Consider the following 55815-nt stretch of genomic DNA (forward strand, 5'->3'; position numbering starts at 1 on the left):
TGCGAAGAGTCGGAGCATCGTCTCGAACGGATCGTTGCTGTGTGTCATAATCACCTTATATAGGCTAGTACTGATATTAACAGTTGCGTAACATGTGCTATCACAGGGAGACAGAAGCGCGTGCCCCGGGCAGACGCTCGACCGGGTCAAAAGTGCCTCATGGGCTACCGTAGCGGAACTGTTTTGGCAGGCGTACAGCTAGAACAGCCAGAGCAAACCGCCGAGTACCCGGTCCGTCGGTGGCCGGGCGACTGGAAACGAGACACACCATGGCAACCGATTCCGGCACCCGGATAGATCCTTCGGCTGACGAGGTATCGAACTACGACTACCAGAACGACACCGTCGCCCGGTCGGGCCTCGTCGACGACCTGCGAGCGCGCATTGACGGCGAGGTGCGGTTCGACGAGTACTCGCGACAGTTGTACGCGACCGACGCCAGCCTCTACGAGGTGCTGCCTATCGGCGTCGTCTATCCGCGGTCGACCGATGACGTAGCCGCGGTCATGTCCTACTGTGCCCAGCGAGAGATTCCGGTCCTGCCCCGCGGCGGCGGGACGAGCCTCGCCGGCCAGACGGTCAACGAGGCCGTCGTACTGGATTTCTCGCGGTACATGAACGACCTCGTCGAGGCCCGGCCCGACGACCGGCGAGCGCGAGCCCAGCCGGGCATCAAGCTCGGCGACCTGAACGGGGAGCTGGCCGACCACGGGCTGAAGTTCGCGCCGGACCCGGCGTGGGGCGACAAGAGCGTTCTCGGCGGCGCTATCGGTAACAACTCCACCGGCGCACACTCCCTGCAGTACGGCAAGACCGACGCCTACATCGAAGAGTGCGAGGTCGTCCTCGCAGACGGCACCGTCACCACGTTCGGCGAGGTCACCCGCGAGGAACTGCGCGACCGAGCGGACCCCGACGGTGACCTCGAAGCCCGGATTTACGCCGAAATCGAGCGGATACTCGCCGAGGAAGGCAAAGAAATTACGAGCCACTACCCGGACCTGAAGCGCAACGTCTCGGGGTACAACCTCGACTGGGTCCTCGGAGATGCACAGGACGGGACTGTCAACGTCGCGTCGCTGCTGGCGGGCAGCGAGGGGACGCTTGCCATCGTCACCGAGGCCGAGGTGTCCCTGGAGCCGATTCCCGAGACCAAGTCGATGGCCCTGCTCGCCTACGAGGGGCTCATCGAGGCCATGGAAGACGTTTCGGACATCCTCGAACACGACCCGGCGGCCGTCGAGGTGCTCGACGACGTGCTCATCGACCTGGCCCGGGACACCGCCGAGTTCGAGGACGTGGTCGGCATGTTGCCCGAGGGGACTCGCACGGTCCTCATCGTGGAGTTCTACGCCGACGACGCGGAGAGCGGCCGGCGGAAGGTCGCCGACCTCCTGGCAGACCGAACGAACGGCGTCGATTCGATCGCTGCCCCAACAGATGGCCGGACCGTCGTCGACGCGCCGGTGCGGGCGTTCGACGCCATGGAGGCCCACGACGAGGCAAAACGCGAGAAGTTCTGGAAGATGCGCAAGTCCGGCCTCCCCATCCTGCTCTCGCGGACGACCGACGAGAAACACGGCTCGTTCATCGAGGACACCGCCATCCCGCCCGAGAACCTCCCGGAGTACGTCGCCGACTTCCAGGAGATTCTCGAAGAACACGACACCTTCGCCTCCTTCTACGCCCACGCCGGCCCCGGTGTGCTCCACATCCGCCCGCTCATCAACACAAAGACAGTCGAGGGCGTCGAGACCATGGAGTCCATCGCCGACGCAGTGACCGACCTCGTGGTGAAATACGGGGGCAGCGTCTCGGGCGAACACGGCGACGGCCGCGCCCGCACGCAGTGGAACGAGAAGCTCTACGGCCCGGACCTCTGGGAGACGTTCCGGGAGCTCAAGTCCGCGTTCGACCCCGACTGGCTGCTCAACCCCGGCCAGGTCGTCGGCGTCGACGCCGCCGCTGTCGAGTCCGGCGAGAAACCCGAGCGGGCACGCACGGTCGACATGACCGAGAACCTCCGATTCGACCCGGCCTATGAGTTCGACGCCGGCTTCGACCCCGCGCTGGAGTGGGACAACGACAACGGGATGCAGGGGATGGTCGAACTCTGTCACGGCTGTGGCGGCTGTCGCGGCCCGCAGGAGACCACCGGCGGCGTGATGTGCCCGACCTATCGCGCATCCGAGGAGGAGATGACGACGACCCGCGGCCGCGCGAACATGCTCCGGCAGGCCATGAGCGGCGACCTGCCGGACGATCCCACCGACGAGGAGTTCATGCACGAGGTGCTGGACCTCTGTATCGGCTGCAAAGGGTGTGCGAAGGACTGCCCGAGCGAGGTCGACATGGCGAAGCTCAAAGCCGAGGTGACCCACGCCTACCACCAGGAACACGGCTCCAGCATCCGAGACAGAATCTTCGCCAACGTTGACGCACTGGCAGGTCTGGGCAGCGCCTTTGCGCCGCTGTCAAACCTCGCGACGAAAGTTCCGGGTGCTCGAACCGTGCTGGAGAAGGCGGTCGGCATCGCACCCGACCGGACGCTGCCGACCTTCCGGCGTACGACGCTACAGGACTGGTTCGACGAGCGCGGTCCGCAAGTCCCGGCGGATGAAGCCGAGCGGCAAGCCCTGCTGTTCCCCGACACGTACACGAACTACAGCCACCCCGAGGTCGGGAAAGCCGCCGTCCGCGTGCTCGAAGCCGCGGGCGTCCACGTCGAGTTGGCCGACCAGACCGACAGCGGGCGACCGGCCCACTCGAAGGGCTTTCTGGACCAGTCCCGGGCGACTGCGCGGGACAACGTCGACGCGCTCGTGCCCGCCATCGAGGAGGGCTGGGACGTGGTGCTGGTCGAACCCTCTGATGCCGTGATGTTCCAGTCGGACTATCTGGACTTGCTCTCTGGCGAGGACGCGGAGACGCTCGCGGCCAACGCCTACGGCGTCTGTGAGTACCTCGACACCTTCCGGCTGGACCAGGGGGCCGACTGGGACGCCCCTGGTGAGACGCTGACCTACCACGGCCACTGCCACCAGAAGGCGACGAAGAAGGACCACCACGCCGTCGGCGTCCTCCGGCGGGCCGGCTATGACGTCGACCCGCTGGACTCGGGCTGCTGTGGCATGGCCGGCTCCTTCGGCTACGAGGCCGAGCACTTCTCGATGAGCAAGGCCATCGGCTCGATTCTGTTCGACCAGATTGGAGAGAGTCGCGGCAACACTGTGGTCGCGCCCGGCGCGTCCTGTCGCACGCAACTGGACGACTGGGACGAAAGCGACGGCGAGCCACCGCACCCGGTGGAGAAGCTCGACGCTGCCTTAGCCTGAGTCAATCTCGTCTGGCTGGCGAACCGCCTGTGCGATACCGACTGTCTGGCCGACCAGCGCAAGCCCGATGCCGGCAAGCAACGCGGTTTCCGCCGGCGGGAACAGCGCACTGGCGTAGACCGCCCCACCGAGAACGCTCAATACTGCTCCGGCCATGTACGCCCGCTGGCCTGCTGGAACGCGCTTGCCAGTGTGGTAGAGACCCACGCCCGGAACGACCATCCATCCCAGTATCGTCGTCGTCAGGAACGGGATCCGAAGCGGAGCGTAGAGCAAGCCGACGATGCCGCCGACGGTCAGGAGGAGGCCGACGAGGAGAATGTCGCGCCAGACCCGGAGGACGCCCGTCTCCATCTCGTCCCACGAAAGGACGGCGAACGCAGCGATGAGGACGGCAGCGACGACGTGAAACACCAGCACCGTCCGGTCAGTGACCACATCGAGATGAGCCAGCCCCACGAGCAGCCACGCGAGCGGGATGAGTACGGTCGGGCCCTGTGCGCGCAAGCGAGGGAACATACGCCTCACTGTGCCTCCCACAATCAAGAAACGTCGGTCGTGCGGACTGGTGTCATGCCCGCGGGAGTTCGACGACGAAGTGCGCGCCGTCTAGGGCGGTGTCGGGGAAGGGCGCGTCGGTTTTGCTGGCGGTGTCGGCGAGGGAGATATCGCCGCCGAAGCTCGTAACGAGTGTCTCGACGAGATGGAGCCCACCGCCGTGCGTGTCGCCCGCCCGCGGGTCGAAAACGCTGTCACGCCGGTCGTCGGGAATCCCCGGTCCGTCGTCGACGACGTGGGTCTCGACATCGTCGTCGGTCTCCCGGATCGCGACAAACACCGATGGCTGATGATATCTGTCTCCCGTCAACTCTGTCGTCTCCGCCCGCTGTGCCTCGCTCGGCAGCGCTGCTCCGTCCGTCGCGGTCCCCTCGGCGGAGAGTTCTGCTGCCGGCGTCCCGTGTTCGATAGCGTTCTCGATGAGGTTCCGGAGAACCGGGCGAGCGGCCTCGTTGGTGTATGCCATTGCGCTGTCCGGGGCTTGAACTTCGATGGTGATGGGATGTGTTTGCTCGATTCGCTGTATCACCGCCTCGGCAATCCCGACGATGTCGGTCGGTTCGAATGCCGGGTCGGAACTGAGGGTCTCAACGACCGCCCCGGCGTTGTCGACCAAGCTATCGAGTTCGGTTACCTGCTCGTGGATCGCGTCCGCTGCCGTTTGAACCGTGTCCGAGTCGGCGTTCCGTCGAATGATCGTCGCGCGGCCATCAATAACGACGAGTCCGTTCGCGATATCGTGTCGAAACAGGTCGTTGACGAACGACAGCGTGTTCGCGGTTCGGGTCGCCCGACTGGCATCCTGACGGGCCCGAACCGCAAGCGTGCCCGCGATGAGTCCCGTGACAGCGCCCGTCTCCATCGCCAACAGGGTGACGAACACCGGTTCGGCGATTGTTCGACCCTCCATCATGCGGATAAAGACGCTCAAACCGATGATAGCCCCGACCGCAGCGCTGCCGACAACGCTCCAGACGAAAACTGTCCATATCTGCTCCCCCGGTGTCGACGACGAGACGAGGCGATAGCTGCCATACACTAGCACCAGCGGCAGTAGCCCGTCGAGGGCCAACGCGAGCGCAGGGCCGCCGACCTGTCCGATACGCTGTGTCTCGATACCGAGGTGCCAGACGATGGCCGCACCTGTGAACGCGAGTCCGAAGCCAGCAAGCAGCCACGGCGCAAGGCGGGCCCGGGCACCACGGTACATAATTATGACTTGTGCTCGAACGGCTAATTCCATTTGGTTAGTGATCCGGTAAGACCGAACGCGACGCCGTGGCGTCTATAGCCAGCCGGGAGAGCCGGCGGCGCATGTGCCATGACAGTATTACACACCCCCTAATCGCCAGACAGCGGTCGGATCTTTCTGTTTCCCACCAGAGCATCGTACCGACACTGTTATCCGTGGTGCTGGCATCTCTTTGGTTGCAATGGCGAAAGGAACGGTTGATTTCTTCAACGACACTGGCGGTTACGGTTTCATCGACACTGAGGACGCGGACGAGGACGTCTTCTTCCACATGGAAGACATCGGCGGCCCGGACCTCGAGGAAGGACAGGAGCTCGAATTTGACATCGAGCAGGCGGACAAGGGTCCGCGCGCCAACAACGTCACGAGGCTCTAACAATGGCGGAAGGCACTGTCGACTTCTTCAACGACACTGGTGGTTACGGCTTCATCGAAACCGACGATGCGGACGAAGACGTCTTCTTCCACATGGAAGACGTCGGCGGCCCTGACCTCGAAGAGGGGCAGGAAGTCGAGTTCGACATCGAGCAGGCGGACAAGGGTCCGCGTGCGACCAACCTCACGCGACTGTAAGACGGCTTCTGTCTACAGTCTAGCACTATAATCACTTGTCAGCGGTCGCGGTGTAGCGTACACGGCAGTGTCGCTGGCATGCACATAACCCACGACGAGCGACGGCGCTCGCCGGAACACGTCACGACGTGATCAGTGGCGACGCCGCCCGATAGACGATCTCCATCGGCAGCCCCGCCGCATCTCGCGGCGGCTCGGGCGGCAGCGTGTACAACTCCCTGTCGCCCGGTTGCGCCGTATAGGAGAGAGTGACGGCGTCCAGCACATCGTGAACGGCTACCGCCGCGCCGCCGGTCGCTTCGGCGGCTTTCTGGACCGTCGGGGCGGCGTCGCGGTCGTAATGTGCGAGAATCCGCATCCGCTCGGCATATCCCCCGGCGGTGCGCTTCGAGTAGCTAAGCGGCTCGCCGCCGAAGGCCCGAAAACAGACCTCTGGGTGGGATTCCCGAATGGCTGCGGCAGCCTCGGGCAGTTCCTGCAAGAGTTCATCGATCCGGGCGAGGCTGTCGCTACGTGCGAACGCCTGCTCAGAGAGTTCCTGTCCGGTCTTGCGCCTGTGGACGCGGTTGGCCGTCGAGTAGCGCTGTTTCCGGGTCGCTTCTCGTACCGGCGGCGTGCGAACTGCCGCGCTCCGCTCGCCGAGCACCGACCGGGCGAGTTCGTCACACCGGCGGTCCGGATCACCGGATTCCACGAGCCCAATCGGCACTCCGACCAGAATCAGCCGAGCGCGCTCCTCGTACGCTGACCAGCATTCGCCGATACTGTCGAACACCGACGCGTGGTCGAACCCGTCGCCGGTGAGCGCCACAGCGACCCAGGACTCGTCGCTCCGGTCGACACCGACGTACAGCGGTTCAGCCATTATCGATACTCGTTCGGATAGGCGCAAAAGTGTATCCCGAGGTGTTCGTTGTCCAACCGGTCCAGCGTCCGAGCTATCGGCCGCGGCGCAGACTGTTCCGGCGGCTGTTCATTACGACTGCCCGAACTTCGTGAGTTCCTTGAGCGGTACTAGCCGGTGTTCCATCGCTGGCTTCGTGTAGCCGGCCGACTCCTCGGAGACACCGCTTGTGAACACCAGCATCTTCTGTTGGAGGACGTGCGGTACGCCGTCGTTGTCCCGGATGATGTCGACCGAGCGCCACGCTTCGTCTTCCATGCGTCAGAGTCACACACTGCTGCTACCTGTCTCTTTCCCCGTCAGGAGTCCGGCCCGACGAATATTGTCCGGAGCCGCGCACCGCAGTCCGGACAGCACAGCGTCTGCCAGCGGTCGTTGTCGAGGTCACCGAAGGTCGCCCGGCGGACCGCCTCGTCGACGGTGACCGACCGGCCGCAGGTGTCACACTCCTCAGCCATGCGTCAAGGTTGGCGGCCACGGACAGAACCCGCTCGCCCACAGGCATTTAGCCGGCGCAAGCGTGGGGCCGGATATGGACGGCGTCGTACTCGCTGCCGGCGAAGGGACGCGGATGCGACCGCTCACTGCAGACAAGCCGAAGGGACTGGTCGAGGTGGCCGGAAAGCCGCTGCTGACACACTGTTTCGACACGCTGCTGTCAGTCGGCGTCGACCGCCTGGTCGTCGTCATCGGCTACCGCGGCGACGACATCGTGGCACACTACGGAGAGCAGTATCGGGACACGCCGATAGCGTACGTCCGGCAGGACGAACAGTTAGGACTGGCGCACGCGCTCGAACAGGCCCGCACAGCCGTCGACGGGACCTTCGTCGTGCTGAACGGCGACAACGTTTGCCGGGCAAATCTCGACGGGGCCATCGAGCACCACCTCGAGACCGACGCCAGCGCGACGCTGCTCGTCGAGGACGTGTCGCGGGCCGAAGCCAAGACGACCGGTGTCGTCACGACGGACAACGGGGGACAGGTGACCGGCCTCGTCGAGAAGCCGTCGGACCCGGCGTCGACGCTGGTCACGCGGGGCTTTTTCGTGTTCGAGCCGGCCGTCGGCCACGCCTGCGCGCTGACGCGACCTTCCGAGCGGGGCGAGTACGAACTCCCCGACGCAATCGACCTGTTACTGAGCGCCGGCCACCGCGTCGAGGCGGTCGAACTGGAGGGCTGGTGTCACAACGTCAACGAACCGAGCGACGTCGACGCGGTCGAGGAACGGCTCGGCTGACGGCATCGACCGCTGACAGGCGATATGGGCACTGTACACGGCGACGGAACATCGAAGGAGCGTCACCCCAATACAGGGGTATGACAGCCGTTCGGTCGCTGGCGCTCGTCGCACTTGCCGCGGTCGTAGCACTGGCGGGCTGCGGTGCGTTTTTCGGCGGCGGCGACTCGACGGAGTCGAAAGCGACGATAACGCCCGCGGAAGTTCCGACAGAGGACACGAAAGCGGTAGAACCGGCAGCGGGCGGGCGGGAGTACTGGGGCAACGTCTCCGTCGACACCAACAGATCGGCGGTGACACAGCCGCGGGTCCTCGAACTGCGACCGAACTGCGAGCGCCCGCCGGGGCTCGTCGTCCACATCCAGGTGCTCGCACTGCAGAACAACGACCCGGCGACGAACGAGGGCATCAACACGACCTGGCAGTTCGCGTCGCCGTCGAACCGGGGCCTGACGGGGCCGTACTCGAACTTCGTCCGAACCATTCGAAGTGGGTTCGAACCGCTGTTGAACGCGACCGGCGTGCGGTACGGGCCGCTCGACCGCGACGGCGACACCGCGTCACAGCCGGTGACGGTCGTCGATGGGAACGGAACGACGACGAGCTACCAGTGGACGGTCGAAAAGCAGAGTGACGCGCCGTATGAGGGGTGCTGGATGACGGCGGGCGTCGCGCCAGCTTAGCCTTCCATCCCGCTGAAGGAGAGGCCGCCCTCGATGTAGCGCTGCGCGAACAGATAGGCCAGCATAATCGGCGAGGCGAAGGTGAGCGCGAACGCGGAGAAGCGCGCCCACGGGATGGAGTACTCGTCGACCATCGCGTACAGGCCGACCGGCAGCGTGTAGTTCTCCGTCCCCAGCAGCGTCTGGGCGACGACGAACTCTGTCCACCCGGTGAGGAAGACGAAGATGAACACCGTTGCCAGCCCGGCGGTCGACATCGGGATGATGACCTCAGTGACGACCCGCCACGGCGGCGCGCCGTCGACGACGGCGGCCTCCTCGTAGGAGACCGGGATGCCGTCCATGTAGGTCTTCAGCAGCCAGGTGTTGAACGGCACGGCGGTCGCCGCGTAGTACACCGCAAGCGCCAGTTTGCTGTCGTTGATGCCGAACTGGACGTACAGTGCGTACATCCCGATGAGCAGGGCAACGCCGAGACCGCCTCCGACCTGTGTCATCAGGACGTAGAGGAACAGGATCTTCCGGCGGAAGAGGAACTCCCGCCGCGAGAGGGCATAGGCCGCCGGAATGATGAGCGACATCGCGATCAGCACGGTGGGAATCGCCACCATGAGGCTGTTCCAGAGGAAGTGCTTGAACTCCGAGGGGCGGTCGACGCCGTAGTCGGAGGCGTCGAGAATCTCGATCCCCGGCGTCTGGAACACGAAAGCGAGGTCGGTGAACGGAATGGCGGCGGATATCGAGTACGACGGCACGATGAGGTCACCGATGACCCAGATGAACGGTTTGACCGTCGGATTAGTGGGAAACAGCGAGAAGCTCTCGGACGTGTACAGCGAGCTTCCGGAGCCGGAGAGGGCCGCCATCAGAATCCAGTAGATCGGGAAGAGCAGTGCCAGCACGACCAGCGTCGCGCCGATGGTCGAGAGAATGACCTTCAGGACTTCGGACGCGGGCAGTTCGCCCCGACGGACGGCCTGCACAGTGTAGGACCACTTGCGGACCGTCCGTGCGGGCATCGTCGCGAACGTCTTGATGTCGTTGCCGAGCTTTCTGGCGATTGCACCGAGGAGCATTAGTCGTTCACCCCGTCGGCGAGTTTGCCTTTCTTGACGTTGAGCCACATGAACGCGCCGATGAAGGCGAGCGCGATGATGCTGATGGCCGCACCGCGACCGTACTGCTGGAACGACAGCGCCTCACGATAGCCGTAGACGACGATGAGTTCGTTCGCCCGTGCCGGGCCGCCCTGATTGAACACGAACGGGATGAGGAACTGCTGGAACGAGGCCGCGGAGGTCAGAATAGACGCGAACAGCACGGGCCGTTTGATCGACGGCAGCGTGATATGAGCGAAGCGTGCGAGGAATCCCGCGCCGTCGACGACGGCCGCCTCGTGGAGTTCCTCGGGTACGTCCTGTAGCGCGCTGACGGTGATGATGACCATGAACGGGTACGCCAGCCACGCCTCCGTGACGTTGTACGCGACGAAGGCGGTCCAGCGGCCCGACAGCCACGCGACCGAACTCGCGCCGAACGCGGTCAGTAGCTGGTTCATCAGCCCGAACTCGGCGGAGCTGAAGATGCCACGCCACACGGTGATAGTGAAGATCGGCGGCAGGCCCATCGGGAAGATGATGAGCGAGCGCAGGACGCGCTTGCCGCGGACGAGTTCACTGGTCACGATAAGCGCGATGGCCAGGCTCGCCCCGATTTTGAGCGTGACGCTCGTGGCGACAAACAGCCAGGTGACACCGAAGGAGTTCCAGAACTGGCCGTCAGTCAGCACGTCGGCGTAGTTCTCCAGTCCGACGAACAGCGCGTCGCCGAACGTGAGCACGGCGATGACGCCCTCACCGGCGAATAGATTCGCCGGCTGGGCGTTGGTAAAGGAGATCCCCAGCAGATAGAGGACCGGGAACAGCATGAACGCCGAGAAGACGAACAGCCCCGGGAGCACTAACAGTAACGACGCGTCGTCCCGCGTCAGAAACGGGACCGACTCGATGCGGTCCGCCGCTCGTGAAACCGTACTCATGGGCGTTTCTCACTCCCAGTTGCTGCGGATTTCTTCGGCGGCAGTCGTCAGTGCGTCTTCGGCGCTCGAATCGCCGTTGAACGCCTCGATAAGAGCGTTCTCAAGCGGCGACCACACCTTGTTCATGCGCGGGTCGGTCGGCATCGGGACCCCCTGGCTGACGGTCTGGGAGTACGTCTGGACGTGGTCGGGGAGTTCGTCGCTGCCGACGAGGCTGTCGAGCACCGGAATCGCGCCCTGCTCCTTAGCGAGTCGCGTGGCGTGGTCTTCGTTGGTGGCGAACCACTCGACGAAGTTCCGGGCGGCCGTGGCGTCGGCCCCGCCCTCGCTCATCGCGTCCGCGAAGTACCACATCGAGATGCCGGTGTACGGCGTCACCTCGCCGCCGTTGATATCGGGGAACGTCGCCACTTCGTAGTTCACGTCGCTCTGGTTCAGCGTCGCCAGATACCACGGTCCGTTGACCGCGAAGGCGGCGTTCCCCTCGGAGAACGTCGCAGCCTGCGGTTCGTAGTTCGGGTCGTCGGGCATGTACGGACGGAGGGTGTCGAGAGCGAACTGGAGCCCCTCGATAGCTTCGTCGGCATCCAGCCCGAGCGCCGGGTCCTGCTCCGGGTCGAAGTAGTAGCCACCGAAGGCCTGTATCCACCCGCTCGTGAAGTACGGGTCAAACGGCGCGGCGAGGCCGTACTGGCTGCTGCTCGGGTCGTGGTACGATTCCATGGCCGACACCATGTCGTCGATAGTCTCGGGCGCTTCGTCGACGATGTCCGTGTTGTAGATGAGCGTCACCGTCTCCGCCGAGTGCGGGAGGCCGACGACGGCGTCGTCGAACTGGACGGCGGAGGCGGCGGCGTCCGTGAACTGGTCTAAGCTCACGGAGAGTTCGTCGGACTGGTCGACGACGAACTCCCGCTGGTAGTAGTCGCCCACCCAGTCGTGTGCCCACTCGAAGACCTCCGGCCCCTGCCCGGCCGGAATCGCGCTCGTGGTCTTCTTTTCCATATTGGAGATGTCCGACCCGTCGACGCCGAACTCCGTCTCGCTCGCGAACGTCTCCATCGCGGCCTCGCGTGCGGGTATCTCCGAGTCCTGAAGCTGGTACCACGCCGTCGCGGTCCCGCCGGACTGTTGACTCCCGCCGCCTGACCCATCGCCCGAACCATCACCGGAAGCCGTTTCGCCATCCGAGCCGCTACTGCCCTGCTCTTGCACACTACAGCCAGCCAAGGCTGTAGCCGCCCCGACACCGCCGATCCGCTTGAGCACTGTCCGTCGTTCCATTGTCATGGATAGATATGGGATGAAATAGTCCTTCATAACTTAAATCATTCGGAAATAGAAGGAGACAATGATGATAGATTCCGAGACCCGGCGAGAATTTGCCTCGCCGTGTATCGGTTTCAACAGATCGGATAGGGGAGAATAAGCGAAGTAATATCTTTTCTAAAATTCAACCGGAAGCGTAACACTCACAGTACCGACCCCGTACCGTAGGCGTATGCACCATCCAGGCCCGCCACGGTTCGCCACCGTCGGCGAATCGGTCGAACTGGCCCCGCGTCAGCCCGACCCCGGCATGGCTGCCGAGTGGCGGTTAGTCGAGCGGCCAGCGGCGAGTACGGCAGCGCTCGGCGACGGCCCGGTCTGTCACCTCGAACCCGACGTGCCGGGCGTCTACCGAGCGGAGGTAACCGCACCGGACGGCACACACGAGCAAGTCGTCCGGGCGTTCCCGAGCATCACCGAGACGGCCCGGTTCAGCGTCACGGCGGAGGACTTCGACTGCGACGGCGGTACCGACGACCTCACCGTCGCCGACCGCGCCATCGTCATCGGGACGTTCAACGATTTCACGATGGGGACACACTGGGCCGAGCGCGACGGCGACGAATGGGTCATCGAAACCGACCTCCCACCGGGGACCCACCACGCGATCTTCAGTTTCGACGGCTCCTTCGAGTCGACCGCGACAGACGAGGTCACCGTCGAGGGACCGGGTCGCCCCCGGGTCGAACTCACCGGTGAGACGGTGAACGGAGACTTCGTCGTCTCGGCGGACGCCCGCGCGGCCCCGTCGGGGAGCGAACCGGAAGTCGAGTTCTATCTCGACGGCCGCGACGCGCTGGAAGAGTCGGCCGTGACCATCGACGGCGACGAACTCCGGGTGCCACACGAAGCCCTGCCGGAGATGGCCCGCGTTCACGCGGTTGCCGTCGCCGAGCGCCACAGCGTCGCGGACACGCTAGTCGTGGAACGCGACAGTGGAACCGGAAACGCGACCGCAGGCGGCACAGTGCCCGTCACACGGCCGGCCGACCCGCCGGCCTGGGCCGGCGACGCCACCATCTACGAGATATTCGTCCGGTCGTTTGCCGGCGAGACCGTCGACACGACCTTCGAAGCCATCGAGCGGCGGGTCCCCTACATCGAGTCGCTGGGCGTCGATGTGGTGTGGCTCACCCCTATTCAGGCGAGTCCGACCCGGCACGGTTACCATATCACGGACTTCTTCGACACCGCCACAGACCTGGGAACGCGCGACGAATTCGAATCGCTGGTCGACCGGCTCCACGACGCCGGGATTCGGGTCGTCTTCGACCTGGTAATAAACCACAGCTCGCGGGACCATCCGGCCTTCCAGCTCCACCGGGCCGGCGTCCCCGAGTACGCCGACTACTACGAGCGGATTCCGGTGTCACAGGACGTCTCCGATATCGACTGGGCGGGCGAGGACGCGCCGGGCTACTACTTCAACTGGACGCGAATCCCGAACCTCAACTACGACTCGCTCGCGGTGCGGCGCTGGATGCTCGACGTGGTAGACGAGTGGCGCGACGTGGTCGACGGGTTCCGCTGTGACGTCGCCTGGGGCGTGCCACACGGGTTCTGGAAGGAAGTCCGGGAGCGGGTGAAAGCTGACGACCCCGAGTTCCTGCTGCTCGACGAGACGGTCCCACGCGACGCCGCCTTCGCCGAAAACGAGTTCGACGTTCACTACGACACGGACCTGTTCGACACGCTCCGCGACATCGGGACCGGCGAGGAACCAGCGTCGGTGCTGTTCGAGGCGCTCGACGCGACGGCCGAGCACGGCTACCCCGACCGTGCCGGCCACATGCGGTATGTCGACAACCACGACGAAGACCGCTATCTCGACGAGTGCGGAGCCGCGTCACTGCAGGCGGCCGTCGGGGCCACGTTCACGCTCCCCGGAACGCCGATGGTTTACGCCGGCCAGGAACGGGGCGTCGAACAACAGCGCGGGACGATGCGCTGGCACGACGGCGATAACGCACTGACCGACTTCCACCGGCGACTGGTGGCGCTGCGAGCGGACCACGGGGCACTGCGCGCGCCCGGGGTACGTCCGGTTCCTCACACCGTCGAATCGGGCGATGCGAACAGCGTCGTCGCGTACGAGCGCACCGACGGCGATGAAACGCTCGTGGTCGTGCTACACTTCGGCGACGGGACGGCGAACGTCTCGCTCGACACCCCGGTCGGGGACACCGACCTTCTCAGCGGCGACCCGGTCGATAGCAGCGGGACGGTCGAGGTCGGAGATATCGTTGTGGTACCGGCGACGAGAGAGCGCTGACAGCGCTCGGTTCCACAACCGAACCGACTCTGCTAGAACTTCTATGAAAAATCCCATCAAACTTATTAGCGATGGGTGTGAGACTCTGTGTAATGGCGAGTCTCGAACTAGACGGTCTCCGGAAGGAGTTCGACGGTGGCTCCATCGTGGCGGTCGACGATGTCGACCTGTCCATCGACGACGGGGAGTTCGTAACGGTGGTCGGCCCGTCGGGGTGTGGGAAATCGACGACGCTACGGATGATTGCCGGGCTTGAGCGGCCGACGAGCGGTCGTATCCGCATCGGCGACGAGGACGTGACGGACGTTCACGCCCGCAAGCGCGACGTGGCGATGGTGTTCCAGAACTACGCGCTGTACCCACACAAGTCCATCCGGCAGAACATGGCCTTCGGCCTCCGGATGAGCACGGACCTCTCGAAGGAAGAACGGCAGGAGCGAGTCACTGAGACGGCGGAGATGATGGGCATCGGGGACCTGCTCGATGACACGCCGGACCAGCTCTCCGGCGGGCAGAAACAGCGGGTCGCGCTCGGGCGCGCCATCGTCCGGGAGCCGGACGTGTTCCTCTTCGACGAGCCACTCAGCAACCTCGATGCGAAGCTCCGGACGACGATGCGGACGGAGATCCAGCGCCTGCAGGAGGAACTCGGCATCACGGCCGTCTACGTCACCCACGACCAGGAAGAAGCAATGACGATGGGCGACCGCATCGTCATCCTCAACGACGGGAAGCTCCAGCAGGCCGGCCGGCCGAAGACGGTGTACGAGAACCCGACCAACCAGTTCGTCGGCGGCTTCGTCGGTTCGCCCTCGATGAATTTCCTCGACGTGACCGCGGAGCCACTCGGCAGCGGCATCCGGCTTACCGGCGCTCACGACGACTTCTCCTACGACCTCACGGGCGGCCGTGCCAGTGCCTTCGGCGACATCGAAGGCGGTTCGTACGTGCTGGGTATCCGACCGGAACACGTCTCCGTCAGCGACGGCGGCGACCAGAACGCTGTTCCGGCGACGGTCGACGTGCTCGAACCCATCGGTAGCGACAACTACCTCTACCTCGATCTGGGCGAATCGAAAACCGGGTTCGAGGGCGACGGTGCGCCGGATTTCATCGCCAGGGTAAGTACTGACGTGGAGCCGGCCATCGGCGACCGCGTGCAGGTGTCGTTCGACGAATCCGCCGTCCACCTGTTCGACCCGGAGACCGGCGAGACGGTTACGGCCGGCGAGGACGCGCCCGTCGCAGCACCGCAATAGGACGATAGTCAGTGATCCGCGTCCGGGCGTAGTCACTGTTTTCGATCAGTTATAGAGTCCCTACGGCCATCTACTACGTTTGCGAGTGCGCGAGCAGCACGGTCCGTACAAAAAACCACTCGCGGGCACTCAGCGGCTCGGCAGTTCACTCGCGGGCGCTCAGCGGCTCGGCAGTGAGCGCCTCGGCGTCAGCGAGGTGGGCGACGGTTGCCAGCCGGAGCGCGTGGGCCAGCCGAGCGGCGTACCACAGTCCGGCGTCCCGTCGTCGAACAGTTGCTCGGGGAGGTAGCCGCTGGACTGGACGAGCGAGCCACCGGGAAGGATCTCGTCCAGCAGGTCCCGGGACCGGGCGTAGGCCGCCGTCGCTCGGCTGTCGTCGGCGTCACGCAGGAGCGCACCCAGCTGGGCGGCACTGTTTGCGCCCCACGCCGTCGAGACGGTCCAGACTTTCTCGCGGTCCTGCGAGCCGCGCCGCCAGTCGTCGCCCTCGAAGCGGATGAGACCACGGATGTCGCCGGTGTCCCGTTCCAGCCCGTCGAGTGTCGTCTCGACGTGGGTGTAGAGCCGGTCACGGGTCGCCGCCGGCAGGTCGATGGCCTCGGCGGCGACGCGACAGGCGGCGGGGAGGGCCAGCGTCGCGGAGTCCAGTCGGTCGTCGATGGTCCCGTCGTGTTCGCGAAGGGCGTAGCGGTCACCGGTCCACAGCGCGTCCAGCGAAGACAACACCGTCTCGGCCTGTGAACGGGCGTGATCCCGGAGCGCGGCGGAGACGGGTGCGCGGGCGACGGCCGCGTAGGCGTGCAAGAAGGTCGCAGCGGTGTGCGTGAACCGACCCTGCATGTTCTCCCAGGCGTTCTGGCAGGCGATGGGGAGGCCGTCGTCGGCCAGCGTGTCGTCGATGCTCTCGACGGCACGTCCGAGCGTGGCTTCGATGCACTCCGGGTCGGCCGGCTCGCCGGTCCGGAGATACGTCGCGAGGAAGCTGGTGACGCTCGCGGTCTGGTCGGCCTGGTAGTCGGCGTCAGAACCGCTTTCGAGCCGGGCGTTCGCCCAGCCCGGCGCGAGCGTCTCGTCGCCGGGCCAGACCCGGTGGGGCCAGCTGCCGTCCGGTCGCTGCGTGCGACAGTAGAACGCGGCGGAACGCTGGTGCCACGGCGATAATCCGAGGTCGAACGTCCCGTCAGCTTCGAGCAGGAACGCCGAAATTTCGGCGTCGTCGCGGAACCACGTATAGCCGTACCCGCCGGAGGTGACGTAGTACGGGTCGAAGTCCGGCGCGGCGATTCTGGCCCCGTTCGCAGCCGAAAGCAGCGAGAGGACCCGGAGGTCGGCGACGACACTCTCCCGGTTCGGCGTCTCTGCGGGCACGCTCCAGCGGCGCTGTGCCTGCCCTGCTTCGAGCAGTGTCTCCGAAGTGTAGTGGTCGCTCACCAGACGGTCGATGGTCGACAGCGCCGTATCGCGGTCGGTGTCGTCCGCGTCCGTCAGCAGCGTCGTCAGCGTGACGCCACCGTCGACGAACGGCGCGGACAGCAGGACGCCGCCAGTTAGCGTCGTGTCCTCGTACCGTCGCTCCCCGGTCGCCCGTGGGAACGAGACTGGGTCGTCGTCGACAAGTTCGGGGAACCGCTCGGGAATCTGGCCCTGAACGGCGTCGAGTTCGGTAGAGACGCCGACGAAGTCGTGTTCGGAGCGATGGTAGGCCTCGACGGTGTTGCCGTGCATCAGCAGGCTCTGTTGGCCGTCCCGTCCGTCGGGTGCGAAATCGACAAACGCCCGAAGCGATACGTCGGCGGGGGCGTCGCCGCGAAGTTCGAACCGGGTGACGTGGGCCTGCTCGATAGTGCAGTCCGTCTGGACGACGGCCCAGTCGCCGCAGTCGTGGATAGTCTCGACGACGCCAGCGTCACCACGATACCGCTGGTCGGCGTCGGCGTCGAACCACGTCGTCGAACCCGTGTCGATACCGAACCGCGAGCGGTCGATCCCCGTGAGCCCACACAGCGGATAGGAGTAGTCCCGCAGTGAGCCATCGCTGTCGACGTGCACCAACCGGCTGTCGAGTCCGGAGAAAGTGCCCGTCGTAGAGCGGAACTCGCCCGGGAACTGGTGGCGGCGGTCCCGGGTCCGCTTGAAGTCGTTAAGTGCCGTCCGGAGCGTCATTGGTGAGAGACACCACTGCGGGGGATATAAAATATGGTGTAATAGTTTTTCATTCTTGTGAGCTCGGTGTGGGCCAGTCGACGATACGGCCCATTGGGGCGGCTTCGGAGGCGTTGGCGGGCCACATAGCACCGAAACACAGTTATCCGCCGCCGTTACCAGATGTGAACAGATGGACGATTCGACTCTCAGGGACAGGCTGGGGCAACTGGGCCTGTCGGAGAAGGAAGTCGACACGTACCTGTCGATTCTCGGCAGCGGCGAGGCCACGGCCAGTGAAATCGCCGACGACACCGGGGTCTCCAAACGGTACGTCTACAGCATCAGCGAATCGCTCGAAGACCGTGGGTTCATCGAGGTCAACGACCACGTCGTGCCCACGACGATACGCGCCCGGCCGCCCGAGGAAGTCATCGACGCCCTGACCGACCGACTCGAAGAGATGAGCGGTGCGCTCGATTCCAGATACTCGGCGAGTGCGCGGGAACCACAGCAGTTCGACGTCATCAAGTCCCGGGTGACAGTCATCAAGCGACTCACGGAGTACATCAGAAACGCGGAACGGGAGATCATGCTGTCGGTTCCCCAGCAGTACCTCCCGGAGATCTCGGAGGAACTGGTCGCGGCTGTCGACCGCGGCGTCCTCGTGATGCTGGTCGTCAGCAGCGCCGACGGCCTGGAACCGGACGACGTGCGCGGGCTGGCCTCCGTGGTCCGGTCCTGGAACCAGCCGATGCCGATAATGCTCACCGTCGACGCCCAGTTCGGCCTCGTCTCCCCGGCGGAGATGGTGACACGGACTAACTCCGACCAGCGGGCCATCGCCTTCGTCCAGCAACAGCTCGTCCCCGTGCTGTCAGGGTCGTTCCTCGGGAACTACTGGCTGATGGCCACCGAGGAGACCGTCACCGACCCGGCCCCGCTCCCAGCCACCTACCACGACTTCCGCCACGCCGTCCTCCAGGCGACGCTCCACCTGCGCGCCGGCCACGACATCCACGTCTCCGCCGAAGTACGGGCAGTACAGGCGGACGACGACACAACGACCATCGAAGGGACCGTCGTCGAGACGAAACAGGGCGTCGCCGAGCCACAGACCAACTCCTACCCCATCGAACACACGCTAGTCGTCGACGTCGGCGACCGGACTGTCTCGCTGGGCGGCTCCGGGTCGTTCATCGAAGATTACGAAACCGACGCGGTCACGCTCTCGCTGGCCGAGTGAGGAGAGCCGGTCCGACAGCGGGGCCGAAACGCCCGCTCAGTTACGCTGGCTCGGGTCCGGCCACCGGTAGATGACGTATGTTTCCGATTCCGGTTCGTCCGCTGGGTTCCAGACGAGTCGAAGCGTCGCGTCGCTCAGGTCCAGATGCTCCCCGCTCGTGATGCCGGCGAACTGTCCCTGATGTATCGTAATTTCTGTCCCCGACGTAATCCGCGTCGAGGCCTGTGCCTGTATCGGATCGGTGTCAAGCGTCACGTCGCTGCCGTCGGAACTCCTGGCATCGGAGACGACGACAGTGAGGTTGTCCCGGTAGACGGTTTCACCGCTGCTGAAGCTGAGGTTCAGATACTCCCCGTTGCCGGTGGTCCGCTCGCTGTAGTCGGCCACGATAGCGACCTGCGGTGCCTGCGTGGGTCGCTGCTCGCTGAAGCCGAGCGCGAACACACCGATGGTGGCAGCGAGAATTGCAGCAATTCCGACGAGGATAACGACACCGATGACTGGGCTCACGGCCCGACGTCGCCCGTCTACCCGACTCATTGAACACAGGTGAGAACTGGGTATATAAAAGGAACAGCGTCGACTCAGCGTTCGATATTCGGTCGCGAAACTGCCCGGTTACGCCGTCGGGAACAGCGTCTCGGGCAGGTCACCGGGGAGTTCGTCGCGGTCGTGGTCGGCCTCGAAGTCGGGGTCGGGTCCCATCGGGACAATTCGCTTCGGGCTCACGTCGGGGTGAGTGGTGTAGTAGTGCTCCGTGATGTGGTCCATGTTCACCGTCTCGGCGACGCCGGGGAGCTGGTAGAGGTCCCGGAGGTACGGCCAGAGGTTGTCGTACTCGCGGATGAGCTTGTGGTTGCACATGAAGTGGGTGTGGTACACTTCGTCGAAGCGCACGAGCGTCGTGAACAGACAGATGTCCGCCTCGGTCAGGCGGTCGCCGGCGAGGAAGCGCTGGTCTTCGAGGACGCTGTCCCAGTGGTCCAGCGCGTCGAACAGTTCCTCGACGGCCTCGTCGTAGGCCGACTGGCTGTTCGCGAAGCCACAGCGGTAGACGCCGTTGTTGATGGGCTCGTAGATGTCGTCGATGATCCGGTCGACCTCGTCCTGATAGCCTTCGGGGTAGAGGTCGACGTCGTTGTCGGCCACGTCGTCGAACTCAGTGTCGAGCATCCGAAGGATCTCCTCGGACTCGTTGTTGACGATGGTCTCTTCCTGTTTGTCCCACAGCACCGGCACCGTCACGCGGCAGGTCGCGTCGTTGTCGGCCGCGACGTAGACCTCGCGGAGGTAGTCCGATCCGTTGACCGTATCCGGCGTGCAGCCGTCCTTGTCGGGCGTGAACTGCCAGCCGTCCTCGCCGCGGAACGGGTCGACGTAGTCGACGGTGATGGCGTCTTCGAGTCCTAGCAGTTTCCGAGCGACCAGAATCCGGTGGGCCCACGGACAGGCGCGGCAGGCGTACAGGTGATACCGGCCGGCCTCGGGCTGGAACCGCGCGTCGGGGTCGTCCTCGATCCGGTCTCGGAAGGTGGTGTCCTGCCGGTCGAAAGCCCCGTCCTCGTCTGTCGTTTCGTACGCGTCAGTCCGCCACTCGCCGTCGACGAGCATATTCATGATAACCAATCGTACGCGCGCGAGTGGTAAAAGAGCGCGGTGACAGCGGTGTTACCGGACCAACACCGATGTTCCCGATGGTACCGAGAGCAGGGACTCCAGCAACGGTCAGTCCGGGGCCGCTGGCGGTCGCGCGCCAGTGTATGGGACACCACGGCACGCCGCCGGGCGGGTTCGAAGCCCTTATTGGGCCGCTCGGCGACGTATTCTCCAAGAGTACCTATGTCGGACAAACCCGCCTCAATGTACCGGGACATCGACAAGCCCGCGTACACCCGACGCGAATACATCACAGGCATTCCCGGGTCGAAGATCGCACAGCACAAGATGGGCCGCAAGCAGAAGGACGCCGACGACTACCCCGTCCAGATCAGCCTCATCGTCGAGGAGACCGTCCAGCTCCGTCACGGTTCGCTGGAGGCCTCCCGCCTGTCGGCCAACCGCCACATGATCAAGGAGCTCGGCGAAGAGGGTGACTACAAGATGACCCTCCGGAAGTTCCCCCACCAGGTCCTGCGCGAGAACAAGCAGGCGACCGGTGCTGGGGCCGACCGTGTCTCTGACGGGATGCGCGCCGCCTTCGGGAAGATCGTCGGCACCGCCGCCCGCGTCCAAGCCGGCGAACAGCTGTTCACCGCTTACGTCAACGTCGAGGACGCAGAGCACGTCAAGGAAGCGTTCCGCCGCGCATACAACAAGATCACGCCCTCTTGCCGCATCAAGGTCGAACGCGGCGAAGAGAAGCTGATCGCGTAAATCGGTCAACAACGTCTTTTGACCGTTCGCAGAACACGGCGAAGACCTGCTGGTCGCGTAAGTCAAACAGTGTTCGCTCGCCGTTCGCAGGGCGAGACGTCCGCAACTCGTCGCCCTTTGCCTCGTTCTCCGTGCCGCTCCGTAGAATACTGAGTCGTATCTCAATCGCGAACCCATACACTCGGAGCGTGCTTCTTGCTTTATGGTACCAGCACCCATAATGTTCTTGCACCCGTTCCACGTACCACCAGTATGGTACTCAGAGTCATACTCCTGGCCCTTGGCGTCATCGAACTGCTCCGCCCCCGGAAGGTCGTTGACTTCTGGATGGGGCTGGCGGCGACGAACGGTGACGAGATAGACATGCGCCCATGGGTGTACAGCGCCGCCCGCGTCGAGGGTGTCCTCCTCATACTGTGGGCGCTCCGGCGAGGGCGCGGCGGCAAGTGAGCTATGCGGTGACTCACCGCGCCACGCGGACCGGGGCTGACTGCAGTTGCTCCGCTACGCCTCGTCGGACAGTCGGACCGTCAACACCGGCACATCCGCCGTCCGAACGACCTTCTCGGTGACGCTCCCCAGCAGAAACCGGTCCAGGCCGCTCCGGCCGTGGGTCCCCATGACGATCATATCGACGCCCGCGGTCCCGGCGTAGTCGAGGATTTCCTCGTACGGATCACCCATTCGGCGCTCTGCGACGACAGCCGTGCCGTGGTCAGCGATGTCCTCGACCGTCTCGTCGACGACCTGCTCGGTCTGTTCCTGCAGCGATTCGATGGTCGTCGCTTCTGCTGCGGCGCTTCCGAGATAGGTCGAGTCGACCACGGAAAGCACATGAATCGTCGCGTTGTGCGTCTCCGCCAGTTCGAGCGCGTGTGAAAGCGCTTCGTCCGCGCCGTCACTGCCGTCCGTCGGGAAGAGAATGTCGTCGTACACGCGTGGTCTATTATTCCCCGGTATACTTAGCGTTTATCTGTCATTTCCGCCAATAGTTGCGTATGCATCCATTATATGCCGCAATTCTGTGGCTGGCGAGAATAGGTACGCGACGCGCAGCAGAGTCCGGTCACCGTGTGCCGAGAGCGGCTGCGAGCGTGTTTTATCTCTCCACGACAACTGCAAGCTATGCACAGGCTGGCCGTCGCCACGAACGCCGAGACCTTCGAGCGGATGCAGGGGCCGCTGGCGGCCCGTGACATCGAGGTGGGCCACGTCGAGACGGCCGAGCGGACACTGGCGCTCGACGAGAGTCCCTTCGACGAGTACGACGTGGGCTTCGTCTACCCCTCCCGAATCATGGAGGGAGCGGTCGCCGACGCCATGCTGGACGTGCCATGGGTCAACGACCGCGAGGCTATCCTCCGCTCGCGGAACAAGGCCGACGTGCTGGCGCGTCTCGGCCGTGCGGACGTCCCCGTTCCCGAGACCGTCGTCGTGTCGAACCCGGCGAGCGAGGCCGAACTGACGGCGGCCTTTGAGCGATTCGACCCACCCGTGGTCGTGAAACCGAACTCGACGACCCGCGGCGTCGGCGTGGCCAAGGCTCACGATCTGGATTCGTTTCTCGGCATCGTCGACTACCTCGATCTGGTCCACGACTACCGCGCGGTCGGCGATCAGTCGTTTCTCGTTCAGGAGTACGTCGCCGACGCCGCCGACTACCGCGTGATGGTCGTCGACGGCGAGTACGTCGGCGCGGTGGAGCGCCGCCTCCCCGACGCGAGCCGCGCGCAGGGCCGGTGGAAACACAACGTCCACCGCGGGGCCGAAGCCGAAGGGCAGGCACTGCCAGCGGCGCTACGGGAACTGGCCGAAGACGCGGCCGACGAACTGGAGATTCCGTACCTCGGCGTCGACCTGCTGGTGACCGAGGACCGCGCAGTCGTCAACGAGACGAACGCCCGCCCGACAATCGACTCGGCGACGAAGTACGAGGACGGCTTCTGGGACGACCTGGCGGCGTTGATACGGCAAACGGCTGAGCAGTAGCGAAGCAAGCGCACTGGAGTGGCGCGCGGAAAATCAGAACCGTGTGCCGGGCGTGCTACAGTTCGATGTCCGCGGAGTCCTCTTCGGGGTCGAAGGTGACTTCGAGGATGCCGTTGTTGTACGTCGCGGCGGCTGAGTGTTCGTCGACGCGGGTCGGCAGGGTCAGTCGTTCGTGGTACTCGCGCTCCGGACTTTCGGCGTTGATCGTGAGGACAGTGCCGTCGCACTTGAGGTCGATTGCGTCCTTGTCGACGCCCGGAACGTCGGCGACGACCCGGATCTCCTCGTCGGTTTCGTGAACGTCGACGTGGAGGTCGGCCCCACCGCCACCGGTGTCCCGGTCGATGTGGACGTCGCCTTCGGCCCCCATCATCTCGTCCATCATCCGCTCTATTTCCCGGAAGAACTCGTCGAACGGGTCGTCACTGTCATCGCGTCTCATTCCTACCAATCAGTACGTCCGTCCGTTTCAAAAGCCTTCGGACGAATATAGTACCTGTTACCAGACGCCGTCGAGGGGTACTCTCACACGAACGGCCACCTTCACTATTAATCATTCGCGCTCGAACGCGCATAAACAAACACAAATTTACAACAAATCCGAAAACACTTTACACTGACCGACTGCCTCTCTAGACACCAATGAGTGAGCCAGTCCGCGTCGGCCTCAACGGCTTCGGCCGTATCGGCCGCAACGTATTCCGCGCATCGTTACACAACGACAACGTCGAAGTCGTCGGTATCAACGATGTGATGGACGACTCGGAAATCGACTACTTCGCCCAGTACGACACCGTCATGGGTGAACTCGAAGGGGCCAGCGTCGACGACGGCGTCCTCACGGTCGAGGGGACCGACTTCGAAGCAGGCATCTTCCACGAAACAGATCCCACACAGCTCCCGTGGGACGACCTCGATGTCGACGTGGCCTTCGAGGCGACCGGCATCTTCCGCACCAAGGAGGACGCGAGCCAGCACCTCGACGCCGGGGCCGACAAGGTCCTCATCTCCGCGCCGCCGAAGGGCGACGAGCCGGTCAAACAGCTCGTCTACGGCGTCAACCACGACGAGTACGACGGCGAAGACGTCGTCTCGAACGCCTCCTGTACGACCAACTCCATCACGCCGGTCGCGAAGGTCCTCGACGAGGAGTTCGGCATCAACGCCGGCCAGCTGACGACGGTCCACGCCTACACCGGCTCCCAGAACCTGATGGACGGCCCGAACGGCAAGCCCCGCCGTCGCCGTGCGGCTGCCGAGAACATCATCCCGACCTCGACCGGTGCCGCGCAGGCGACCACCGAGGTCCTGCCCGAGCTTGAAGGCAAACTCGACGGGATGGCTATCCGCGTCCCGGTGCCGAACGGCTCCATCACCGAGTTCGTTGTCGACCTCGACGACGACGTGACGGAGAGCGATGTCAACGCCGCCTTCGAGGAGGCCGCTGCCGGCGAACTCGAAGGCGTGCTGGGCGTCACGAGCGACGACGTCGTCTCCTCGGACATCCTCGGGGACCCGTACTCCACGCAGGTCGACCTGCAGTCGACGAACGTCGTCTCCGGGATGACGAAGATTCTCACCTGGTACGACAACGAGTACGGCTTCTCGAACCGGATGCTCGACGTGGCCGAGTACATCACTGAGTAAACGCAGAAACGATTTGCGGCGTCAGGAAGGTTTATAATTATTGTTCACTAAAGATGTTGCACACATAGAGTCCGAACCGGTGTTTGCCCACTGGTCGACTCTGTGTGTCAGCACAGACAGTTGTGCCCCCAGTCGGCATCCTGTGACCCGGTGCCGGCTGTGTGCGACAACGGTGTCCCCATCCCGACTCCCACCCCACCCTCACTCCCACCCCTCTCCCCATTTCTACGCTGGTAGCCAGTGCAAACAACGACGGTAGCTCCCGACAAGCCGCCCACTGTTCGGACTCGGAAACCGTTAAGCGGTCGGCAGGTTTCCTCCCGAGTGATGACCTTCCAGACGCTCGACGACCTCGACGACGGACAGCGCGTCCTCGTTCGCCTCGACCTCAATTCACCGGTGGAGGACGGCACGGTACAGGACAACCGACGGTTCGACCGCCACGCGGAGACGATCAGCGAACTCGTCGACCGCGGGTTCGAGGTCGCGGTGCTGGCCCACCAGGGCCGTCCGGGCCGTGACGACTTTGTTTCGCTCGAACAACACGCCGACATCCTCGCGGATCACATCGACCACGACGTGGACTTCGTCGACGAGACCTATGGCCCACAGGCCATTCACGACATCGCGGCCCTCGACGGCGGCGACGTACTCGTTCTAGAGAACACCCGGATGTGTGACGACGAACTGCCCGAGGAGGACCCCGAAATCAAGTCACAGACGGAGTTCGTCCAGACGCTCAAAGACGAATTCGACGCCTACATCAACGACGCGTACTCGGCGGCCCACCGCTCGCACGCCTCACTGGTGGGCTTCCCGCTGGTCATGGACGCCTACGCCGGCCGTGTCATGGAAACCGAGTACGAGGCCAACACCGCTATCGCCGAAAAGGAGTTTGACGGGCAGGTGACGATGGTCGTCGGCGGGACGAAGGCCACGGACGTCATCGACGTCATGACCCACCTCGACGAGAAGGTCGACGACTTCCTGCTGGGCGGCATCGCCGGAGAACTGTTCCTCCGAGCCGCTGGCTACCCGGTCGGCTACGACATCGATGACGCGAACCTCTACGACGAGCAGTGGGAGCAAAACAGCGAGAAGATCGAGTCCATGCTCGAAGACCACCGCGACCAGATCACGCTCGCGGTCGACCTGGCCTACGAGGACGAGAACGGCGACCGCGCCGAGCAGGCCGTCGACGACATCGAGGAAAAGAGCGTCTCCTACCTCGACGTCGGGAGCGAGACCGTCATGGAGTACTCGCCGATCATCCGGGACTCCGAGGCCGTTTTCGTGAAGGGCGCACTGGGGATGTTCGAGGACGAGCGGTTCTCGGTCGGCACCGCCGGCGTGCTCGAAGCCATCGCCGACACCGACTGCTTCTCCGTCGTCGGCGGCGGCGACACCTCACGAGCTATCGAGATGTACGGGATGGAAGAAGACGAGTTCGGCCACGTCTCTATCGCGGGCGGGGCCTACATCCGGGCGCTGACCGGCGCGGAACTGGTCGGCGTCGAAGCGCTACAGCGTTAACTGCGGCCTTTCGTCTCCGCGTGTCGCAGGTCCCAGTCTTCGATTAGTTCGTCGGGCACCTCGACGATTCGCCCGGTTTCGGTCGGTTCCGTCCGTGCGTGACGGCCAGTCCAGTCGTGGTCAGCGTCGGGCGTAGCTGCCATACACCGCGCTACCAGCGGCGAGGATAAATTCCTTCCGCCAATACATTGTAAGTAATTACTCGGTTCCGAGTCTATATTACGTCTCCGGGAAGCCAAGTGCTTTCCGCCAGCCGTGCTGTATCTGGGGTATGTTCACCGGAATCGTCGAGACGACCGGCGAGGTGCAGGCGGTTATTGACGACGAGGGCGGGCGTCGGATGCGGATCGGCGCGCCGTTCGAGGGACTCGACCACGGCCAGTCGATCAGCGTCAGCGGCGTCTGTCTCACCGTCGAGAAGGCGGCCGACGGTGAGTGGTTCGAGGTGTTTCTCGCCCAGGAGACACTCGCCCGGACGTTCTTCGATGACCTCGACGGCGGTGACCGGGTGAACCTTGAGCGGGCGATGCCGGCCGACGGCCGGTTCGACGGCCACATCGTGCAGGGCCACGTCGACACGACGGCCGAGATCGTCGGTATCGAACAGGAGGGCGAGGACTGGACGTTCACGTTCTCCCTGCCCGAGGCCCATCAGGACTATCTGGTTCAGAAAGGGTCGATAACGGTCGACGGCATCAGCCTGACCGTCGCCGACCGTCGCTCCGAGGAGTTCGACGTGGCGATCATTCCGACGACGTACGCCGAGACGACGCTGTCGGAGAAGTCGGTCGGCGATCCAGTCCACTTAGAGGTCGACGTGGTCGCGAAATACGTCGAGCAGTTGGTCTAAGGGTCGAACTCGGTCTGTTCCGGGCGAAGCGCAGTCTCGTCCGGGTCCTCGTGAGCGCGCCTGTAGGCCCGCCGGTAGGCGTGAACCTTCTTCAGCAACAGCAGGCCGAAAAACGAGTCGTACACGATGACGAAGCCGAAGAACGCGACGAGGAAGTTGACGTTGTAGATGCCCGCCAGGATAGCTGTCACCGGGCCGGCCAGCGTGTTGTAGACGGCGTGGATGAGCGAAGCGATGAGCAGTCCCTTCAGCACGATTGGGCCGGCGTCGTCGGGGTTGAACTTCGCCAGACCGAGGTAGTAGCCGGCGAAGGCCGAGTAGATGACGTGGCCCGGCCCCGCGAGCGCTCTGATCGCGGTGATGTCGCTGCTCGCGGCGAGTAACTCGACCGTCCCGGTAGCCATCTCGGCGTTCTGTGTGATGTACAGCGCGTTTTCGATAGTCGCAAAGCCGAGACCGGCGACAGCGCCGTACACCGCACCGTCGACGACGGCGTCGAAGCGGTTGTCGCGGAAGGCGTACAGGCGTACCGCCAGCAGTTTCACGGTCTCCTCGACGGGACCGACGATGAGGAAGAAGACGAACACCTGACCGAGGAACGGCACGAGCCCGAACCCGGAGCCGATTGCCTGAACCGGCTCGCCGAGGAACCCGTTGAGAATACCGGCAAAGCCGGCAAACAACACTCCGAGCAAGAACGTTCCCACGAGCAGCGTCAGTGGTTCCTCCGTAGTCACATCAGCGTAGTAGATGTAGGCCGCGAGTCCGAGCGCCGGCACGGCAGAGAGGATGGCCATCCCGGCAAACAGCGGCTGGTCGCTGAGCGCGCCGAGGCTCCCGAACGCGACCTGCAGGAGGAGGATCAGAATGGCTGCAAGGATGACCAGATACCGCAGCGTCCGTATTCCGATGTGGTAGAGCCAGTGGGCGAACCGGTCCAGCCTCGACCGGGGCTCCCAAGTCGATATCTCATAGAGGTCTGCCGACCCGTCCGCGTTTACCTCGACCGGGTCCTGCCGTCGCTTTCCCATGTGCCACGTCTACAGGCCGCCTCACCTAACCGTTTGGTTCGACTATATCCGAACGGACACTGAGCGGCGTCGTAGACGACGCCGGAGGAGTCAAAGACGGCCCTGCTACCGGATCTTTGCAGGAGACGAGAGGCTTTTCGCACAGGCACACTAACGGGGACGTATGACGCTACGCGCGGGTGTACTCGCGGTTCAGGGCGATGTCTCTGAACACGGAGACGCGATCAGGCGGGCGGCAGCGGCCCACGACCAGACGGCGGAGGTCGTCGAGATACGCGAGTCCGGGGTCGTCCCCGACTGCGATGTGCTGTTGCTACCGGGCGGGGAATCGACCACGATATCGCGGCTCATCCACCGGGAGGGCATCGCCGACGAAATCGAGGCCCACGTCGACGCCGGCAAGCCGGTGCTGGCGACGTGTGCCGGGCTCATCGTCAGCGCGAGCGACGCACAGGACGACCGCGTCGACACGCTGAACGTCATCGACGTCTCCGTCGAGCGCAACGCGTTCGGGCGACAGAAGGACAGCTTCGAAGCCCCACTGGCGGTCGAGGGTCTTGACGACCCGTTCCCGGCGGTGTTCATCCGCGCACCGGTCATCGACTACGTCGGCACGGACGTCGAAGTGCTGGCGACGTGGGACGACCACCCAGTCGCGGTCCGTGAGGGACCGGTCGTCGGCACGTCGTTCCACCCCGAACTGACCGAAGACCCGCGCATCCACGACCTGGCCTTTTTCGACTCGGTGGAGTCGTAGCGACGGCCTGAAGGCCCCGCTGACCGAACGGCGGCTATGAGCGACGACACCGGCGACGTTATCGACGAACTGTTCGCTGTCATCGAGGACCGCAAGGCGAACCTTCCCGAGGACTCCTACACGGCGTCGCTGTTCACCCACGAGAAGGGCGAAAACGCCGTGCTAGAGAAGTTGGGCGAGGAGACGACGGAGCTGATTCTGGCGGCCAAAGACGACGATACCGAAGAGCTCGCCCACGAATCGGCCGATATCGTCTATCACCTGCTCGTTCTGCTGTCGATGAAAGACATGGACGTCGACGATTTGCGTGCAGAACTGGCCAAGCGGCGGTAAGGCGACCCGTCACCAGGTGAGGGGCGCGATAGATTGACACTGACACAGTTCATATCAGGAGGCATGGGCCATGTGGCGTCGGGCATTACAGTCCTCTGTGTCGATGACGAACCGTCGTACGCAGACCTGATCGCGACACATCTCGAACGCAACGACGAGGCGATCGACGCCACCGGAGTCACGAGCGCTACGGACGGACTATCGTATCTGGATGCGCACGACGTGGACTGCATCGTCAGCGACTACGATATGCCCGGCATCGACGGGCTGGAGTTTCTGGAGGCGGTCCGTGCCAGAGACCCGGATATGCCGTTCCTGTTATTTACCAGTCAGGGGAGCGAGTCGCTCGCAAGCGAGGCAGTCACGGCCGGCGTCACCGATTACATTCAAAAAGTGCAGGGGTCCCAGCAGTACGCCGTGCTCGCGCAGCGGATCCGAAACACAGTCGAGCGAGTCAGAGCGAAAGCAACGGCCGATACCGCACAGGAACGGACGAAACGGATTCTCGACGCAACGAGCGATGCGGCCCTCATCAGCGTCGCCGACACCGTCGTATACGCGAACCCGGCGGCGGTGGAGTTTTTCGGCGCAGCAGACAGCGACGACCTCTGTGACCGGCCACTGACCGACCTCGTCGAACCGACAACGGACGGCGGGACCGAGACCGTTGAACGCGTCGTCGAGAACGGCCAGACGGCTGGCCAAGTCAGCCGGACGATACGGACCCTCGCTGGCAACAGCGTGCAGGCCAGCGTCACGGCGTGTGACGTGACCTGGGACGGCGAAGACGGCACAGTGTCGGTCATCAGCGACCGGGGCGATACGGACGAGCGCGAACAGCGGCTCGAAGCGCTGCACGAGGCCACCCGGCAGTTGATGGCCGCCGAAGTCCACAACGAAGTTGCCGGGATCGGCGTCAACGCGGCCGCGGAGATTATCGGGCTCGACGCGAATGCTGTCCACCTCCTCAACGACGACGGGGAGTTAGAACCCGTCGCCGCGACCGCATCGGCTCGAGAGTTGGTCGGTGATATCCCGACGTTCGGGCCGGGCGACAGCATCGCCTGGCGGGTGTACGAGCGTGGCGAAGCGACCGCAGTCCCCGACGTGCGGCTGGAAGAGGACGTGCAGAACCCCGAGACACCGATACGCAGCGAACTGTATCTGCCGCTGGGGGAACACGGCATTCTCATCGCCGCATCGACGACCGTCGATGCATTCGACGAGGCAGACATCGTCGCTGGGCGGGTCCTCGCGGCGAACATGGAGGCGGCTCTCGCCGCCGTCGAGCGCGACAGACAGCTCCGTGACCGTGAGCAGGAACTATCGACGCAAAACGACCGTCTGGAACAGTTCGCGACAGTCGTCAGCCACGACCTTCGCAACCCTCTCAACGTCGCTATCGGCCGGCTGGGCGCGCTGAAAGAGGAGTGTGACGACGACAGCAATATGGCCGCGATAGAACAGGCTCTCGAGCGGATGCAGGCGCTGATTGACGACCTCCTGTTACTGGCCCGGACCGGCGACGACATTACAGAGATGGAAACGGTGGCACTGGCGACAGCAGTCGAGGACTGCTGGGAGGTCGTCGATACCGGCGACGCGACGTTGGTGGTCGACACCGACCGCAAGATACAGGCGGACATGACGCGGCTCAAACAGTTGCTGGAGAACCTGATCCGAAACGCCGTAGAGCACAGCGCTACGGACAGTCGGATTCAGTCCGGTGGTACCGATAAACACGACATACCAGGCGTGACAGTAACGATTAGCGAGATTCCGGGCGGGTTCGCAGTCTCGGATGACGGTCCGGGTATCCCCGAAGCCGACCGGGAGGCGGTGTTCGAAAGCGGCTACTCGACGACAACTGACGGCACCGGGTTCGGGCTCTCGATTATCTCACAGATCGCCGCTGCGCATGGCTGGACAGTCACCCTCACTGAAAGCGATGCCGGCGGCGCACGCTTCGAGTTTACCGGCGTCGACGTGGTATCGGAGTAATAGGGCGCTCAGTCGTCGTCTGCGTCGCGAGCTTCGCTCATGTGCTCCCAGATTTCGGTGCAGCCACAGCCATCCGCAACGTCCGCGAGATGCGCCCGCTCCGGATTGTCCGCTTTCGACTTGCTCATCGTCTCTGTCATGTAGTTACTGATAGTTACCGTAGTTGATAAGGGTTGTCTGCGGCGCGGTGGCAGCCCGCTCGGCCGTCGATTCAGTTGCTGGCCGTCGTCAGACGGTCCCGCCTCACTCGTCGACGGGCGCGAACCGATGCCGGACGACCTCGCTGTCGTCGTCCCACTCGAAACTGCCGTGGACTTTCTTCATTCGTTCCTTGTACGCGTCGAGGTCCTCCGACCCCTCGCGCTGTGCGTCCTCGTCGGTTATGTCGCCCAGTGTCCGGTGTGTTACGTCTGTCACCTCGAACTCGGTGCCGTCGATCTCGAAGGTGTCGCCTTCGTCGGCGTACTGGTGGCCGCGGTGCATCTGGGTGACCCGTCCCTCGGCGGCCATCTGCTGGACGTGGTCGTTGGGCAGAATCTCGCCGGCGTCAATCTGTGCCATACCGGAACTGCGGTCGGGACGCTCAAAAGCGTGACTCGCAACAGTTTGGGGCGCGATTGAACGCGCTTTTACGCTCCGGCCGTCAACGTGACCTATGAGCCATCCCTTCGAGGGTCTGCCGACGACGCCTACCGCCGAGGAGCTCGTGGACAAAGCCTTCTCGCGGGCGTCGCGCGCCGGCGGGGCCAAGGACGGGAACGAAGCCCAGCAGTCGATGCTGATGACGGCGTCGAACATCGCCTCCGACAACATGGAGAACGTGGTGACGGCGTGGCCGACGATCGACGATCTGGACCCCTTCTATATCGAACTCGCCGACGCGGTCATCGGCGAAGCCTACCCCGCAGACAACGACCCCGGTATCGACGCGCTGAAACAGCACCTCGCAGAAGTTTCGTGGGCCGCCGACAAGGTCGTCGAGATCCGCCAGGAGTACGAGAGCCGCGTCGCACGCGGCGACATCGACACCGCCCGGAAGCTCCGCAAGCAGGCCTTTGCCCGTATCGCCGACGTGGTCGAGGAGGTCGAAGACAACCTCGCCGCCATCTCGACGGCGCACAACGCCCTCAAAGACATCCCCGACATCCGCCCGGACGAGCCGGCCATCGTCGTCGCCGGCTACCCCAACGTCGGCAAGTCGTCCTTTGTCAACCGCGTCACGCGGGCCGACAACGAGATCGCCTCGTATCCGTTCACGACGACGCAGATCCGCGTCGGGCACTTCGAGGACCAGCGCATCCGCTACCAGCTCGTCGACACACCCGGCCTGCTCGACCGGCCGCCGGAGGACCGCAACGAGATAGAGTCACAGGCCGTGAGCGCGCTCGAACACCTCGCCGACGCCGTCCTCGTGTTCGTCGACCCATCCGGCGAATGCGGCTACCCGCTGGCCGACCAGCTGGAACTGCGCAACGCCATCGAAGCGCGCTTCGACGTGCCCGTTCTGACCATCGCAAACAAGAGCGACCTCTCGACGGATGTGGAGGCCGACCACTACATGAGCGTCACCGAAGACGACAACGTCGACGGTGTCCTGCAGGCCGCTATCGACGCGGTGGGGTACGAGATCGAACTGCCGTTTGACGAGTAGCGAGAGGTAGCGAGACGCCGACCAACGGGAGGCGTCTCGATGAACCCGAGCGGGGAGCGAAGCGACCCGCGAGGATTGCGGTCACCAACGGGCAGTGTCTTTGAAAACGCCGAACAAGGAACCGCAGTAGCGAGTCAGAACGGCTTATTCTAGTTCGTACGAGACACTGACAGAGGCGTCGACGGTGACATCGCCGGGCTGGATGCTTGTCCGTCCGCCGGCGTCACTGGCGGCCATCGCTTCCGCGTACACGACGGGGCGGCCGTGGTTGCTGGTCTGGACCGTGACGGCGTCACCGACGGACCGATCCTCCGCAGCGGCGACGACTTCGGCGTCCGTTCGGGCGTTGTCCATCGCGGTCGTCAGGGCTTCTTCGCGTGCGGCCTGTCGCGTCTCCTCGCTCAGGGAGTAGCGCACGCCCTCGACGCGGTCAGCGCCGGCGTCGACTGCGGCATCGATGAGTGTCCCGGCAGTCGAAACGTTGCTCGTCTCGGCTTCGACGGTGTGGATCGCTACGTAGCCGACCTGTTCGCGGCCCTCTCGACTCTCCTCGTACTCGGGGCGGATCTGGAACCGCGAGGAGGTCACGTTCGCGCCCTCGTCTTCCAGCGCCGACGTAATGGCGTCAGCATCACCGCTGAGATTGTTGCGCGCCGCTTCGGCGGTCTCACCGCGGCCCACGGCGGCGACGGTGACGGTTGCACGGTCGGGCGCGCGTTCGACGGTCGCGTCAGCGTTGACGCTCACGGTCGAATTCGTCGACGGCGCGACGGCTCCGGTGTCCGCGAGTGCGAACCCGACGCCACCGGCGACGAGCAGTGCCAGGACGCCAGCGATTGCGAGTGGTCGTGATACCATATCGTCCCCGACACGCCCAACGGTATTTATGTCACCGAACGGTCAAAGTCGGTTTTGAGCGTCAGCCGTTCCGCTCGACAGTGACGTAGCGAACTTCCGTCGCAACGTCTCGGCCGGCCGCGTCATCAGCCAGAGCATCCAGTTGGTCGACAAGCAGTGGCTGCTCCGCGTCCGGCGGCAGACCGACAGTGACGATGACGCGGCGCGGCTGTTGGAAGATCGCAGTGTTGGTGTACTCGATTTCGACCGTCAGCACGCGAGCCGGCGAGTCGACGCTGCCCTGGATGGCGTCGCGGATGTCCGACTCCGTCGTCGCCTGCTGGTAGGAGTCGAAGGTGACGCCGCCCAGGAACGCCGACAGGACGAGTATCGACAGGACGAGGACGCCGATCCGTTTGACAGTCGCCGACCGTGCGTTGCTCTCCTGAAACCAGTGTTCCGGGCGGTAGCCCTGATACCAGAGCCCGACGAGCACTGCGAGGTTGATCGAGAGGACGTTCACAAGCAGCAACACGGCGGACCCGAGGCTGACGAGCGGTTGGCCCCACGCGATACCGATGCCGACCGTGGCCGCCGGCGGGATGAGCGCGACGGCGATCATGACGCCGACCAGTGCCGTCGAGACGCCGCTGGTGAGGCTGACGACGCCGGCCGCGCCAGCGCCGAGCGCGACGATCAGCGAGAGGAAGTCGGGGGCGACCCGCTCGCGTATCTGGCCGACTGTGGTCACATCGGCGAGCGGCGGGATGACGTTGGCGTACCGGACCAGCAGGGCAAAGACAGTCGCGCTTGCCACGGCGAGTCCGAGCCCGACGGCCTGGAGTTTGACGCCCTGAATGAACATCTCGTGGTCGTCGACGACGGTGCCGACGTTGGCGGTCATCGCCGGGCCGATGAGCGGCGCGATGACCATCGAGCCGACGACGACGGCCGGGGAATCGAGCAGGAGCCCGGCGGTCGCGATAATCGCGCTGATGATGGTCATGAGCGCGTAGTTCGACATCGAGGGAGCGAGGTCGTTTGCCTTCGAGGTGAGTTCCTCTCGCGCGATGCGGTCTTCGTCTTCCTCCTCAGCGTACTTCTCCTCTAGTTCGTCGAACTGGCTGGAGATGACGGTGTTCGCGTCCACGACGACCGTATAGCCGTCGTCGTTGATACCGACGTTCCGCAGCTCTTCGAGGACTGGTTCGAGTGCGTTGGTCGGGACTGGAAAGGTGACGACAGCGGTGAACTCCCGCCCGCTCGTCTCGTCGGTGAGCACGTAGTCGATGCCCTCCTCGGCCAACACGCCCAGGACGGCGTCTCGCTTTCCGGTCGGAATCAGTATCTGTACCAGCCGCACGGCTCCGGGTGGGACCCGCGAGGGTAAAAAAGCGGCTAGTTAGCGAGTCCCGGGTGCAGAACTGGAGCGAAACGCCGCCGTGAATCACGAAACAGTCGGTCCTCGGGAAACGAACGCGCTTTTCCCCGCCGGCGGAGTACACGGGGTATGTTCGAATCACGACCGGACCGGGACGCCGAGGTGGTGCTCGTCGGTCGGTCAAACGTCGGGAAATCGACGTTGATGCGCGAGATAACGGGCCACACGTTCGACACGGGCCAGCGACCCGGTGTCACGCGTTCGCCCAACCACTTCGACTGGGCCAGCGCCGATTTCGTCATCAGTGACCTCCCCGGCTTCGGGTACATGAAAGGCGTCCCGAAGACGTCCGCGAGGAAATCAAGACCGACGTGGTCCGGTACGTCGAGCGGAACGCCGAGCATATTCTCGTCGGTATCCTCGTCGTGGACGGCAAATCAGTCATCGACATCATCGACCGCCACTCCGGCCCCGACGAGATCCCACACGACGTGGAGATGTTTCATTTCCTCCGGGAGGTCGGTGTCGAGCCGGTCGTCGCCGTCAACAAGATGGACAAGGTCGACGACAAGGACGACCGCTTGAACGAACTCTGTGACCGACTCGGACTGCACCCGCCATGGCAACAGTGGCAGGAGACTATCGCGCCGATCAGCGCGAAGCGCGGCTCCGTCGAGCCGCTGAACGAGGCCGTCCGGCACCACCTTCACGAGGCCCAGCGAGACGATCTGTTCCAGTTCTTCTGAACGACTCAGCGGGTCGACCCGCTGCTCATCCGAAACCAAGGCCGATACCGACACACCGGTGGTTTCGTCTATCCTCCTGGGACGGGTTTTCCCCTCCTGACAGCGTCTCGAATCACTACCGGCAAAGCTGCTGCAGCCAGAACGGAGACACAATTCGACGGTATGTCGATTATAAAGAAGCGGCGGCGTGTTGCGATTACCGAACAAGCGAAATTCGCATGGACTCGCCGGGATTTGAACCCGGGGCCTCTTCCTTGCGAAGGAAGCGATCTGCCACTGATCTACGAGCCCGCGTGGTCTGCCACTCGAACGCGGAGTTATAAAAACCCTGCGCGTGAGAGCGGCCTTCGATAGCGATTCACACTGTCCCGGCCAGCGGTTCGGTCGGGCTACACAACGACGCTGTCGCGAAGCGACAGGTCCCGAGGCTCAGTCCTCGAGGACGATCTCGATGGAGACGTCGTTGGGAACCTGGATGCGCATCAGCTGGCGCAGTGCCCGTTCGTCGGCGTCGATATCGATGAGCCGCTTGTGGACGCGCATCTCCCAGTGTTCCCACGTCGCGGTCCCCTCACCGTCGGGGGACTTGCGGGTGGGAACCTCCAGCGTCTTGGTGGGGAGCGGAACCGGACCGGAGAGTTCGACGCCGGTCTTGTTCGCGATCTCCCGCACGTCGGCGCAGATGTCGTCGAGGTCCTCGGGGCTTGTGCCCGCGAGCCGAACGCGTGCCTGCTGGGACATACGTTATCGCTCGTTGACGCTGAGGACTTTGCCGGCGGCGATGGTCTGACCCATGTCGCGGATAGCGAACGAACCGAGCTCCGGAATCTCGGAGGACGGCTCGATGCTGAGCGGCTTCTGTGGGCGGACCGTCACGACGGCGGCGTCCCCGTTCTGGATGAAGTCGGGGTTCTCCTCGGCGACCTCACCGGAGGACGGGTCGATCTTCTTGTCGATGGACTCGACAGTACAGGCGACCTGTGCCGTGTGGGCGTGGAAGACCGGCGTGTACCCTTCCGTGATGACGGACGGGTGCTGCATCACGACGATCTGGGCCTGGAAGGTCTCGGCGACCGACGGCGGGTCGTCGGCCGGACCGCAGACGTCACCGCGTCGGATGTCGTCCTTGCCGACGCCGCGGACGTTGAAGCCGACGTTGTCACCGGGCTCGGCCTTCGGGACTTCCTCGTGGTGCATCTCGACGGTCTTCACTTCACCGGAGACGTCAGACGGCTGGAAGCTGACGTTGTCGCCCGTGTTCAGGATACCCGTCTCGACACGGCCGACCGGGACCGTACCGATACCGGAGATGGTGTAGACGTCCTGAATCGGCAGTCGGAGCGGCGCGTCCGTCGGCGGCTCCGGAGCCGGCAGGTTGTTGAGTGCTTCCAGCAGGATTTCGCCGTCGTACCAGTCCGTGTTCTCGGACTCCTCGGCGACATTGTCGCCTTCGAACGCCGAGAGCGGGATGAACTTGGCGTTGTCAGGGTCGAAGCGGACCTGTGTGAGGAGGTCCTTGACCTCTTCGACGACCTGCTTGTACTCGGACTCGCCGTAGTCGACGAGGTCCATCTTGTTGACACCGACGACGAGCTCGCCGATGCCCAGGGTGCGGGCCAGGAACACGTGCTCCTGAGTCTGCGGCTGAACGCCGTCGTCCGCGGCGACGACCAGGACGGCGTTGTCGGCCTGGGACGCGCCGGTAATCATGTTCTTCACGAAGTCGCGGTGACCAGGACAGTCCACGATGGTGAAATCGTAGGCGTCGGTGCTGAACTCCTGGTGGGCGATGTCGATGGTGACACCGCGCTCACGCTCTTCGGCGAGGTTGTCCATGACGTAGGCGAACTCGAAGCCGCCCTTGCCCTTCTCCTCGGCTTCTTCTTTGTGCTGTTCGATGACGTGCTCCGGTACCGATCCTGTCTCGTACAGGAGTCGGCCGACGAGCGTGCTCTTCCCGTGGTCGACGTGGCCGATAATGGCCAGGTTCTGGTGTTGTTCGTCGCTCATTGTTATCTCTCACGCGCAGAGGCGCTGTATCGGGTTTATTAGCTGGTGGTTCATAAAACGATTTCGAAAGCGTGTAAGCGTCAGCCCGTCGCTTTCTTGCGATTCGGCACGACATGGCATGGTAGTGTGGCACTCAATAGCTTGGTCAGGGAGAACGACCGATACCGGCAGTCACGGCCGGGTTTGTGTCCTTCGGAGTGACAAACGGGACTGCCAACTGAGGGAAGCACAGTGAATAAGAGAACGATACAGGCGCGTCGGAAATCCCGCTATCTCGTTACAGTCGGCCGATATCGGCAAGCACCGCGCTCGCGGTTTCCGGGCCGCCGGCACCGCGCCCGGAGATGTTGAGCTGGCCGGCGTGTTCGGTCTCTAGCTGCGCGATGTTCCGGGTCCCGGAGACGGCAAGCGGCGCGTTGTCCGGAACGAGCCGCGGGCCGACGCGGACGGAGCCCTCGACGACCTCGGCGATGAGCCGAACGGTCCGGCCGTCAGCCCGTGCGAGTTCGAGCGCACTGCCGGAGATATCCTGAATGCCCTCGACTTCGGCGTCATCGAGCGTGTATTCCGTCTCGTCATCGGCCAGGACGTTCGCGACGATGACGCCTTTCAGCGCCGCGTCGGTGCCGTCGACGTCGAAGGTCGGGTCAGCCTCGGCAACGCCGAGGTCCTGCGCCTCCGCGAGGACGTGCTCGTAATCGAGACCCTCGGTCGCCATCCGGGAGAGGATGAAGTTCGCCGTCCCGTTGAGCACCCCGCGGACGGCGGTAATGTGGCTCGGGTCGAAGTCGTCGATGGTCGAGAGGACCGGCATCGCGCCGCCGACGGTTGCCTCGAACAGCACGCTCCCCTCGCTTTCGCGTTCCAGCGCGCGAACGTCGGCGTACCGCTCTGCGACCGGGCCTTTGTTCGCCAGCACGGCGTGGCGGTCCCGTTCGAGTGCGGCCTGAACGTGGCTGAACCCCGGTTCGGCGTCGCCGAGCGTCGTCGGCGTCGCCTCGACGAGTACGTCGTACTCGGCCGAAAGCGCGTCTTCGGGTGCGGCACTGCCGACAACGCCGTCGGTTCGCTTCCGGTCGAGCACCTCGGCAGTGTCAATGCCGGCGCTGTCGATGACGGCACTACTGGAGTCAGCGAACGCGGTGACCGAATGGCCGTGGTCGCTCGCTAATTCGACGACGCTGGAGCCGACTGCACCGGCTCCGATGACGGCGAGCCTCATGCCTCACCTCCCGCAGCGAGCGGTTCGATGACGTGGAGCCCCTTCTCGTCGGCGACAGCACGAATCGAAGTCATCGTCTCGTCGACTGCCCCTTCCTCGGTCGCCAGTCGGATGCGCGCGCTGGAGGCGTCGTCGGTCCCCTCCGGTGCCGACAGCGAGAGGTCGGTCACGGTCGCGTCCGTGGACTCGTGAATCCGCGAGAGCGTGTCAGAGAGGTCTGTGTTGACGAGATGGCCGGTGAGGATGATCGTCAACGCCTCGCTGTACTGCTCGGCCCCGGCCTGGATGACGTTGATGCCCGCGTCCCGGAGTGCGTCGACGATTCCGTCGAACCGCTCGGGGGTCGCCTCCAGGTCGACCTCAACGGGGATGTGGCCCCGCGGGGTCACGTTCCCCCGCTCGTGGAAGATAGAGAGGAGGTTCCCGCCGTTCGTGGCGATGGGCTCGAGCGCCCGCAGCAGTTCGCCCGGTTCGTCGACCAGCTCCAGCCGAACTGTGTAGGACCGTACCTCGTCGGTCGAGTCGCTCATCGCCCGCTCACCTCCTGAGTATCTCGGCTCATTGTGGATGACTCAGCAGGGGCACGTATAAGAAACCGTTCGTTTGGTCTCAGGGCAGAAAGCGGTCGTACAGGTCGTCGATCCACTCGTTGTACGCCTCGCCGCGAGGCGACCCCCAGGGATTGCGTGAAAAGTAGTACATCGCCGCGAACATCCCCGCAAGCGTCAGCGCCAGCCCCGTCGGCAGGACGAAACTCCAAATGAACGTCGACGTGCCGGCGATGACAGCAGCGACGAGAAGGTCCACAATCTGATGCAGGCGGTCGCTCATACCGCCCTGTTCGGCGTTGGTTGCCCTAAGTGTGGGGCACTCCCAGTCGTGCCGGATACAGACAGGTGAACGCTACGTTTTTTTGCCTGACAGCAGAGCGATTCGTATGTGTACGCCCTCCAAGCCACATCGCTGTCGACAGGTGCAGCGCTGCTCGTCTTCGGAACGTTCGCCGTCGTCGGAGCGGGCATCGGCGCGCTCGGAAGCGCGGTCGTACGACGACTCTCGAACCCCGTCGCCAGATACCGGCAGTTGTTCCTCGGCATCATACTCCCATTCACGCTGCTGTCGTACGTCGTCTTTCTGTTGCTCGGACTCGGCCACTTGATCGCCGGCGGGCAGACCGGAGTGGTCGGAGCAGTGGTAGCGACGTTCGCCGAGCTGCTCGCCGCCGGCACCGTCGGACTGGCCGCCTACGCGCCGACTGTCCCGGGTATCCGCAGCGTTCGTGACATCGAACTCTCGACCGGTCGGGCGGTGGTCCGGATGGGACGGTACGTCCTCGGAATCACTGCGTTGGTGACTGTCGTCGTGGTACCGCTCGAAACCGGGCTGTCGCCCCCCGGACTGCTGGCTCTCGTTACCGTTTTCGCTGTCACCGTACAGGCTGTCTCCCCGTGGTTCATCCCGCTAATCCGGTCGGTCGATAGACCGGACGAACCGACAGCGGAGACGCTGGAGCGACTCAAAGAGCGTGCGGGACTGACTGTCCGAGACGTCCGGGTGTTCGACACCGAACAGGAGAGAACCGCGAACGTGACCGTGCGCGGCTTCCCCGGGTATCGCCGCCTGTTCCTGACGAGCACGTTCCTCGACGTGTTCGACGACGAGACGGCGACGGCCCTGCTCGCAATCCAGGCCGGCCGCCAGAACGCCCGAGTCCTTGCCCGGGTCGTCGGCGGCCTGCTTGTCGCAGTAGTTCCGCTGTTCGTGGCACTGGCCGACGTCGGCCCGCTGTGGCCGCTTGCCGGCGCAAGTCTCGGACTCATCGTCGCCAGCCTGTGGGTCACCCGCCGCGGTGTCCGGGCAGCCGACGACTACGCGGCCGACCGCGTCGGCCCCGATGCCGTTGCCGACGCCCTCGAACGGTACGCTACCGTCCACGAAATGGAGCCGTCGAGACGACGACTCGCGAACCCGTTCTCGAAATCGCCACCGCTGGGGAACCGAATCGACCGGTTGCGGGAACAAGCGGGAGAATGAGAGCAGTCCTGTAGCGGGGCAGAGACAAGAGAAAGCGGGCAGACAGCATACCGCGCGCCGGCGGCGCGCGGTTTCACTCCGAGCGCGCTCACAGAGCGCGACTTGGAGGTCGTTTTTAGCGTAGATTTTTACGAGGAGTGGTTCCCGCAGCGCCGCCATCGGCGGCGCGAGGAAACCCGACGAAGTAAAAAGGTACTTAGAAGTAGTCGATAGCCGGGTTCAGTTCCTGCTTCATGCCCTTGCGCTCGCGGATCTCGCTGATCTTGTCGGGCTGGAGGTTGTCGGCAAGGACCTGGAAGCCGGCGTTCTCGGTGTTCCAGGAGGCACGGCCCTCAGTGGCCGAGCGGATGTCTGAGGAGAAGCCGATCATCTCGTCGACCGGGGCGACGCCTTCGACGACCATCAGGTCGCCTTCCTGGTACATATCGTCGACGCGGCCACGGCGGCCCTGAATCTCGCCGCTCGCAGCGCCCATGTGGTCGTTGGGCACGTCGATGCGGACCTGCTGAATCGGCTCCAGCAGCTTGATGCTGGCGTCGATGAGCGCGTTGTGGACAGCCTCGCGGACGGCCGGGATGACCTGGGCCGGGCCGCGGTGGATGGCGTCCTCGTGGAGGCGGGCGTCGTGGAGACGGATGAGCGACCCCTGGACCGGCTCGGACGCGAGCGGGCCGTCGTCGAGGGCTTCTTCGAGGCCTTCGATGACGAGTTCCATCGTCTCGTTGAGGTGCTGGATACCCTTCGTCTCGTCGAGCAGGATGTTGGTCCCGTGGATGTGCTCGATGTTCTGGGAGTCGTCCTTGTCCATGCCGGCTTCCTGCAGCGCTTCACGGCGCTCCAGTTCTGGCATGTCCATCGACGCCTCGCCCATCTTGATGGTCTCGACGATGTCCTCGCCGAGCGGCTCGATGCTGATGTAGAAGCGGTTGTGGTTGTTCGGCGACCGACCTTCGACTTCGCGGCTCTCGTTCTGCGGGGCCTCGCGGTAGACAACAATCGGCTCACCGGTGTTGATCGGGATGCCCTGGTTGCGCTCGATACGCTGGCCGATGACTTCCAGGTGGAGTTCACCCTGCCCGGAGATGAGGTGCTCGCCGGTGTCCTCGTTAATTTCGACCTGGATGGTCGGGTCTTCCTTGGCGACCTGCTGGAGCGTCTCGATGAGCTTCGGCAGGTCGTCCATGTTCTGTGCCTCGACGGACTTCGTGATGACCGGCTCCGAGATGTGCTCGATGGACTCGAATGGCGTCATCTCCTCGCTGGAGACGGTGGAGCCAGCGATGGCGTCCTTGAGGCCCGTGACGGCGGCGATGTTCCCGGCGGGAACGTGCTCGACTTCCTCGCGCTCGCCACCCATGTAGATACCGACGCTCTGGATGCGGTTCTTGCCCGCAGTTCCGGAGACGTACAGCTCCTGCCCCTTCTCCAGCGTGCCGGAGAAGACACGACCGGCGGCGATTTCGCCAGCGTGGGGGTCGACACCGATGTCGGTGACCATCAGGACGACTTCGCCGTCCTCGTTGACCATCGCCATGTCCTCGGCGAGCTGGGATTCGGCGTCGCCACGCCAGATACGCGGAACTCGCATCGGCTGGGCGTCGACAGGGTTCGGGAAGTGCTCACACACCATGTCGAGCACCACGTCGGACAGCGGCGTGCGCTCGTGGAGTTCTTGGCGGTTGTCGTTGCGCTCGAGCTCCATGATTTCGCCGAAGTCCATGCCGGTCCGCTGCATCGACGGCATCGAGACGCCCCACTTGTACAGCGCGGAGCCGAAGCCGACGGTTCCTTCCTCGACGGAAACCGTCCAGTCCTCGATGTCGTCCATCTCCTCGGTCATGCCGCGGATGAGGTCGTTGACGTCCTGAATGACCGCGAGCAGGCGCTCCTGCATCTCCTCGGGTCCTTCCTGAAGCTCGGAGATGAGGCGGTCGACCTTGTTGATGAACAGCGTCGGCTTGACGCCCTCGCGGAGCGCCTGCCGGAGCACCGTCTCGGTCTGGGGCATCGCGCCCTCGACGGCGTCGACGACCACCAGCGCGCCGTCGACGGCACGCATCGCACGGGTCACGTCGCCACCGAAGTCGACGTGGCCAGGGGTGTCGATAAGGTTGATGAGGTGGTTCTGGTCCTCGTATTCGTGGGTCATCGAAACGTTAGCCGCGTCGATGGTGATCCCACGTTCCTGTTCGTCTTCCTCAGTGTCCATCGCCAGCTGTTCGCCGGCGGTGTCGTCGGAAATCATGCCGGCACCGGCCAGCAGATTGTCTGTCAGCGTCGTCTTTCCGTGATCGACGTGAGCAGCGATGGCGATGTTCCGGATGTGCTCCGGATCGTCCATCAGTGTCTCACATTCTTGGACGATTTTCTTACGTCGGCCCATTATACAGCTTTCTATCAACAGCAGGGTCAAAAGGATAGTGTTTCACTACGGCCGTGACCGCTCGAAATCCGGCCGTTCGCGTGTCATGGTCTGGCATTCCGAACGGTCGGTGCACTGCTGGCTGTGTCTTCGTGCAGATAGTCGCTACCTGTGGGGCAACCCCTCACGGGAGAACAACCGACAGTATAGTCACGGGAGTATACCCAGCGATTATAATTATTTGCAGTCGGATGAGTAATGATTGCAAAGGTATTAGCGCCAGCCAGCAGACGGAAGCGTATGACTCGGCGTCCACACCTCGACACGATTGCAGTCGATACCGAGACGGCGTCAGCAGCAGGGGATGTCACGCTCCCGATACACCTCTCGTCGACCTACGAACTGGCCGGGCTCGACACGGACCTCTCTCTGGAGGACGTCGACCCCGGTGAAGGCGAGTTCCTCTACTCGCGGCTGTCGAACCCGACACGACACGGCCTCGAACAGGAGTTAGCCGCGCTAGAGGACGGAGAGCGAGCCTATGCCTTCAGTTCGGGGACAGCGGCCGTTGCAACAGCGGTGCTCTCACTGGTCGAACCGGGCGACCACGTCGTTGCGTTCGACGACCTGTACGCGGGCACGCGACGGATGTTCGAAACGCTGTTCCGGGACCAGCTTGGCGTCGACGTGGAGTTCGTCGACGCGACTGACGCCGACGCTGTCGCGGCCGCGATGACGCCGGCAACGGAGTTAGTCTGGGTCGAGACCCCGACAAATCCGTTGATAAAACTCTGTGACATCGACGCGATTGCGGCCGTCGCTGCCGACTACGGCGCGACGGTCGGGGTCGACAACACCTTCGCGAGTCCGTACTTCCAGCAGCCGCTGGCCCTCGGCGCGGACCTCGTGGTCCACAGCACGACGAAGTACCTCAACGGCCACAGCGATGCCGTCGGCGGCGCACTGATTACTAACGACCCCGAGGTGGCCGAGCGGGTGGAGTTCCGCCAGCAAATCGCGCTCGGGAACATGCTCGCCCCGTTCGACAGCTATCTCATCTCGCGGGGCATCAAGACGCTGGGTGTCCGGATGACTCGCCACGAGAACAACGCCATGGCCCTCGCGCAGTACCTCGACGACCACGAGCGCGTCGAAACGGTCCACTACCCAGGGTTAGAGAGCCACCCACAGCACGACCTGGCTCGCGAGCAGATGCAGGGCTTTGGCGGCGTGCTCTCGTTCGAACTGGCCGGAGACATGGCCGACGCCAAGCGCTTCCTCGAAGCGTTAGAGACGGTGACGCTGGCAGTCAGCCTCGGCGGCGTCGAGAGCCTGGCGGAGCTCCCGGCGGCGATGACACACGAACCCCTCTCACCGGCTGCGCGGGACGAACTCGGCATCTCTGACACGCTTATCCGCCTTTCGGTGGGTATCGAAGCCGTCGAGGACCTCCGGGCCGACCTGGAGCGCGGTTTCGCGGCGATTGAGTCCTGAGCACCCGCTCTGTGCGAACGCTGCCCCCACCCGTGGATTAATAGCTCTGCGACCCATGAGAAGGTGACACATGGACGTGCACGTGCAGGGTGGGCCGGCCGAACCGTTTCTCGGGGCGCGGGACCTCTTCTCGACGGAACACGACCTGAACCGACCAGTGACTGTCCGGATCCGGGAGGACCCCGACGAGCGCACCCGCGTCAGCCACAGCGACGATGCCCACCGGCTGACAATCTCCCGCCAGGCCGCGACGAGCGCGATGGCCCGCGAACTGGCGTTACACGAATACGCGCACATGCACCATCACGAACGGGAGCATCCGTCACACACCCAGTCGACGCGGGAGGCCATCTACCTCGCGCTGGCGGGGCGCTCGGTGGAACAGCGAAAGCTCACGCACTGTTACCAGATCGCCAACCACATGAAAGACGTCTACGCCGACGACATCTGGATGCCGGTGGTGCCCGGCGACAAACTGGTGCCGTTTCTGGAAGCCAGCCTCGCGGCCGCCGTCGCGGACCGCCCCGGCGACCCACCGACCTGGGACCGCTCGACGTCACCGACCCGAGTGCGCCACCCCAGCGAACCGGCCGCACGGCTGACGCCGGCTGCAGACCCGGATATCACGGCCGTCAATGCGGCGTTCGCCCTTGCGCTGTGTGAGCGCCACGACCTGGTCGAACCGGACCACCGGCTGTACGACCTCGCCCACGCCGCGGCCCAGGACGCCGAATCGATCGACCTCACGGAGTTCAAGCGCCACTTCGCCTCGCTGTCGCCCGAGCCGAACGAGTCCGAGTTCCGGAAGGCGCTCGTCGACGTGACTCGCGCGTACGCCGGCGGCGGCGGCCGAGCGGCAGACTGAAACCGAATGTCCCGGGAAGACCGGCTCACTGACGGCCGGGTGTTGTCACACGCAGGCGATAGCCTCGTCGCCACCGACTGCCGGCTTCGCTTGCGCGCGAACACAAATTAACTGGCAGAACTGTTTTTGCGTGGACTTGTGAACTAGTTGACTATGACCGAGGCGCTTCGCGGCCGGCATCTCGACGGGGAAACCGATGTCGTCGGCGAACGGATTCAGGTGTTACACATCGACGACGACCCTGATTTCGTGGCTGTCGCAGCGGATTCCCTGGAGGCTGCGGACGACCGGATCTCCGTCGAAACCGCGACCAGCGCACGAGACGGGCTCGACCAGCTCGCCGAAAACGGATTCGACGCCGTCGTCTCCGACTACGATATGCCGAAGATGAACGGCATCGATCTGCTCGATGCGATTCGGGAGACGAACCCGGACCTACCGTTCATTCTGTTCACCGGCAAGGGCAGCGAAGAGGTGGCCAGCGAAGCTATCTCGATGGGCGTCACCGACTATCTACAGAAGTCGTTCGGAGTCGAGGTGTACGAGCTACTGGCCAACCGCATCGAAAACGCGGTCTCCGAGTACCGCGCGAAGCGACAGGCCGCCGAGTCAGAGCGCCGTGTCCGGGAGCTCACTGAGGCAACCAACGATATCCTCTGGGAGTTCACAGCCGACCTGAGCGAAGTCCTCGTGATCAACTCCGCCTACGAGGATATCTGGGGGCGGTCAGTGGCCAAGCTCCGTGACAACCCCTACGATTTCCTGGACGGTATCCATCCCGAGGACCGCGAGCTGATGAAAGACGCGATGCGGCGTCTCATGCACGGCGAGTCGGCCGACGTCGAATGCCGTGTCAACGCAACGGAGGAGTATCAGCGCTGGGTCTGGATACAGGGCGAGCCGATCACGAACGACGACGGCGAGGTCGTTCGCGTGGCCGGGTTCGCCCGTGACATCACCGAGCGGCGGAACCGCGAGCGCGAACTCGAAGCCACCAAGAACCAGCTCACAGAGCACAACCAGACGCTCCGGAAGCTCTACGAGATCAGCGCCGACCCCGACGCCTCGTTTGAAGAGAAGATACAGGCGGTTTTGGACCTTGGTCGGGAGCGCCTTGGGACCGCTGGCGCGTTCCTGTCCGCGAACGATACTGACCGCGACGAGTTCACCGTCCGCTATGCGAGCGGGAGCGACGAACGGCTCAAGCCAGGAACCGTCACACCGCTGTCGGAGGCGTACTGCCGGAAGATGATCGACACAGGGAGCGTCATGGCAATCGCCGAAGCGTCCGATGAGGGGTGGGCCTCGGACCCGGCATACGACCGCTGGGAATACGAGACGTACATCAGCGCCGAGGTCCGTGTCCGTGACGCACATTCAGGGAGCCTCTGTTTCGTCGACCGGGAGGCCCGCAAGACCCCCTTCACCGAGGACGAGAAGACGTTCGTCCATCTCGCGACGCAGTGGGTGAGCTACGAACTCGAACGCCAGCAGCGCGAACAACGCCTCGAACGGTACAAGGAGTACACCGACGACATGCTGGACGCCATCGACGACGTGTTCTACGTCCTCGACAGCGACGGCCGCTTCCGGCGCTGGAACGAGAGTCTGCTGAACGTAACCGGCTACTCGGCCGCCGAAGTCGCCGGGACCTACGGAGCCGAGTTCTTCCCGGCGGAGTATCGGGACCTCGTTGGGGCCGCTATCGAATCAGTGTTCGAGGGCGACACGACCCGGGTGGAAGTGCCGTTTATTACGAAATCGGGGGATCAGATCCCCCACGAGTTCACGGCGACCCGCGTCGAAGACCCCGACGGGAACCCGATGCTGGCCGGCATCGGCCGGGACATCACCGAACGGAAGGCACGCGAGCAGGAGCTTACGCGAACGAAGGAACTCCTCGACCAGGCCCAGCGGATCGCGAGCGTCGGTGGCTGGGAGATAGACGTGACGAGCGAGCCGCCGGAGATGACGGTGACAAGCGAGTTCTACCGGATACACGGCCTGACTCCGGACGACGAACTGACCGTCGACTCTATCGTCGACCTGTACCACCCCGACGACAGGGAGACCGTCATGACGGAGTTCGAGCGGGCGATAGAAACAGCAGAGGGATACGACATGGAGGTGCGTATCGGCGACGACGACCACGACCGATGGGTCCGCGCACTGTGTGAACCAGTCACCGAGAACGGCGATGTTGTCAAACTCCGGGGCTCTGTCCAGGATATCACGGACCGAAAGCTCCGGGAGCGCGAACTGGAAGGGACTCGCGAGCGGATGGAAATCGCGCTAGAGACCACTAATACGGTCGTCTGGGACCGCGAGTTCGAGTCCGGCGGCCTGTCGTACTACCCCGGGTCCGAGACGCTGTACGGCACCGACATCGAGTCGCTGGACGAGTTTTTACCGCTGGTCCATCCCGAGGACCAGTCGGAAGTCGCGGCCCGAATCGAATCAGCGACCGAGACCGGCACGTACGAAGCCGAGTTCCGAATCGTCCGTGACGGCGAGGTCCGCTGGATGGAGGCAAAGGGCCGCGTCGAATCCGACAGCGACGGGACGCCAGTCCGGGCAATCGGTATCGACCGTGACATCACCGAGCGCAAGCGCCGCGAGCAGGAACTGGAGGACACGAACGAACGTCTCGAAGAGTTCACGAGCATCGTCAGCCACGACCTCAGGAACCCACTATCCGTCGCCGAGGGACGCATCGAACTGGCCCAACAGGAGTACGACAGCGAACACCTCGACAGCGCCAGCGACGCGCTCGCGCGGATGCGGACGCTCATCGACGACCTGCTCGCGGCCGCTCGCGACGAGCAGTCAGCGGTTGACGCCGGCGTAGTGGCGCTCACGGACACGGCCGAACAGTGCTGGCACAACGTCGAAACCAACGACGCCGAACTCACTGTCGAGACAGACGCCGTCGTTCGTGCTGACAGGAGCCGATTGGAACAACTGCTCGAGAACCTGTTCAGTAACAGTGTGGAGCATGGCTCCACAAGCAGTCGGCCGGGGGCCGGCGACAGCGTGGAACACGGCAGCGACGACGTGACGGTTACCGTTGGAGAACTTGACGACGGCTTCTACGTCGAAGACGACGGCGATGGCATCGACGAATCGGAGCGGTCACGCGTGTTCGAGACCGGCTACTCGACGTCAGACGCCGGGACGGGGTTCGGGCTCTGGATCGTCGCGGAGATCGCCGACGCCCACGGCTGGACGGTAACTATCGACGAGGGGAGCGAGGGCGGCGCACGGTTCGAGATTACCGGTGTCGATATCGTGGAGTGACAGAATAGCGAAACCACCATCCACCGTTGTACTCGGGCGCACACAGGCGACCGGCTAAACCGGAACGAGCGGCGACACCGACAGCGCGATGCCGACGGCGAGCACCGGGTAGTCACGACGCTCGAAGGCAAGCGGCGGCAGCGTCGGGTTCCACGCGAAACAGCGGGCCCGCAGGGCGACGGAGAGCCGGTCCGAGCGGTCGAGGGTCCGTTCCAGCGACCGAACGGCAAGCAGCCGAACGCGGTCCCGTAGCGGGCGGGCCTCACCGCCGCGAGCGTGGATCGCATCGCGCACCTCCCGAACGTCCGCGAGTACCAGCGGGAACAGTCGGACGACGAGCGCCATCCCGATACCGAGGATCTGGCCGGGCTTGCCGGGGATCAGGCGCTGGACCGCCGCCCGGGTATCCCGGACTGGCGTCGAGGTGAGGTAGGCGGCGCTGACGAGCAACACCGGGAGGATGCGCCCGACGTGCAGGGCCGAACGGAGCGCCGGGTCGACCCGAAACCACGGCGGGCCGAGCGCCACGCCGGCGACGACCGGTGCCAGCGCCAGCACGGCGAGGACGACCCGGTAGGAGCGGAGGACGGCCAGCGGCGAGAGCCGTGCCGCCGCGAGCGTCCCCAGCGCGAACGCGGTCGTCCCGACGAGCCACGGGAGCGTGGGGTGTGCGACCGCGGCGATGGCGAGCCCGAACTGGACCAGGAGCTTCGACCGCGGGTCCAGCCGATGCGCGAACGTCGAGCCGGGCCGGTAGCTCAACATCGTGGGTCGCGGATACCGAGGTCCGTGAGGGTATCGAGCGCTTCGGATGGCGACGCATCGAGCACGACCTGCCCATCCTGCAGCGCGACGAGGCGGTCGGCCCGCTCGTGGAGGTCCCGGAGGTCGTGCGTGACGACGATGATGCCCGTTCCATCGGCGGCCAGCGCGTCAAGGTGGTCGAGCACCGACTCCCTGGCCGGCCAGTCGAGGCCGACGAGCGGTTCGTCGAGCACGAGGTAGTCCGGTTCCATGGCGAGCGCCCCGGCGATGGCGACGCGGGCCTGCTCACCGCCCGAGAGAGCGTCGATGCGGCTATCCGCTGCATCGCCGAGGTCGACGGCGTCAAGCGCCGTTTCGACCCGGCGGTCGATCTCGTCCCTGTCGAGGCCGAGGTTCTCCGGGCCGAAGGCCACGTCAGCCGCCACGGTCGCGGCGACGAACTGGTCGCGGGGGTGCTGGAACACCATCCCGATGCGTGTCCGGGCGACGACCGGGTCGTCCGTCACGTCGGTCCCGTCGACGGTGATCGTTCCGGCGTCGGGCGTCAGCAGGGCGTTGAAATGCCGGACGAGCGTCGTCTTGCCGCTCCCGTTCGGTCCGACGAGCAGGCAGTACTGACCGTCGGGTATTGACAGCGTGAGCCCGTCGAGGACGTCGACGTCGCCGTACCGATAGCGCAGGTCGCTGACCGCTATCATCGACCGTCGAGATATCCGCCCTGCACAACGGCGACTGCGATACCGAGCTTCAGGAGGTCAAGTGGTATGTACGGAGCCATCAGAGCGGTGGCACGAGTGAGCGGAAGGCCGGCAACGAACGACATCCACGGGATGCCGATAGCGTACACGACGGCGATCGCCGCGGTGAGCGCGACGACCTGCACCGGGACAGAGAGATCAGCGACCGGTTTGGGCGCTATGCTTCGGTGTGCGATAGCGCCGGCGACGACCGCGCCGACGAGGAACCCGACGAGGAAACCGCCGGACTGGCCGGCGATGACATACCCGATACCCGCGTTCGCGTTCGAGAACACCGGCGCACCGGCGATACCGACCAGCAGGTACAACAGGAGCGCGACGCCGCCCCACAGCGGTCCCAGTAGCAGTCCGGCGAAGAACATCCCGAACGGCTGCAATGAGAATACCACCGGCAGTCCCGGAAGCGGGATAGATATCTGTGCGAGCGCCGCGGTCAGCGCCGCGAGCAGCACCGCCTTCGTGAACAAGCCCACAGTCTCGTCGTCGACGAGGTCGACAGATTGCTCTGTTGCCATGGGTCTCCCTCTCTCGTCAACCGAAATATAGCCAGTGGTTCACAGAGCGGGTGCCCGCCCGCGCTGGTCACTCGGCCGGCGTGATGCGGGCGAGCACGTCGTCGCGCTCCCGCGGGAAGCCGTCGCCGGCCCGTCCGTCGCGGTTCGACGTAACGAGGTAGAGGCCGCCGTCCGGCCCCTGCTCGACGTGTCGAATCCGGCCGACTTCGTCGGCCAGCAGGGAGTGGGTCGTCGCGGTGTAGGCGTCGTCGGTCCAGTCAGCGTCGTACACCTCGGCGTCGTCACCCGGTGGCAGGTCCCCACCGGCCGGCGTCAGCGTCGTTGTGAGGAGTTTCTGGCCCTTCAGGCCGCCAGTGAGCAGTCTGTTCCGCAGCGACGGCACGGCGTCGCCGGTGTAGAACAGCGACCCGGAGGGAGCCCAGCCGCCGGCGTTGCCCGTGTTTGCGAGCGGGCGGCGGACCTCGGGGCCGGCGTCGGCGTACTCCTCGTGCTTGCGGGTGTCTGGCCAGCCGTAGTACCCACCAGCCACGAGGCGGTTGAGTTCGTCCCGCCCGGTCGGGCCGTGTTCGGAAGCAACGACAGTGCCGTCCGGAAGCCACGCGATCCCCTGTGGATTCCGGTGGCCGTAGGTGAACACCCGCGGGTCACCACCGAGGTCCGGGTTCCCCGGAGCGGGGTCGCCCGCGGGCGTCACGCGAAGGACCTTCCCGCCGAGCGAGTCGGTGTCGGCGGCCAGTTCGCCGGACCCGGCGTCCCCGGTCGTAATCCAGAGGTAGTCCTCGGGCCGAACGTGAGCCGACCGCCGTTGTGTATCTTGCTTCCGGGAATGGCGTCGACGAGGACGGACTCCGTGGCGGCCGGGTCCTCGGCCGAGACATCCATGGCGACGACCCGGTTGACCCGCTCGTCGTCGGTTGTCGTCGTGTAGTAGACGTACACTACCGGCGGCTCGGGGTAAGTCGGGTGCGCGGCGACGCCGAGCGTGCCGCCCTCACCGCCCGTTACCCACCAGCCATCGTCGCTCGATTCCGCGTCGATGACTGCCGCCGGTTCGGTGACTGTTCGGACGCTGCCGTCCACAAACGAGAGGACGCGGCCGACCCGCTCGGTGAGAAACAGCGTTCCGTCCGCGGCAAACGAGAGGTCCCACGGGATCTCCAGATCCTCGATGAGTGGTTCGGTGGCGAGCGGTGTGTCTGTTGGCGACGCGGTCGGAGCCGCCCAGTCGGTGTCGGGTGACTGGCTGCGCTCGTGGCTAATGGATACGTCGTAGCGGTCCAGCGCCCGAGCCGGGTCTGCCGTCGTTGTGGTTGTCGGTGTCGGGTCCGAGCTACCGTCCTGTGACCCGGACTCACCGCGACAGCCGGCCAGCGCGGTCGCCCCGGCGGCGGCGAGTGCGGCGAGATACTGGCGACGAGACCCGCCGTCCTGGCACGGTTTTCGCATAGATTTCACTGCAGAGCAAAGAAGAATAAAGATGTCGGAGACAGCCGGGTTAGCGAGCGGCGGCCGCGACGCGTTCTTTCTCTTCTTTCTGGTTGACCGCGTAGGCCTGGACGTCGTCGTTAGCAGCGCCGATGAGCTGCTGTGCGAGCGCCTCGGCGGCGCTCGTGGTGGTCTTGAACGAGCCACCGTACACGCCCTCTGCGATGAACTTCAGGGCCTGGTCGACGCGGCGCTGTGGCGCGACGTCGACGGCCTTCGGGACCGAGATACCACCGTATTTCAGGCGGACGGTCTCCTCTCGCGGGGCGCTGTTCTCGACAGCGCTGACGAGCACCTGAATCGGGTTCTCGTCGGTGCGCTCGTGAACGATTTCGAACGCCTCAGTGACGATGGAGGTCGCGAGCTGCTTCTTGCCCGTGTTCTCGTCGGTCTGCATCAGGCGGTTGATGAGCCGCTCGACGATGCTGATCTCGCTTTTCTTGAACTGCTTGTCCGCGTGTCGCCCCATCGTGTGGGCGATCGGCGTGACAGTGATGTAGCGCTCAGTCGAGGGGTCGGAGTACTCGATATCCGTGATCTCCCACTCGCCGAACAGCTTCGCACGGGCCGTCTCCGGCTCGCTTTCCGCAGCCTCGTCAGCGTCAGCCTCGGGTGTGTCTTCGGCACTCATGGTTATCGGACCGGTTTCTCCGCGTTCCCGCGAACGAGTTCGATGAGAGAGACGCCGTTGACCTTCTCGACCTTGTAGTTGACACCGGAGAGGTCGCCCATCGCGCGGCCCTTCGCCCCGCCGATACCCGCGATCGTGACCTCGTCGTGCTCGTCGATGAAAGAGATAGCGCCGTCACCGGGACAGAACGCGGTGACCTGCTTACCGTTCTTGATGAGCTGGACGCGGACACATTTCCGGATCGCGGAGTTAGGCTGCTTGGCCTCGATGCCGACTTTCTCCAGTACGATACCTCGTCCCTGGGGCGCACCCTCGAGCGGGTCGGACTTCTTGCCCAGGCCGCGTTCGCGACGCGCGTAGTCAGTGTCGGACCACCGGTGCTTCTGGCGGTCCTTCTTGAGCTTGCGCGCGGCGTACTTGCCGTTCGCCATAGTAGGCACTGGTACCTTTCGGAGGTACTTAAGACTCCTCTTTCGGACTCAGCCGGTAGCGCTTCCGTGTGTGGCGTTCTGTGCCATAGACGGGGAAATCAGGTGCAGAACTGGGTTAGATAACGCGAAGAGAGGCCACGACAGCGGGAAAGAAACGGGTAACAAGGTGTTTCGGTCGGCGTATGACGCGCAAAACAGTTCCCGGCGGTCCTTCGGGAACCCATATTCGATGATTTCAGGCTTCACAGAGCATTCTGACACTATTTCGGGAGACCCCACTAGCATCGGTCTGCGGAATTCGTCACAGCCGACAGTGTACGTATCAGGAGTCACAGACACCGGTCCCAGTCCGCCAGGCCGGGAGATAGCCCGGCCACATGGAATCAGGTGTGATAACTGGGCAGATGGTTTCTAGTACCGGCGCTTGAGTTATTCAGACAGACCTGCGGGTAGTATCTATGAAACTCGAACAACGTCTCCCAGACATCGTCCGGCGAACGTACCTCCGGAAGTTGACGCTCATCATTCTCTGTATTGCCCTGCTCGTTGCGGGTGTCAGCGTCACTGCGGAGCGGACGGTCGCAAACGAACTGACTGAACAGCGCGAGAACGAACTGCAGACGGGCACCATCCAGACGGCCACGACAACAGCGGACTGGGTCCGTAGCCAGCGAAACGCCGCACGAACTCTCTCAACGCTGTCCGACGTTCAGGAGGGGAGTCCAACGATGATCCGTGGTGCGTTACAGCGGCAAGCGTTCTACCAGCCGGAGTCCGTGTATGCCATCCACTACGTCAACGAGGAGACCCTGGAAATCGAGGAGTCGTCGCTGAGCGACCGACGCGACACGTCGCTCCGGACTGACGACTTCGAGTGGGAAGGTGGGGGCCTCTCGGTCACCGGGTCGAACTCGGTCGATATGTCGACAGTGTACACTTATGACGGGGGCAAGTACATCGCCTTCGCGAGCCCGGTCGCCCGGAGCGACAAGCTGGTCGTCGTGGTCCACAACGTGACCGCGCGGACGGCCCAGTTCCGCAACTCCATCGACGGCGGTGAAACGCGGATTATCCGACAGGACGGCACGGTCCAGTTCGCCGAGGACGCCTCGACTATCGGGACACAGTACAACGTCTCCGCCAACCTGACCGCACTCACAGCGGGAGAGAGCGACGTGGCCCGGAGCGGGCCGTACCTGATCGCCGCGGAGTCCGTCGATGACACGCCGTGGATCGTCGTCAAGCAGGCCCCGAAATCGACCGCCTTCGCGTTACGTGACAGTATTCAGGGGAGCTTCGTCGCCATCATCGGCGTTTCACTGGCCGGGTTCGCCCTCATCGGCGTCCTCGTCGGTCGCGGCATCATGCAGTCGCTCAGACGGCTCTCGACACAGGCGGAAGCCCTTGCGGTGGGGAACTTCGACACCGACATCGAACAGTCTGACCGCCTCGACGAGATCGGCGACGTCCAGAACGCCTTCTACGAGATGAAGACCTATCTCGACACCGTCGCCGCACAGGCCGACGCACTCTCCAGACAGGCGTTCGACGACCCGGTGCTCGACGAGGACATCCCCGGCCAGCTCGGAGCGTCGCTATCGAGCATGCACGGCAACCTCGAATCGTTCATCAGCGATCTCGAACAGGCCCAGCAAGAGGCCGAAGAGTCCAAAGAGGAGGCTGAGGAGTTGGCCGGAACGCTCGAACGGCAGGCCGAGGAGTTCTCGGCCGTGATGCGGAAAGCGGCCGACGGCGACCTCACCCAGCGACTCGACACCGACACGGACAACGACGCGATGGCCGACATCGCCGCCGCGTTCAACGATATGCTCGCCCAACTTGGCCAGACGGTCATGCGTATCCGGGAGTTTGCCGACGACGTTGACGGCTCCGCCGACCAGATCACCGCGAGCGCCACGGAGGTCCGTGACGCCAGCGAGGAGGTCAGCGAATCCGTACAGGAGATCGCCGACGGCGCGGAGACGC

53 protein-coding genes, 1 tRNA gene and 3 pseudogenes (2 of these 57 cut by a window edge) are annotated in these 55815 nt (G+C 64.3%); 24 read left to right on the forward strand and 33 right to left on the reverse strand.

Annotated features, from left to right (window positions below; all coding sequences use genetic code 11):
• Positions 1 to 48, reverse strand: the beginning of a protein-coding gene (locus SG26_RS06385; RefSeq protein WP_014041425.1) for an Hsp20/alpha crystallin family protein. It extends 477 nt beyond the left edge of the window; the window shows 48 of its 525 coding nt (coding positions 1–48); the start codon lies at positions 46 to 48; its stop codon lies beyond the left edge, outside the window.
• 221 nt (positions 49 to 269) lie between these two features.
• On the opposite strand from SG26_RS06385, the gene SG26_RS06390 reads away from it, so the two are divergent.
• Entirely contained in the window at positions 270 to 3335 is a 3066-nt protein-coding gene (locus SG26_RS06390; protein ID WP_050037137.1) for an FAD-binding and (Fe-S)-binding domain-containing protein, read from the forward strand.
• Here the strand turns inward: SG26_RS06390 and SG26_RS06395 are convergent.
• Positions 3327 to 3854 carry a hypothetical protein gene (locus SG26_RS06395; RefSeq protein ID WP_014041427.1) on the reverse strand — a complete coding sequence of 176 codons (528 nt, stop codon included), beginning with the start codon at positions 3852 to 3854 and terminating at the stop codon, positions 3327 to 3329. The genes SG26_RS06390 and SG26_RS06395 overlap by 9 nt on opposite strands.
• A 52-nt stretch (positions 3855 to 3906) precedes the next feature.
• Positions 3907 to 5103, reverse strand: a complete 1197-nt coding sequence (locus SG26_RS06400) for an ATP-binding protein (RefSeq protein WP_225306786.1) — start codon at positions 5101 to 5103, stop codon at positions 3907 to 3909.
• Positions 5104 to 5326: 223 nt separating this feature from the next.
• Here SG26_RS06400 and SG26_RS06405 point away from each other — a divergent pair, with 223 nt between their 5' ends.
• Both SG26_RS06405 and SG26_RS06410 read left to right on the forward strand, forming a co-directional pair.
• Positions 5327 to 5521 carry a cold-shock protein gene (locus tag SG26_RS06405; RefSeq protein ID WP_004515390.1) on the forward strand — a complete coding sequence of 65 codons (195 nt, stop codon included), beginning with the start codon at positions 5327 to 5329 and terminating at the stop codon, positions 5519 to 5521.
• Between the two features lie 2 nt (positions 5522 to 5523).
• The gene (locus SG26_RS06410; RefSeq protein ID WP_004515391.1) at positions 5524 to 5718 is read left to right on the forward strand and encodes a cold-shock protein; all 195 of its coding nucleotides are present in this window, start codon (positions 5524 to 5526) and stop codon (positions 5716 to 5718) included.
• A 121-nt stretch (positions 5719 to 5839) separates the two neighbouring features.
• Here the strand turns inward: SG26_RS06410 and SG26_RS06415 are convergent, their stop codons facing one another.
• The 3 genes from SG26_RS06415 to SG26_RS21520 all read right to left on the reverse strand — a co-directional run bounded on the left by SG26_RS06415 (position 5840) and on the right by SG26_RS21520 (position 7080).
• Complete coding sequence (locus SG26_RS06415) at positions 5840 to 6583, reverse strand: DUF429 domain-containing protein (RefSeq protein WP_050037138.1); 744 nt, start codon at positions 6581 to 6583, stop codon at positions 5840 to 5842.
• 111 nt (positions 6584 to 6694) lie between these two features.
• Complete coding sequence (locus tag SG26_RS06420; RefSeq protein WP_005537226.1) at positions 6695 to 6880, reverse strand: hypothetical protein; 186 nt, start codon at positions 6878 to 6880, stop codon at positions 6695 to 6697.
• A 41-nt stretch (positions 6881 to 6921) separates the two neighbouring features.
• Positions 6922 to 7080, reverse strand: coding sequence for a hypothetical protein (locus tag SG26_RS21520; protein WP_014041430.1), 159 nt, complete (start codon positions 7078 to 7080; stop codon positions 6922 to 6924).
• 74 nt (positions 7081 to 7154) lie between these two features.
• On the opposite strand from SG26_RS21520, the gene SG26_RS06425 reads away from it, so the two are divergent.
• Together SG26_RS06425 and SG26_RS06430 are read left to right on the forward strand one after the other, a co-directional pair.
• Entirely contained in the window at positions 7155 to 7862 is a 708-nt protein-coding gene (locus SG26_RS06425) for a nucleotidyltransferase family protein (RefSeq protein WP_050037139.1), read from the forward strand.
• An 80-nt stretch (positions 7863 to 7942) separates the two neighbouring features.
• Positions 7943 to 8545 (forward strand): DUF4864 domain-containing protein, encoded by a 603-nt coding sequence (locus tag SG26_RS06430; RefSeq protein ID WP_050037140.1) that lies wholly within the window; start codon positions 7943 to 7945, stop codon positions 8543 to 8545.
• On the opposite strand, the gene SG26_RS06435 is transcribed toward SG26_RS06430, so the two are convergent.
• The 3 genes from SG26_RS06435 to SG26_RS06445 are packed head-to-tail and all read right to left on the reverse strand — an operon-like array spanning position 8542 to position 11873.
• Positions 8542 to 9621, reverse strand: a complete 1080-nt coding sequence (locus SG26_RS06435; protein ID WP_008307631.1) for a sugar ABC transporter permease — start codon at positions 9619 to 9621, stop codon at positions 8542 to 8544. The two genes, SG26_RS06430 and SG26_RS06435, sit on opposite strands and share 4 nt — an antisense overlap.
• On the reverse strand, positions 9621 to 10583 hold the full coding sequence (locus tag SG26_RS06440; RefSeq protein ID WP_050037141.1) for a carbohydrate ABC transporter permease: 963 nt from the start codon (positions 10581 to 10583) through the stop codon (positions 9621 to 9623). The genes SG26_RS06435 and SG26_RS06440 overlap by 1 nt, the downstream gene beginning before the upstream one ends.
• Positions 10584 to 10592: 9 nt before the next feature.
• Positions 10593 to 11873 (reverse strand): extracellular solute-binding protein, encoded by a 1281-nt coding sequence (locus SG26_RS06445; protein WP_175055145.1) that lies wholly within the window; start codon positions 11871 to 11873, stop codon positions 10593 to 10595.
• 211 nt (positions 11874 to 12084) lie between these two features.
• On the opposite strand from SG26_RS06445, the gene SG26_RS06450 reads away from it, so the two are divergent.
• A complete protein-coding gene (locus tag SG26_RS06450; protein WP_050037143.1) occupies positions 12085 to 14184 on the forward strand; it encodes an alpha-amylase family glycosyl hydrolase in 2100 nt (699 codons plus the stop codon).
• A 92-nt stretch (positions 14185 to 14276) separates the two neighbouring features.
• Complete coding sequence (locus SG26_RS06455) at positions 14277 to 15443, forward strand: ABC transporter ATP-binding protein (RefSeq protein ID WP_050037144.1); 1167 nt, start codon at positions 14277 to 14279, stop codon at positions 15441 to 15443.
• A 145-nt stretch (positions 15444 to 15588) separates the two neighbouring features.
• Here SG26_RS06455 and SG26_RS06460 read toward each other — a convergent pair.
• A pseudogene (locus SG26_RS06460) lies at positions 15589 to 17606 on the reverse strand (glycoside hydrolase family 15 protein).
• 172 nt (positions 17607 to 17778) lie between these two features.
• Here SG26_RS06460 and SG26_RS06465 point away from each other — a divergent pair.
• Positions 17779 to 18831 carry a TrmB family transcriptional regulator gene (locus SG26_RS06465; RefSeq protein WP_014041439.1) on the forward strand — a complete coding sequence of 351 codons (1053 nt, stop codon included), beginning with the start codon at positions 17779 to 17781 and terminating at the stop codon, positions 18829 to 18831.
• A gap of 36 nt (positions 18832 to 18867) precedes the next feature.
• On the opposite strand, the gene SG26_RS06470 is transcribed toward SG26_RS06465, so the two are convergent.
• Positions 18868 to 19341 (reverse strand): type IV pilin, encoded by a 474-nt coding sequence (locus SG26_RS06470; protein WP_014041440.1) that lies wholly within the window; start codon positions 19339 to 19341, stop codon positions 18868 to 18870.
• A 108-nt stretch (positions 19342 to 19449) separates the two neighbouring features.
• Positions 19450 to 20448, reverse strand: coding sequence for a glutathione S-transferase family protein (locus SG26_RS06475; RefSeq protein ID WP_050037145.1), 999 nt, complete (start codon positions 20446 to 20448; stop codon positions 19450 to 19452).
• 222 nt (positions 20449 to 20670) lie between these two features.
• On the opposite strand from SG26_RS06475, the gene SG26_RS06480 reads away from it, so the two are divergent.
• Together SG26_RS06480 and SG26_RS06485 are read left to right on the forward strand one after the other, a co-directional pair.
• A complete protein-coding gene (locus tag SG26_RS06480) occupies positions 20671 to 21204 on the forward strand; it encodes a 50S ribosomal protein L16 (RefSeq protein ID WP_023843429.1) in 534 nt (177 codons plus the stop codon).
• A 252-nt stretch (positions 21205 to 21456) separates the two neighbouring features.
• Positions 21457 to 21654: a hypothetical protein gene (locus tag SG26_RS06485; RefSeq protein WP_050037146.1), complete on the forward strand. Its 198-nt coding sequence runs from the start codon at positions 21457 to 21459 to the stop codon at positions 21652 to 21654.
• A gap of 54 nt (positions 21655 to 21708) precedes the next feature.
• Here SG26_RS06485 and SG26_RS06490 read toward each other — a convergent pair whose 3' ends face one another.
• Positions 21709 to 22140: a universal stress protein gene (locus SG26_RS06490; RefSeq protein WP_050037147.1), complete on the reverse strand. Its 432-nt coding sequence runs from the start codon at positions 22138 to 22140 to the stop codon at positions 21709 to 21711.
• 189 nt (positions 22141 to 22329) lie between these two features.
• Here SG26_RS06490 and SG26_RS06495 point away from each other — a divergent pair, with 189 nt between their 5' ends.
• Entirely contained in the window at positions 22330 to 23193 is an 864-nt protein-coding gene (locus SG26_RS06495) for a RimK family alpha-L-glutamate ligase (protein ID WP_050037148.1), read from the forward strand.
• A 55-nt stretch (positions 23194 to 23248) separates the two neighbouring features.
• Here SG26_RS06495 and SG26_RS06500 read toward each other — a convergent pair whose 3' ends face one another.
• Positions 23249 to 23635, reverse strand: a complete 387-nt coding sequence (locus SG26_RS06500; protein ID WP_004590910.1) for an Hsp20/alpha crystallin family protein — start codon at positions 23633 to 23635, stop codon at positions 23249 to 23251.
• Between the two features lie 200 nt (positions 23636 to 23835).
• Here SG26_RS06500 and gap point away from each other — a divergent pair, with 200 nt between their 5' ends.
• Positions 23836 to 24840 carry a type I glyceraldehyde-3-phosphate dehydrogenase gene (gap, locus tag SG26_RS06505; protein ID WP_008307604.1) on the forward strand — a complete coding sequence of 335 codons (1005 nt, stop codon included), beginning with the start codon at positions 23836 to 23838 and terminating at the stop codon, positions 24838 to 24840.
• Positions 24841 to 25167: 327 nt separating this feature from the next.
• Entirely contained in the window at positions 25168 to 26373 is a 1206-nt protein-coding gene (locus SG26_RS06510) for a phosphoglycerate kinase (protein WP_050037149.1), read from the forward strand.
• Here SG26_RS06510 and SG26_RS21525 read toward each other — a convergent pair.
• Positions 26370 to 26516: a hypothetical protein gene (locus SG26_RS21525; RefSeq protein WP_008307600.1), complete on the reverse strand. Its 147-nt coding sequence runs from the start codon at positions 26514 to 26516 to the stop codon at positions 26370 to 26372. The two genes, SG26_RS06510 and SG26_RS21525, sit on opposite strands and share 4 nt — an antisense overlap.
• A gap of 128 nt (positions 26517 to 26644) precedes the next feature.
• Between SG26_RS21525 and SG26_RS06515 the strand changes: the two genes are divergently transcribed.
• A complete protein-coding gene (locus SG26_RS06515; RefSeq protein ID WP_014041448.1) occupies positions 26645 to 27223 on the forward strand; it encodes a riboflavin synthase in 579 nt (192 codons plus the stop codon).
• On the opposite strand, the gene SG26_RS06520 is transcribed toward SG26_RS06515, so the two are convergent.
• Complete coding sequence (locus SG26_RS06520; protein WP_014041449.1) at positions 27220 to 28254, reverse strand: PrsW family glutamic-type intramembrane protease; 1035 nt, start codon at positions 28252 to 28254, stop codon at positions 27220 to 27222. The genes SG26_RS06515 and SG26_RS06520 overlap by 4 nt on opposite strands.
• 163 nt (positions 28255 to 28417) lie before the next feature.
• Between SG26_RS06520 and pdxT the strand changes: the two genes are divergently transcribed.
• From pdxT to SG26_RS06535, 3 genes are all read left to right on the forward strand, one after another.
• Positions 28418 to 29011, forward strand: a complete 594-nt coding sequence (gene pdxT, locus SG26_RS06525) for a pyridoxal 5'-phosphate synthase glutaminase subunit PdxT (RefSeq protein WP_050037150.1) — start codon at positions 28418 to 28420, stop codon at positions 29009 to 29011.
• Between the two features lie 36 nt (positions 29012 to 29047).
• Positions 29048 to 29344, forward strand: coding sequence for a phosphoribosyl-ATP diphosphatase (gene hisE, locus SG26_RS06530; RefSeq protein ID WP_014041451.1), 297 nt, complete (start codon positions 29048 to 29050; stop codon positions 29342 to 29344).
• A 63-nt stretch (positions 29345 to 29407) separates the two neighbouring features.
• Positions 29408 to 31345, forward strand: a complete 1938-nt coding sequence (locus tag SG26_RS06535; RefSeq protein ID WP_050037151.1) for a response regulator — start codon at positions 29408 to 29410, stop codon at positions 31343 to 31345.
• An 8-nt stretch (positions 31346 to 31353) separates the two neighbouring features.
• Here the strand turns inward: SG26_RS06535 and SG26_RS21915 are convergent, their stop codons facing one another.
• Together SG26_RS21915 and SG26_RS06540 are read right to left on the reverse strand one after the other, a co-directional pair.
• Positions 31354 to 31485: a hypothetical protein gene (locus SG26_RS21915; protein ID WP_255355554.1), complete on the reverse strand. Its 132-nt coding sequence runs from the start codon at positions 31483 to 31485 to the stop codon at positions 31354 to 31356.
• Positions 31486 to 31588: 103 nt separating this feature from the next.
• The gene (locus SG26_RS06540) at positions 31589 to 31906 is read right to left on the reverse strand and encodes an ASCH domain-containing protein (protein ID WP_050007331.1); all 318 of its coding nucleotides are present in this window, start codon (positions 31904 to 31906) and stop codon (positions 31589 to 31591) included.
• Between the two features lie 94 nt (positions 31907 to 32000).
• Here SG26_RS06540 and SG26_RS06545 point away from each other — a divergent pair, with 94 nt between their 5' ends.
• Positions 32001 to 32996, forward strand: a complete 996-nt coding sequence (locus SG26_RS06545) for a GTPase (RefSeq protein WP_050037152.1) — start codon at positions 32001 to 32003, stop codon at positions 32994 to 32996.
• Between the two features lie 144 nt (positions 32997 to 33140).
• On the opposite strand, the gene SG26_RS06550 is transcribed toward SG26_RS06545, so the two are convergent.
• A complete protein-coding gene (locus tag SG26_RS06550; protein WP_050037153.1) occupies positions 33141 to 33854 on the reverse strand; it encodes an SIMPL domain-containing protein in 714 nt (237 codons plus the stop codon).
• A 61-nt stretch (positions 33855 to 33915) separates the two neighbouring features.
• Positions 33916 to 35196: a TIGR00341 family protein gene (locus SG26_RS06555; RefSeq protein WP_014041456.1), complete on the reverse strand. Its 1281-nt coding sequence runs from the start codon at positions 35194 to 35196 to the stop codon at positions 33916 to 33918.
• A gap of 147 nt (positions 35197 to 35343) precedes the next feature.
• On the opposite strand from SG26_RS06555, the pseudogene engB reads away from it, so the two are divergent.
• Positions 35344 to 35960: pseudogene (gene engB / locus SG26_RS06560) on the forward strand (GTP-binding protein EngB).
• Between the two features lie 219 nt (positions 35961 to 36179).
• On the opposite strand, the gene SG26_RS06565 reads toward engB, so the two are convergent.
• From SG26_RS06565 to SG26_RS06590, 6 genes are all read right to left on the reverse strand, one after another.
• A tRNA-Ala gene (locus SG26_RS06565) sits at positions 36180 to 36251 on the reverse strand.
• A gap of 138 nt (positions 36252 to 36389) precedes the next feature.
• Positions 36390 to 36701 carry a 30S ribosomal protein S10 gene (gene rpsJ, locus SG26_RS06570; RefSeq protein ID WP_004515425.1) on the reverse strand — a complete coding sequence of 104 codons (312 nt, stop codon included), beginning with the start codon at positions 36699 to 36701 and terminating at the stop codon, positions 36390 to 36392.
• 3 nt (positions 36702 to 36704) lie between these two features.
• Positions 36705 to 37970, reverse strand: coding sequence for a translation elongation factor EF-1 subunit alpha (gene tuf, locus SG26_RS06575; protein ID WP_005537153.1), 1266 nt, complete (start codon positions 37968 to 37970; stop codon positions 36705 to 36707).
• Positions 37971 to 38247: 277 nt separating this feature from the next.
• On the reverse strand, positions 38248 to 39192 hold the full coding sequence (locus tag SG26_RS06580; protein ID WP_014041478.1) for a homoserine dehydrogenase: 945 nt from the start codon (positions 39190 to 39192) through the stop codon (positions 38248 to 38250).
• On the reverse strand, positions 39189 to 39722 hold the full coding sequence (locus SG26_RS06585; RefSeq protein ID WP_008307542.1) for an amino acid-binding protein: 534 nt from the start codon (positions 39720 to 39722) through the stop codon (positions 39189 to 39191). Before SG26_RS06585 ends, SG26_RS06580 begins: the two co-directional genes overlap by 4 nt.
• Before the next feature lie 79 nt (positions 39723 to 39801).
• Entirely contained in the window at positions 39802 to 40023 is a 222-nt protein-coding gene (locus SG26_RS06590) for a hypothetical protein (RefSeq protein ID WP_004959077.1), read from the reverse strand.
• 108 nt (positions 40024 to 40131) lie between these two features.
• On the opposite strand from SG26_RS06590, the gene SG26_RS06595 reads away from it, so the two are divergent.
• The gene (locus SG26_RS06595; protein WP_369804305.1) at positions 40132 to 41226 is read left to right on the forward strand and encodes a peptidase; all 1095 of its coding nucleotides are present in this window, start codon (positions 40132 to 40134) and stop codon (positions 41224 to 41226) included.
• Between the two features lie 196 nt (positions 41227 to 41422).
• Here SG26_RS06595 and SG26_RS06600 read toward each other — a convergent pair whose 3' ends face one another.
• Positions 41423 to 43609 (reverse strand): elongation factor EF-2, encoded by a 2187-nt coding sequence (locus tag SG26_RS06600; protein ID WP_014041481.1) that lies wholly within the window; start codon positions 43607 to 43609, stop codon positions 41423 to 41425.
• 279 nt (positions 43610 to 43888) lie between these two features.
• Here SG26_RS06600 and SG26_RS06605 point away from each other — a divergent pair, with 279 nt between their 5' ends.
• From SG26_RS06605 to SG26_RS06615, 3 genes are all read left to right on the forward strand, one after another.
• Positions 43889 to 45082 (forward strand): PLP-dependent aspartate aminotransferase family protein, encoded by a 1194-nt coding sequence (locus SG26_RS06605; RefSeq protein WP_050037154.1) that lies wholly within the window; start codon positions 43889 to 43891, stop codon positions 45080 to 45082.
• A 70-nt stretch (positions 45083 to 45152) separates the two neighbouring features.
• Complete coding sequence (locus SG26_RS06610; protein ID WP_050037155.1) at positions 45153 to 45947, forward strand: DUF5781 family protein; 795 nt, start codon at positions 45153 to 45155, stop codon at positions 45945 to 45947.
• 153 nt (positions 45948 to 46100) lie between these two features.
• Positions 46101 to 49244: a PAS domain S-box protein gene (locus SG26_RS06615; protein ID WP_050037156.1), complete on the forward strand. Its 3144-nt coding sequence runs from the start codon at positions 46101 to 46103 to the stop codon at positions 49242 to 49244.
• Between the two features lie 54 nt (positions 49245 to 49298).
• Here the strand turns inward: SG26_RS06615 and SG26_RS06620 are convergent, their stop codons facing one another.
• The 6 genes and pseudogenes from SG26_RS06620 to SG26_RS06645 form a co-directional block, all read right to left on the reverse strand.
• Positions 49299 to 50009 (reverse strand): energy-coupling factor transporter transmembrane protein EcfT, encoded by a 711-nt coding sequence (locus tag SG26_RS06620; RefSeq protein ID WP_050037157.1) that lies wholly within the window; start codon positions 50007 to 50009, stop codon positions 49299 to 49301.
• Positions 50003 to 50707, reverse strand: coding sequence for an energy-coupling factor ABC transporter ATP-binding protein (locus SG26_RS06625; RefSeq protein ID WP_050037158.1), 705 nt, complete (start codon positions 50705 to 50707; stop codon positions 50003 to 50005). Before SG26_RS06625 ends, SG26_RS06620 begins: the two co-directional genes overlap by 7 nt.
• Positions 50704 to 51282 carry a biotin transporter BioY gene (locus SG26_RS06630; protein WP_050037159.1) on the reverse strand — a complete coding sequence of 193 codons (579 nt, stop codon included), beginning with the start codon at positions 51280 to 51282 and terminating at the stop codon, positions 50704 to 50706. The genes SG26_RS06625 and SG26_RS06630 overlap by 4 nt, the downstream gene beginning before the upstream one ends.
• A gap of 67 nt (positions 51283 to 51349) precedes the next feature.
• A pseudogene (locus tag SG26_RS06635) lies at positions 51350 to 52728 on the reverse strand (PQQ-dependent sugar dehydrogenase).
• A gap of 49 nt (positions 52729 to 52777) precedes the next feature.
• The gene (locus SG26_RS06640) at positions 52778 to 53398 is read right to left on the reverse strand and encodes a 30S ribosomal protein S7 (protein WP_008307521.1); all 621 of its coding nucleotides are present in this window, start codon (positions 53396 to 53398) and stop codon (positions 52778 to 52780) included.
• A 2-nt stretch (positions 53399 to 53400) separates the two neighbouring features.
• Complete coding sequence (locus SG26_RS06645; RefSeq protein WP_004515440.1) at positions 53401 to 53829, reverse strand: 30S ribosomal protein S12; 429 nt, start codon at positions 53827 to 53829, stop codon at positions 53401 to 53403.
• Positions 53830 to 54287: 458 nt separating this feature from the next.
• Between SG26_RS06645 and SG26_RS06650 the strand changes: the two genes are divergently transcribed.
• Positions 54288 to 55815: the 5' portion of a methyl-accepting chemotaxis protein gene (locus tag SG26_RS06650; protein WP_050037160.1), read on the forward strand. 860 nt of this gene lie beyond the right edge of the window; only the first 1528 of its 2388 coding nucleotides appear in the window; the start codon lies at positions 54288 to 54290; its stop codon lies off the right edge, out of view.

Source organism: Haloarcula sp. CBA1115 (assembly GCF_000827835.1).
Taxonomy (GTDB): domain Archaea; phylum Halobacteriota; class Halobacteria; order Halobacteriales; family Haloarculaceae; genus Haloarcula; species Haloarcula hispanica.

Excerpts from the sequence above, each read along its gene's own strand:
- SG26_RS06605 (WP_050037154.1), top strand. The coding sequence starts at position 43,889 with ATGACTCGGCGTCCACACCTCGACACGATTGCAGTCGATACCGAGACG.
- SG26_RS06640 (WP_008307521.1), bottom strand. The coding sequence starts at position 53,398 with ATGAGTGCCGAAGACACACCCGAGGCTGACGCTGACGAGGCTGCGGAA.
- SG26_RS06625 (WP_050037158.1), bottom strand. The coding sequence starts at position 50,707 with ATGATAGCGGTCAGCGACCTGCGCTATCGGTACGGCGACGTCGACGTC.
- gap (WP_008307604.1), top strand. The coding sequence starts at position 23,836 with ATGAGTGAGCCAGTCCGCGTCGGCCTCAACGGCTTCGGCCGTATCGGC.
- SG26_RS06465 (WP_014041439.1), top strand. The coding sequence starts at position 17,779 with ATGGACGATTCGACTCTCAGGGACAGGCTGGGGCAACTGGGCCTGTCG.
- pdxT (WP_050037150.1), top strand. The coding sequence starts at position 28,418 with ATGACGCTACGCGCGGGTGTACTCGCGGTTCAGGGCGATGTCTCTGAA.
- SG26_RS06395 (WP_014041427.1), bottom strand. The coding sequence starts at position 3,854 with ATGTTCCCTCGCTTGCGCGCACAGGGCCCGACCGTACTCATCCCGCTC.
- SG26_RS21525 (WP_008307600.1), bottom strand. The coding sequence starts at position 26,516 with ATGGCAGCTACGCCCGACGCTGACCACGACTGGACTGGCCGTCACGCA.
- SG26_RS06400 (WP_225306786.1), bottom strand. The coding sequence starts at position 5,103 with ATGTACCGTGGTGCCCGGGCCCGCCTTGCGCCGTGGCTGCTTGCTGGC.
- SG26_RS06405 (WP_004515390.1), top strand. The coding sequence starts at position 5,327 with ATGGCGAAAGGAACGGTTGATTTCTTCAACGACACTGGCGGTTACGGT.
- rpsJ (WP_004515425.1), bottom strand. The coding sequence starts at position 36,701 with ATGTCCCAGCAGGCACGCGTTCGGCTCGCGGGCACAAGCCCCGAGGAC.
- SG26_RS06475 (WP_050037145.1), bottom strand. The coding sequence starts at position 20,448 with ATGAATATGCTCGTCGACGGCGAGTGGCGGACTGACGCGTACGAAACG.
- SG26_RS06435 (WP_008307631.1), bottom strand. The coding sequence starts at position 9,621 with ATGCTCCTCGGTGCAATCGCCAGAAAGCTCGGCAACGACATCAAGACG.
- SG26_RS06610 (WP_050037155.1), top strand. The coding sequence starts at position 45,153 with ATGGACGTGCACGTGCAGGGTGGGCCGGCCGAACCGTTTCTCGGGGCG.
- SG26_RS06390 (WP_050037137.1), top strand. The coding sequence starts at position 270 with ATGGCAACCGATTCCGGCACCCGGATAGATCCTTCGGCTGACGAGGTA.
- SG26_RS06450 (WP_050037143.1), top strand. The coding sequence starts at position 12,085 with ATGCACCATCCAGGCCCGCCACGGTTCGCCACCGTCGGCGAATCGGTC.
- tuf (WP_005537153.1), bottom strand. The coding sequence starts at position 37,970 with ATGAGCGACGAACAACACCAGAACCTGGCCATTATCGGCCACGTCGAC.
- SG26_RS06415 (WP_050037138.1), bottom strand. The coding sequence starts at position 6,583 with ATGGCTGAACCGCTGTACGTCGGTGTCGACCGGAGCGACGAGTCCTGG.
- SG26_RS06430 (WP_050037140.1), top strand. The coding sequence starts at position 7,943 with ATGACAGCCGTTCGGTCGCTGGCGCTCGTCGCACTTGCCGCGGTCGTA.
- SG26_RS06520 (WP_014041449.1), bottom strand. The coding sequence starts at position 28,254 with ATGGGAAAGCGACGGCAGGACCCGGTCGAGGTAAACGCGGACGGGTCG.
- SG26_RS06580 (WP_014041478.1), bottom strand. The coding sequence starts at position 39,192 with ATGAGGCTCGCCGTCATCGGAGCCGGTGCAGTCGGCTCCAGCGTCGTC.
- SG26_RS06420 (WP_005537226.1), bottom strand. The coding sequence starts at position 6,880 with ATGGAAGACGAAGCGTGGCGCTCGGTCGACATCATCCGGGACAACGAC.
- SG26_RS06615 (WP_050037156.1), top strand. The coding sequence starts at position 46,101 with ATGACCGAGGCGCTTCGCGGCCGGCATCTCGACGGGGAAACCGATGTC.
- SG26_RS06515 (WP_014041448.1), top strand. The coding sequence starts at position 26,645 with ATGTTCACCGGAATCGTCGAGACGACCGGCGAGGTGCAGGCGGTTATT.
- SG26_RS06495 (WP_050037148.1), top strand. The coding sequence starts at position 22,330 with ATGCACAGGCTGGCCGTCGCCACGAACGCCGAGACCTTCGAGCGGATG.
- SG26_RS06440 (WP_050037141.1), bottom strand. The coding sequence starts at position 10,583 with ATGAGTACGGTTTCACGAGCGGCGGACCGCATCGAGTCGGTCCCGTTT.
- SG26_RS06485 (WP_050037146.1), top strand. The coding sequence starts at position 21,457 with ATGGTACTCAGAGTCATACTCCTGGCCCTTGGCGTCATCGAACTGCTC.
- SG26_RS21915 (WP_255355554.1), bottom strand. The coding sequence starts at position 31,485 with ATGACAGAGACGATGAGCAAGTCGAAAGCGGACAATCCGGAGCGGGCG.
- hisE (WP_014041451.1), top strand. The coding sequence starts at position 29,048 with ATGAGCGACGACACCGGCGACGTTATCGACGAACTGTTCGCTGTCATC.
- SG26_RS06585 (WP_008307542.1), bottom strand. The coding sequence starts at position 39,722 with ATGAGCGACTCGACCGACGAGGTACGGTCCTACACAGTTCGGCTGGAG.
- SG26_RS06535 (WP_050037151.1), top strand. The coding sequence starts at position 29,408 with ATGGGCCATGTGGCGTCGGGCATTACAGTCCTCTGTGTCGATGACGAA.
- SG26_RS06620 (WP_050037157.1), bottom strand. The coding sequence starts at position 50,009 with ATGTTGAGCTACCGGCCCGGCTCGACGTTCGCGCATCGGCTGGACCCG.
- SG26_RS06445 (WP_175055145.1), bottom strand. The coding sequence starts at position 11,873 with ATGACAATGGAACGACGGACAGTGCTCAAGCGGATCGGCGGTGTCGGG.
- SG26_RS06510 (WP_050037149.1), top strand. The coding sequence starts at position 25,168 with ATGACCTTCCAGACGCTCGACGACCTCGACGACGGACAGCGCGTCCTC.
- SG26_RS06500 (WP_004590910.1), bottom strand. The coding sequence starts at position 23,635 with ATGAGACGCGATGACAGTGACGACCCGTTCGACGAGTTCTTCCGGGAA.
- SG26_RS06645 (WP_004515440.1), bottom strand. The coding sequence starts at position 53,829 with ATGGCGAACGGCAAGTACGCCGCGCGCAAGCTCAAGAAGGACCGCCAG.
- SG26_RS06410 (WP_004515391.1), top strand. The coding sequence starts at position 5,524 with ATGGCGGAAGGCACTGTCGACTTCTTCAACGACACTGGTGGTTACGGC.
- SG26_RS06540 (WP_050007331.1), bottom strand. The coding sequence starts at position 31,906 with ATGGCACAGATTGACGCCGGCGAGATTCTGCCCAACGACCACGTCCAG.
- SG26_RS21520 (WP_014041430.1), bottom strand. The coding sequence starts at position 7,080 with ATGGCTGAGGAGTGTGACACCTGCGGCCGGTCGGTCACCGTCGACGAG.
- SG26_RS06590 (WP_004959077.1), bottom strand. The coding sequence starts at position 40,023 with ATGAGCGACCGCCTGCATCAGATTGTGGACCTTCTCGTCGCTGCTGTC.
- SG26_RS06480 (WP_023843429.1), top strand. The coding sequence starts at position 20,671 with ATGTCGGACAAACCCGCCTCAATGTACCGGGACATCGACAAGCCCGCG.
- SG26_RS06425 (WP_050037139.1), top strand. The coding sequence starts at position 7,155 with ATGGACGGCGTCGTACTCGCTGCCGGCGAAGGGACGCGGATGCGACCG.
- SG26_RS06630 (WP_050037159.1), bottom strand. The coding sequence starts at position 51,282 with ATGGCAACAGAGCAATCTGTCGACCTCGTCGACGACGAGACTGTGGGC.
- SG26_RS06550 (WP_050037153.1), bottom strand. The coding sequence starts at position 33,854 with ATGGTATCACGACCACTCGCAATCGCTGGCGTCCTGGCACTGCTCGTC.
- SG26_RS06600 (WP_014041481.1), bottom strand. The coding sequence starts at position 43,609 with ATGGGCCGACGTAAGAAAATCGTCCAAGAATGTGAGACACTGATGGAC.
- SG26_RS06455 (WP_050037144.1), top strand. The coding sequence starts at position 14,277 with ATGGCGAGTCTCGAACTAGACGGTCTCCGGAAGGAGTTCGACGGTGGC.
- SG26_RS06545 (WP_050037152.1), top strand. The coding sequence starts at position 32,001 with ATGAGCCATCCCTTCGAGGGTCTGCCGACGACGCCTACCGCCGAGGAG.